At 68.9% G+C, this 54,224-nt stretch carries 57 protein-coding genes, 1 tRNA gene and 1 pseudogene (1 of these 59 cut by a window edge); 27 read left to right on the forward strand and 32 right to left on the reverse strand.

What is annotated here, in order from left to right:
• Nucleotides 1-75: 75 nt before the first annotated feature.
• Both pseC and pseB read right to left on the reverse strand, forming a co-directional pair.
• Nucleotides 76-1,245, reverse strand: a complete 1,170-nt coding sequence (gene pseC, locus ASD79_RS22700) for a UDP-4-amino-4,6-dideoxy-N-acetyl-beta-L-altrosamine transaminase (protein WP_056725919.1) — start codon at nt 1,243-1,245, stop codon at nt 76-78.
• On the reverse strand, nt 1,245-2,279 hold the full coding sequence (pseB, locus tag ASD79_RS22705) for a UDP-N-acetylglucosamine 4,6-dehydratase (inverting) (protein ID WP_056725921.1): 1,035 nt from the start codon (nt 2,277-2,279) through the stop codon (nt 1,245-1,247). Before pseB ends, pseC begins: the two co-directional genes overlap by 1 nt.
• Nucleotides 2,280-2,395: 116 nt before the next feature.
• On the opposite strand from pseB, the gene ASD79_RS22710 reads away from it, so the two are divergent.
• Entirely contained in the window at nt 2,396-2,806 is a 411-nt protein-coding gene (locus ASD79_RS22710) for a hypothetical protein (protein ID WP_056725923.1), read from the forward strand.
• A 121-nt stretch (nt 2,807-2,927) separates the two neighbouring features.
• Here ASD79_RS22710 and ASD79_RS22715 read toward each other — a convergent pair whose 3' ends face one another.
• Nucleotides 2,928-3,407, reverse strand: coding sequence for a nucleoside deaminase (locus ASD79_RS22715; RefSeq protein ID WP_156400637.1), 480 nt, complete (start codon nt 3,405-3,407; stop codon nt 2,928-2,930).
• Between the two features lie 51 nt (nt 3,408-3,458).
• On the opposite strand from ASD79_RS22715, the gene ASD79_RS22720 reads away from it, so the two are divergent.
• Nucleotides 3,459-4,919 (forward strand): pseudouridine synthase, encoded by a 1,461-nt coding sequence (locus tag ASD79_RS22720; RefSeq protein ID WP_056725925.1) that lies wholly within the window; start codon nt 3,459-3,461, stop codon nt 4,917-4,919.
• A 75-nt stretch (nt 4,920-4,994) separates the two neighbouring features.
• On the opposite strand, the gene ASD79_RS22725 is transcribed toward ASD79_RS22720, so the two are convergent.
• The gene (locus ASD79_RS22725; RefSeq protein ID WP_056725927.1) at nt 4,995-5,654 is read right to left on the reverse strand and encodes a CDP-alcohol phosphatidyltransferase family protein; all 660 of its coding nucleotides are present in this window, start codon (nt 5,652-5,654) and stop codon (nt 4,995-4,997) included.
• A gap of 71 nt (nt 5,655-5,725) precedes the next feature.
• On the opposite strand from ASD79_RS22725, the gene ASD79_RS22730 reads away from it, so the two are divergent.
• Both ASD79_RS22730 and ASD79_RS22735 read left to right on the forward strand, forming a co-directional pair.
• Nucleotides 5,726-6,700 (forward strand): phosphatidate cytidylyltransferase, encoded by a 975-nt coding sequence (locus tag ASD79_RS22730; protein ID WP_056725929.1) that lies wholly within the window; start codon nt 5,726-5,728, stop codon nt 6,698-6,700.
• A gap of 16 nt (nt 6,701-6,716) precedes the next feature.
• A complete protein-coding gene (locus ASD79_RS22735) occupies nt 6,717-7,376 on the forward strand; it encodes a lysophospholipid acyltransferase family protein (protein ID WP_056725931.1) in 660 nt (219 codons plus the stop codon).
• A gap of 183 nt (nt 7,377-7,559) precedes the next feature.
• Here ASD79_RS22735 and ASD79_RS22740 read toward each other — a convergent pair whose 3' ends face one another.
• Nucleotides 7,560-8,498 (reverse strand): CPBP family intramembrane glutamic endopeptidase, encoded by a 939-nt coding sequence (locus ASD79_RS22740; RefSeq protein WP_056725934.1) that lies wholly within the window; start codon nt 8,496-8,498, stop codon nt 7,560-7,562.
• 127 nt (nt 8,499-8,625) lie between these two features.
• Between ASD79_RS22740 and ASD79_RS22745 the strand changes: the two genes are divergently transcribed.
• Nucleotides 8,626-9,267, forward strand: a complete 642-nt coding sequence (locus ASD79_RS22745; RefSeq protein WP_056725936.1) for a TMEM175 family protein — start codon at nt 8,626-8,628, stop codon at nt 9,265-9,267.
• A gap of 5 nt (nt 9,268-9,272) precedes the next feature.
• Complete coding sequence (gene rsmD / locus ASD79_RS22750; protein WP_056725938.1) at nt 9,273-9,836, forward strand: 16S rRNA (guanine(966)-N(2))-methyltransferase RsmD; 564 nt, start codon at nt 9,273-9,275, stop codon at nt 9,834-9,836.
• 91 nt (nt 9,837-9,927) lie between these two features.
• Here the strand turns inward: rsmD and ASD79_RS22755 are convergent.
• Nucleotides 9,928-10,003: transfer RNA gene (locus ASD79_RS22755), tRNA-Ala, on the reverse strand.
• Nucleotides 10,004-10,127: 124 nt separating this feature from the next.
• Here ASD79_RS22755 and ASD79_RS22760 point away from each other — a divergent pair.
• The 3 genes from ASD79_RS22760 (at nt 10,128) to ASD79_RS22770 (ending at nt 12,698) form a co-directional block, all read left to right on the forward strand.
• Nucleotides 10,128-10,448, forward strand: a complete 321-nt coding sequence (locus tag ASD79_RS22760) for a YggT family protein (RefSeq protein ID WP_156400638.1) — start codon at nt 10,128-10,130, stop codon at nt 10,446-10,448.
• A gap of 4 nt (nt 10,449-10,452) precedes the next feature.
• On the forward strand, nt 10,453-10,743 hold the full coding sequence (locus ASD79_RS22765; RefSeq protein WP_056725942.1) for a DUF167 family protein: 291 nt from the start codon (nt 10,453-10,455) through the stop codon (nt 10,741-10,743).
• Between the two features lie 245 nt (nt 10,744-10,988).
• Entirely contained in the window at nt 10,989-12,698 is a 1,710-nt protein-coding gene (locus tag ASD79_RS22770; protein WP_082585070.1) for an ATP-binding protein, read from the forward strand.
• A 131-nt stretch (nt 12,699-12,829) separates the two neighbouring features.
• Here ASD79_RS22770 and ASD79_RS22775 read toward each other — a convergent pair whose 3' ends face one another.
• From ASD79_RS22775 to ASD79_RS23590, 5 genes are all read right to left on the reverse strand, one after another.
• On the reverse strand, nt 12,830-13,264 hold the full coding sequence (locus ASD79_RS22775; RefSeq protein WP_056725948.1) for a very short patch repair endonuclease: 435 nt from the start codon (nt 13,262-13,264) through the stop codon (nt 12,830-12,832).
• A complete protein-coding gene (locus ASD79_RS22780; protein WP_082585071.1) occupies nt 13,261-14,463 on the reverse strand; it encodes an NAD(P)/FAD-dependent oxidoreductase in 1,203 nt (400 codons plus the stop codon). Before ASD79_RS22780 ends, ASD79_RS22775 begins: the two co-directional genes overlap by 4 nt.
• A 27-nt stretch (nt 14,464-14,490) precedes the next feature.
• Nucleotides 14,491-15,477: a cysteine synthase A gene (cysK, locus tag ASD79_RS22785; RefSeq protein ID WP_056725951.1), complete on the reverse strand. Its 987-nt coding sequence runs from the start codon at nt 15,475-15,477 to the stop codon at nt 14,491-14,493.
• A 124-nt stretch (nt 15,478-15,601) separates the two neighbouring features.
• Complete coding sequence (locus ASD79_RS23585; protein WP_156400639.1) at nt 15,602-16,408, reverse strand: helix-turn-helix domain-containing protein; 807 nt, start codon at nt 16,406-16,408, stop codon at nt 15,602-15,604.
• A complete protein-coding gene (locus tag ASD79_RS23590; RefSeq protein WP_082585081.1) occupies nt 16,362-17,546 on the reverse strand; it encodes a DNA cytosine methyltransferase in 1,185 nt (394 codons plus the stop codon). The genes ASD79_RS23585 and ASD79_RS23590 overlap by 47 nt, the downstream gene beginning before the upstream one ends.
• 46 nt (nt 17,547-17,592) lie before the next feature.
• Here ASD79_RS23590 and ASD79_RS22790 point away from each other — a divergent pair, with 46 nt between their 5' ends.
• Entirely contained in the window at nt 17,593-18,030 is a 438-nt protein-coding gene (locus ASD79_RS22790) for a COG3650 family protein (RefSeq protein WP_056725953.1), read from the forward strand.
• Between the two features lie 107 nt (nt 18,031-18,137).
• Nucleotides 18,138-19,367: an MFS transporter gene (locus ASD79_RS22795; protein WP_056725955.1), complete on the forward strand. Its 1,230-nt coding sequence runs from the start codon at nt 18,138-18,140 to the stop codon at nt 19,365-19,367.
• 28 nt (nt 19,368-19,395) lie between these two features.
• Here ASD79_RS22795 and ASD79_RS24795 read toward each other — a convergent pair whose 3' ends face one another.
• Both ASD79_RS24795 and ASD79_RS22800 read right to left on the reverse strand, forming a co-directional pair.
• Entirely contained in the window at nt 19,396-19,533 is a 138-nt protein-coding gene (locus ASD79_RS24795) for a hypothetical protein (RefSeq protein ID WP_200952348.1), read from the reverse strand.
• A 197-nt stretch (nt 19,534-19,730) separates the two neighbouring features.
• Nucleotides 19,731-20,918, reverse strand: a complete 1,188-nt coding sequence (locus tag ASD79_RS22800; protein WP_056725957.1) for an acetyl-CoA C-acyltransferase — start codon at nt 20,916-20,918, stop codon at nt 19,731-19,733.
• Nucleotides 20,919-21,423: 505 nt separating this feature from the next.
• On the opposite strand from ASD79_RS22800, the gene ASD79_RS22805 reads away from it, so the two are divergent.
• Nucleotides 21,424-23,808, forward strand: coding sequence for a TonB-dependent receptor (locus tag ASD79_RS22805; protein ID WP_082585073.1), 2,385 nt, complete (start codon nt 21,424-21,426; stop codon nt 23,806-23,808).
• 191 nt (nt 23,809-23,999) lie between these two features.
• Here ASD79_RS22805 and ASD79_RS22810 read toward each other — a convergent pair whose 3' ends face one another.
• The 5 genes from ASD79_RS22810 to ASD79_RS24170 all read right to left on the reverse strand — a co-directional run bounded on the left by ASD79_RS22810 (nt 24,000) and on the right by ASD79_RS24170 (nt 28,247).
• Entirely contained in the window at nt 24,000-24,695 is a 696-nt protein-coding gene (locus ASD79_RS22810) for a TPM domain-containing protein (protein ID WP_056725961.1), read from the reverse strand.
• Complete coding sequence (locus ASD79_RS22815; RefSeq protein WP_235524566.1) at nt 24,695-25,501, reverse strand: YgcG family protein; 807 nt, start codon at nt 25,499-25,501, stop codon at nt 24,695-24,697. The genes ASD79_RS22810 and ASD79_RS22815 overlap by 1 nt, the downstream gene beginning before the upstream one ends.
• A gap of 154 nt (nt 25,502-25,655) precedes the next feature.
• Complete coding sequence (locus tag ASD79_RS22820) at nt 25,656-26,306, reverse strand: LemA family protein (RefSeq protein WP_056725965.1); 651 nt, start codon at nt 26,304-26,306, stop codon at nt 25,656-25,658.
• 224 nt (nt 26,307-26,530) lie between these two features.
• Complete coding sequence (locus ASD79_RS22825) at nt 26,531-27,829, reverse strand: acyl-CoA dehydrogenase family protein (protein WP_056725967.1); 1,299 nt, start codon at nt 27,827-27,829, stop codon at nt 26,531-26,533.
• A gap of 97 nt (nt 27,830-27,926) precedes the next feature.
• Nucleotides 27,927-28,247, reverse strand: coding sequence for a hypothetical protein (locus tag ASD79_RS24170; protein WP_156400640.1), 321 nt, complete (start codon nt 28,245-28,247; stop codon nt 27,927-27,929).
• 172 nt (nt 28,248-28,419) lie between these two features.
• Here ASD79_RS24170 and ASD79_RS22835 point away from each other — a divergent pair, with 172 nt between their 5' ends.
• The 11 genes from ASD79_RS22835 to ASD79_RS22885 all read left to right on the forward strand — a co-directional run bounded on the left by ASD79_RS22835 (nt 28,420) and on the right by ASD79_RS22885 (nt 37,137).
• The gene (locus tag ASD79_RS22835) at nt 28,420-28,845 is read left to right on the forward strand and encodes a hypothetical protein (protein ID WP_056725970.1); all 426 of its coding nucleotides are present in this window, start codon (nt 28,420-28,422) and stop codon (nt 28,843-28,845) included.
• Nucleotides 28,846-28,918: 73 nt separating this feature from the next.
• Nucleotides 28,919-30,124 (forward strand): FAD-binding oxidoreductase, encoded by a 1,206-nt coding sequence (locus ASD79_RS22840; RefSeq protein ID WP_056725972.1) that lies wholly within the window; start codon nt 28,919-28,921, stop codon nt 30,122-30,124.
• 205 nt (nt 30,125-30,329) lie between these two features.
• On the forward strand, nt 30,330-30,665 hold the full coding sequence (locus tag ASD79_RS22845; RefSeq protein WP_056725974.1) for a hypothetical protein: 336 nt from the start codon (nt 30,330-30,332) through the stop codon (nt 30,663-30,665).
• Between the two features lie 151 nt (nt 30,666-30,816).
• On the forward strand, nt 30,817-31,068 hold the full coding sequence (locus tag ASD79_RS22850) for a hypothetical protein (protein ID WP_056725977.1): 252 nt from the start codon (nt 30,817-30,819) through the stop codon (nt 31,066-31,068).
• A gap of 211 nt (nt 31,069-31,279) precedes the next feature.
• The gene (locus tag ASD79_RS22855) at nt 31,280-31,834 is read left to right on the forward strand and encodes a F0F1 ATP synthase subunit delta (protein WP_056725979.1); all 555 of its coding nucleotides are present in this window, start codon (nt 31,280-31,282) and stop codon (nt 31,832-31,834) included.
• A 51-nt stretch (nt 31,835-31,885) separates the two neighbouring features.
• Nucleotides 31,886-33,418: a F0F1 ATP synthase subunit alpha gene (atpA, locus tag ASD79_RS22860; RefSeq protein WP_056725981.1), complete on the forward strand. Its 1,533-nt coding sequence runs from the start codon at nt 31,886-31,888 to the stop codon at nt 33,416-33,418.
• A 7-nt stretch (nt 33,419-33,425) separates the two neighbouring features.
• Nucleotides 33,426-34,055, forward strand: a complete 630-nt coding sequence (locus ASD79_RS22865; protein ID WP_056725983.1) for a pseudaminic acid biosynthesis-associated methylase — start codon at nt 33,426-33,428, stop codon at nt 34,053-34,055.
• Between the two features lie 7 nt (nt 34,056-34,062).
• Complete coding sequence (locus tag ASD79_RS22870; RefSeq protein ID WP_056725985.1) at nt 34,063-34,938, forward strand: F0F1 ATP synthase subunit gamma; 876 nt, start codon at nt 34,063-34,065, stop codon at nt 34,936-34,938.
• A 56-nt stretch (nt 34,939-34,994) separates the two neighbouring features.
• Nucleotides 34,995-36,629, forward strand: coding sequence for a F0F1 ATP synthase subunit beta (gene atpD / locus ASD79_RS22875; RefSeq protein WP_056725986.1), 1,635 nt, complete (start codon nt 34,995-34,997; stop codon nt 36,627-36,629).
• Complete coding sequence (locus tag ASD79_RS22880) at nt 36,629-36,877, forward strand: hypothetical protein (protein ID WP_056725988.1); 249 nt, start codon at nt 36,629-36,631, stop codon at nt 36,875-36,877. Before atpD ends, ASD79_RS22880 begins: the two co-directional genes overlap by 1 nt.
• Complete coding sequence (locus ASD79_RS22885; protein ID WP_056725989.1) at nt 36,877-37,137, forward strand: ATP synthase F1 subunit epsilon; 261 nt, start codon at nt 36,877-36,879, stop codon at nt 37,135-37,137. The genes ASD79_RS22880 and ASD79_RS22885 overlap by 1 nt, the downstream gene beginning before the upstream one ends.
• 229 nt (nt 37,138-37,366) lie before the next feature.
• Here ASD79_RS22885 and ASD79_RS22890 read toward each other — a convergent pair whose 3' ends face one another.
• Nucleotides 37,367-38,908 (reverse strand): FAD-dependent monooxygenase, encoded by a 1,542-nt coding sequence (locus ASD79_RS22890; RefSeq protein WP_056725991.1) that lies wholly within the window; start codon nt 38,906-38,908, stop codon nt 37,367-37,369.
• 387 nt (nt 38,909-39,295) lie between these two features.
• On the opposite strand from ASD79_RS22890, the gene ASD79_RS22895 reads away from it, so the two are divergent.
• The 3 genes from ASD79_RS22895 to sugE all read left to right on the forward strand — a co-directional run bounded on the left by ASD79_RS22895 (nt 39,296) and on the right by sugE (nt 41,201).
• On the forward strand, nt 39,296-39,826 hold the full coding sequence (locus ASD79_RS22895) for a hypothetical protein (RefSeq protein WP_056725992.1): 531 nt from the start codon (nt 39,296-39,298) through the stop codon (nt 39,824-39,826).
• A gap of 158 nt (nt 39,827-39,984) precedes the next feature.
• Nucleotides 39,985-40,698, forward strand: coding sequence for a hypothetical protein (locus ASD79_RS22900; protein WP_056725994.1), 714 nt, complete (start codon nt 39,985-39,987; stop codon nt 40,696-40,698).
• A 176-nt stretch (nt 40,699-40,874) separates the two neighbouring features.
• A complete protein-coding gene (gene sugE, locus ASD79_RS23595) occupies nt 40,875-41,201 on the forward strand; it encodes a quaternary ammonium compound efflux SMR transporter SugE (protein WP_082585074.1) in 327 nt (108 codons plus the stop codon).
• Between the two features lie 14 nt (nt 41,202-41,215).
• On the opposite strand, the pseudogene mdoH reads toward sugE, so the two are convergent.
• The 11 genes and pseudogenes from mdoH to rsfS form a co-directional block, all read right to left on the reverse strand.
• Nucleotides 41,216-43,027 (reverse strand): annotated as a pseudogene (mdoH, locus tag ASD79_RS25270) (glucans biosynthesis glucosyltransferase MdoH); the annotation flags it as partial.
• 286 nt (nt 43,028-43,313) lie between these two features.
• Entirely contained in the window at nt 43,314-44,063 is a 750-nt protein-coding gene (locus tag ASD79_RS22910; RefSeq protein WP_156400644.1) for an alpha/beta fold hydrolase, read from the reverse strand.
• A gap of 48 nt (nt 44,064-44,111) precedes the next feature.
• The gene (locus ASD79_RS22915; RefSeq protein ID WP_056725999.1) at nt 44,112-45,599 is read right to left on the reverse strand and encodes an alpha/beta hydrolase; all 1,488 of its coding nucleotides are present in this window, start codon (nt 45,597-45,599) and stop codon (nt 44,112-44,114) included.
• A gap of 30 nt (nt 45,600-45,629) precedes the next feature.
• Nucleotides 45,630-46,139: an RNA pyrophosphohydrolase gene (locus ASD79_RS22920; RefSeq protein ID WP_056726001.1), complete on the reverse strand. Its 510-nt coding sequence runs from the start codon at nt 46,137-46,139 to the stop codon at nt 45,630-45,632.
• The gene (locus ASD79_RS22925) at nt 46,136-47,323 is read right to left on the reverse strand and encodes a divergent polysaccharide deacetylase family protein (RefSeq protein WP_056726003.1); all 1,188 of its coding nucleotides are present in this window, start codon (nt 47,321-47,323) and stop codon (nt 46,136-46,138) included. The genes ASD79_RS22920 and ASD79_RS22925 overlap by 4 nt, the downstream gene beginning before the upstream one ends.
• 74 nt (nt 47,324-47,397) lie before the next feature.
• On the reverse strand, nt 47,398-47,967 hold the full coding sequence (locus ASD79_RS22930; RefSeq protein ID WP_056726004.1) for a DUF1353 domain-containing protein: 570 nt from the start codon (nt 47,965-47,967) through the stop codon (nt 47,398-47,400).
• A gap of 96 nt (nt 47,968-48,063) precedes the next feature.
• The gene (locus tag ASD79_RS22935; RefSeq protein ID WP_056726006.1) at nt 48,064-49,452 is read right to left on the reverse strand and encodes a S41 family peptidase; all 1,389 of its coding nucleotides are present in this window, start codon (nt 49,450-49,452) and stop codon (nt 48,064-48,066) included.
• A gap of 112 nt (nt 49,453-49,564) precedes the next feature.
• Nucleotides 49,565-50,623 carry a murein hydrolase activator EnvC gene (locus ASD79_RS22940; RefSeq protein WP_056726008.1) on the reverse strand — a complete coding sequence of 353 codons (1,059 nt, stop codon included), beginning with the start codon at nt 50,621-50,623 and terminating at the stop codon, nt 49,565-49,567.
• A gap of 196 nt (nt 50,624-50,819) precedes the next feature.
• On the reverse strand, nt 50,820-51,284 hold the full coding sequence (gene rlmH / locus ASD79_RS22945) for a 23S rRNA (pseudouridine(1915)-N(3))-methyltransferase RlmH (protein WP_056726011.1): 465 nt from the start codon (nt 51,282-51,284) through the stop codon (nt 50,820-50,822).
• Nucleotides 51,285-51,323: 39 nt separating this feature from the next.
• A complete protein-coding gene (locus ASD79_RS23600; RefSeq protein ID WP_082585076.1) occupies nt 51,324-51,554 on the reverse strand; it encodes a ClpX C4-type zinc finger protein in 231 nt (76 codons plus the stop codon).
• Nucleotides 51,555-51,600: 46 nt separating this feature from the next.
• A complete protein-coding gene (gene rsfS, locus ASD79_RS22950) occupies nt 51,601-52,029 on the reverse strand; it encodes a ribosome silencing factor (protein WP_162136393.1) in 429 nt (142 codons plus the stop codon).
• Between the two features lie 171 nt (nt 52,030-52,200).
• Between rsfS and ASD79_RS22955 the strand changes: the two genes are divergently transcribed.
• On the forward strand, nt 52,201-52,677 hold the full coding sequence (locus ASD79_RS22955) for a hypothetical protein (RefSeq protein WP_056726012.1): 477 nt from the start codon (nt 52,201-52,203) through the stop codon (nt 52,675-52,677).
• 1 nt (nt 52,678) lies between these two features.
• Here ASD79_RS22955 and ASD79_RS22960 read toward each other — a convergent pair whose 3' ends face one another.
• Nucleotides 52,679-53,332 (reverse strand): nicotinate-nucleotide adenylyltransferase, encoded by a 654-nt coding sequence (locus tag ASD79_RS22960; RefSeq protein ID WP_056726014.1) that lies wholly within the window; start codon nt 53,330-53,332, stop codon nt 52,679-52,681.
• Nucleotides 53,298-54,224 carry the 3' portion of a glutamate-5-semialdehyde dehydrogenase gene (locus ASD79_RS22965; protein ID WP_056726016.1) on the reverse strand. It continues 348 nt past the right edge of the window, so only the last 927 of its 1,275 coding nucleotides appear in the window; its start codon lies beyond the right edge, outside the window — the gene reads right to left on this strand; the stop codon is at nt 53,298-53,300. The genes ASD79_RS22960 and ASD79_RS22965 overlap by 35 nt, the downstream gene beginning before the upstream one ends.

A 54,224-nucleotide genomic window follows, 5' to 3' on the forward strand; every position in this document is an offset into this window, starting at 1 on the left:
GCCGGAAACGCCCCCGATTTAATCTTCACCTGAACACCGGTCTCGGTCTCAGGCAAGCTCGCACGCGGGTACCGCCTACTGCCCCAACGCCCCCACCAGGGCTTCAACCACCCGGTCCACATCCCCATCCGCCATGGTCGGATACAGCGGCAGGGTCAGGCAGCGGGCGTACCAGGCGTCCGCGCCCGGCAGGTCCAGGGTGCCGTAGCGGGCCTGGTAGTAGGGCTGGCGGTGCACCGGGATGTAGTGGACCTGGCTGCCGATCCCTTGCGCCTTCAACGCCTCGACCACGGTGCGGCGGGTCGTGCCAGCGGCCTCGAAATCGATCAGCACGGTCAGCAGGTGCAGGGCCGGCTCGGACCAGGCCGGGCTAGCCGCCAAGGTCACCGTCGGGGCCAGGGCGGCCAGGCGCTCGGCGTAGAGCGCGGTCAGCTCCCGCCGCCGGGCCACGAAGCGGTCGAGCTTGGCCAACTGGGAGATTCCCAGGGCGCAGAGCAGGTCGGGGATGCGGTAGTTGAAGCCCAGTTCCGGCATCTCGTAGACCCACGGCTCGGCCCCGGCCGGGCGGACCATGCCGTGGCTACGCAGGGACCGGGCCCGCGCTGCGAGCGCCGCATCGTTGGTGGTCAGCATGCCGCCCTCGCCGGTGGCCAGGGTCTTGACCGGATGGAACGAGAAGCTGGCGAAGGCCGAATAGGCCCCGTCGCCGACCGGGTGGCGGGCGCCGTCGAACGTGCTCGTCGAGCCCAGGGCGTGGGGCGCGTCCTCGACCAGCACCGCCCCGGCCGCGCTGGCCATGGCCTTCAGGGCCGGCAGGTCGCAGACGTCGCCGCGCAGGTGGACCGGCAGCACCGCCTTCACCCGGCGGTCGCCCGCCCGGGTCAGCGCCTCGGCCAGGGTGTCGGGGGTCATCAGGCCGGAATTGGGATCGACGTCGGCGAACACCACCTCGGCCCCGACGTAGCGGGCGCAGTTGGCGGTGGCCAGGAAGGTGACCGAGGGGGCGATGCAGACGTCGCCCTCGTCGATCCCCAGGGCCAGCATGGCCAGGTGCAGGGTGGCGGTGCCGTTGGCCACGGCGACGGCGTGCTGGGCCCCGACCTTGGCCTTGAAGGCGGTCTCGAACGCCTCGACCGTCGGGCCGGTGGTCAGGAAGTCGGCGCGCAGGGCCGCCGTGACCGCCGCCACGTCGTCGTCCTCGATGGTCTGACGGCCGTAGGGGAGGAACGGAAGCGCTTCGGCCATCAGGCCTTCTCGGCCAGCATGGCGTTGAGGCCGTCCTCACTGAGCCAGTCGTCGTTATTGTCGCTGCTGTAGCTGAAGCCCTCGTCCACGGGCTTGGCGCCGTCGGCGGCGCCGAAGCGATCGCGGGGATATTCCACGAAGGTCGGCTCGATCACGTAGCGGTCGGCCAGTTCGACGGTGGCGCGGGCGTCGTCGGCGCTGATCATCATCTCGTGCAGCTTCTCGCCCGGGCGGATGCCGACGATCTTGACCCCGGCCGTCGGCGACATCGCCTTGACCAGGTCGGGCATGGTCATCGACGGGATCTTGGGCACGAAGATCTCGCCGCCGCGCATCAGCTCCAGAGACGACAGCACGAAGGCCACGCCCTCGTTGAGGGTGATCCAGAACCGGGTCATTCGCGCGTCGGTGACCGGCAGTTCGGTGGCCCCCTGGCTCAGCAGGCGCTTGTACAGCGGCACGACGCTGCCGCGCGAGCCCACGACGTTGCCGTAGCGAACCACCGCGAAGCGCGTGCCGATGTCGCCCGACAGGTTGTTGGCCGCCACGAAGGTCTTGTCCGAGGCCAGCTTGGTCGCGCCATAGAGGTTGATCGGGTTGCAGGCCTTGTCGGTCGACAGGGCGACCACCTGCTGCACGTGGTTGGTCAGGCTGGCCCAGACGACGTTCTCGGCGCCCATGATGTTGGTGTGGATGCACTCGGACGGATTGTATTCGGCGGCCGGCACCTGCTTGAGGGCGGCGGCATGGATGACGATGTCGACCCCGCGCAGGGCCAGGGTCAGGCGCTGGCGGTCGCGCACGTCGCCGATGAAGAACCGCAGCTTGCCGTAGACGGCGTCGTCGAACTGCTCGCGCAGTTCCATCTGCATGTCGCTCTGCTTCAATTCGTCGCGCGAATAGATGATCACCTTCCGCGGATCCGACGTCCGCAGGACTGTTTCGATGAAACGGCGGCCGAATGAGCCGGTGCCGCCGGTCACCAGGATGACCTTGCCGTCCAGATCGAGGTTTTTCGGTGAAAAACGCCCCAAGTTCAGCCTCCTGCGCGCCGCCGCGACGTTCCGCCCGCGGGGCGATTCATGGTTAACGCCCCTTTGTGCGCGCCAGACGTAAAGAGGACGTCAACCACGTCGTGGCAAAAGGCGTCATGCGCCGCGCCCTCACCCTCTCCGTCCTGTCGCTGCTGGCCGCCGCCAGCCTCGCCGCCCCTCCCGCCCTGGCCAGTGGCAACGAGGCGAAGAAGGCCGAAGCGCCCTCGACCTATTTCGCCCTGCAGCCGCTGACGGCGACCGCCATCCGCCGCGACGGCCGGCGCGGGGTCATGATCGTGGAAGCCGGGGTCGAGGCCGTGGATCCCAAGCTGATGGAACGGGCCCGGCAGTCGGAGCCGCGCCTGCGCGCCGCCTTCGCCCAGGTGCTGATGACCTATACCGCAGGCCTGCCGCGCGGCGCGGCGCCCAACCTGGACTATCTGGGCGGCCAGATGCAGGACGCCGCCGACAAGGTGCTGGGCCGCAAGGGCTCCAGGGTGCTGCTGGGTTCGGCGATGGTGAACTGACCCTCCAGTTCGTCATCCCCCGCTTTATGCGGGGGACCCAAGCGGCGTTTCAGGAGGGGATGCGGCCAACTCGGCTTGGGTCCCCCGAACAAGTCGGGGGATGACGGCGTAGGGGGGCAGTTCACTTCTTCCGCCGCGCCCTGAAGAACCCCCGCAACAGGTCGGCGCTCTGCTGGGCCATCACTCCGCCGGTGACCTCCGGCCGCCAATGACAGGTGGGCTGGGCGAAGAATTTCGGGCCGTGGATCACCGCCCCGCCCTTGGGGTCCTCGGCCCCGAACACCACCCGGCCGATCCGTGCGTGGCTGATCGCCCCGGCGCACATGGCGCAGGGCTCCAGGGTCACCACCAGGGTCAGGTCGGTCAGGCGGTAGTTGCGCAAGTGCGCGGCCGCCATGCGGATCGCGGCGATCTCGGCGTGGGCGGTCGGGTCGTGCGCCCCGATCGGCCCGTTGCCGGCCCGGGCCAGCACCTGGCCGGTAGCCGGATCGAGGATCACCGCCCCGACCGGCGTCTCGCCCCGCGCGGCGGCGGCCCGCGCCTCTTCGAGGGCCAGCGCCATGGCCTGGGCGTCTTGATCCTCGCCCGGATCGGTGCGCATTAGGAAAACCGCCCATCGTGAGATGCGCCCAGCCCCTTGAAGGACCCGGCAATGACCGACAAATACCAGCCCCACCTGCATGACAACGCCATTCCCGGTCAAGACGACGAGGGCGGCGATCGCGTCGCCAAGGCCCTGGCGCGATCGGGCGTGGCCTCGCGCCGCGAGGTCGAGCGGCTGATCGAGGACGGCCGGGTTTCACTGAACGGCACGGTCCTGACCACCCCGGCCGTCAAGGTCCGGCCCGGCGACATCCTGACCGTCGACGGCAAGATGATCGACGAGCCCGAGGCGACGCGGGTATTCCGCTATCACAAGCCCACCGGGCTGATGACCACCCACAACGATCCCAAGCAGCGCCCGACGGTGTTCCAGGCTCTGCCGCGCGACCTGCCCCGGCTGATCTCGGTCGGGCGCCTGGACCTCAATTCCGAGGGCCTGCTGCTGCTGACCAACGACGGCGCGCTGTCGCGAGCCCTGGAGATGCCGCAGAACGCCTGGGTGCGCCGCTACCGGGCTCGCGCCTTCGGCGACACCACCCAGGCCAAGCTGGACCGGCTGAAGGACGGCATCACCGTCGAGGGCGTGCGCTACGGCGCGATCGAGGCCCGCCTCGACAAGGCCCAGGAAAAGGCCGGCGGCGGCAAGAACATCTGGATCACCCTGACGCTGAGCGAGGGCAAGAACCGCGAAGTGCGGCGGGTGCTCGAGGCGCTGGGCCTGAAGGTCAACCGCCTGATCCGCCTGTCCTACGGCCCGTTCGCCCTGGGCACGCTGCTGCCGGGCCAGGTCGAGGAGGTCGGGCCCCGGGTGATCCGCGAGTTGCTGGAAGGCATCGTGGCGGAAGGCAACATGCCCAAGGGCGACAAGCCGCAGTTCGTCGGCGTGGCCGATCCGCTGAAGGCGGTGGGCACGGCCGGCGGCGGCGAGGCCCAGCGGCGCGGCGTGCCGCGGGCCGGCAAGCTGACCCAGTCGGCCCTCGTCCTGCCCGAGGAGGTGGTCGAGGAGACCAAGCTGGTGCGCAAGCCCGGCTGGGCCAAGCCCAAGAAGAAGCCGGTGATCGCCGGCCGCGAGAACCCGCCGCGCCACGCCAAGAAGTCGCTCGAGAGCAAGATGATCGGCCCCAAGCCGCTGTCCTTCCGCGACGCGGCCGCCAAGCGCGTGCGCGACAAGGGCCTGGCCGACAAGAACGCGGCCGACAAGCGGGCGGCCAGCGGCAAGGAAGGCCGCCCGGCCAAGCCCAAGCTCGGCGCGCTGCGGGCCAACGGCTACAAGCCGTTGGAGGCCGAGGGTTTCGGCAAGCCCGGCGGGGCTCGCCCGGGCGCCAAGCCGAGCACGGTCAAGGCGGCGGGGCCCGCCAAGCCGGGTGAGCCCGGCAAGGTGTGGTCCAAGCCCGGCATGGCCAAGTCCGCCGGCGCCCGTCTCGATGGGCCGAAAGGCGCCCCGCGCCCCGGTGGCAAGCCGGGCGGGGCGCGTCCAGGCGGCTCGGCCCCGCCGCGCGGCAAGCGCTGACCTCTTACGGTTGGGACAACGATCGGGGACAGGCACATGTGCCTGTCCCCATCAGCATCCGGGATCCACTCGGGGTCAGCCCCGCAATCCCCGCACCAGATTCCGCGTCCGTCGGACCACCGTGATCAAGGTCCCGGCGCCGATCACCAGCAGCCCGACCAGGATCATCTGGCCCTTGCCGCCCCACAGCGGCTCGACGGCCGAGACCGCGCAGGTCAAGGTCAGCGCCGCCATCCGGTGCTGCTTGGCCATCGGACCGGAGAAGTCGGCGGGCTGGCCCAGTCCCCGGCCCAGCTCGCGAACATAGGCGGTCAGCACCGCCAGCACGGCGGCGAACCAGCCCAGGGCGTCGCCGCCGTCCAGGCCGGACGTCCAGGCGCCGTAGCCGGCCCCTGCCAGCAGCAGCACGTCGGCGACCCGGTCGGGCAACTCGTTCCATACCGGCCCGGCGGGCCCGGCCTGGCCATGCTCGACCGCCACCATGCCGTCCAGCAGGTTGCACAGCAGCCGCCCCTGGACGCACAGCGCCGCCAACACCAGGACCAGCGCGCGCATGACCCCTTCGAGCCCGCCCGACGTCATCAGCAATGCCCCGCCCAGCAGGGCGAAGGCGACGCTGGTCGCCGAGATCGCGTCGGGGCTGACCTTGGCGTCGGCGAGGCGACGCGCCAGTCGCCGGGCGAAGGCGGCGTCGCGGACCGCCAGCGGACGGCGGTTGTCGGGCTTGTCGGTCATGCGGCGCTCCAGATCACTCGTCGGTCGCTAGAACTAGGCTATAGCTGAAAGGGTTCGCCGCCAGGAGTTGCATGGCCATTCTCGATACCCTTCGCGCTTTCCTCGCCGCCCAGCCGCCCGCCCTGCTGGCGGGCCTGGCCGGCGTGGTGATCCTGCTGGGCGTCGCCGGCCTGGTCGCGACCGTGCTGACCGCCCTGCGGCCCGACAAGTCCTATCTGGAACTGCGCCAGCGGATCGCCAGTTGGTGGGTGATGGTCGCCCTGCTGGCCGGGGCGCTGCTGGCCGGCTGGCAGGCCACGGTCGCGGTCTTCGCCCTGATCTCGTTCATGGCCCTGCGCGAGTTCCTGTCCCTGGCCCCGATCCGCCGCGAGGACCGGCCGGCCATCCTGGCGGCCTATCTGGTCCTGATCGCCGCCTACGGCTTCATCGCCGCCGACCGCTACATGTTCTACCTGGTGTTCATCCCGGTCTGGGCGTTCCTGGGCCTGCCGTTCCTGATGGCCATGCTGGGCCAGACGCGCGGCTTCCTCACCACCGCCGCCACCTTCCACTGGGGCCTGGTGACCTGCGTCTACAACCTGGGTTTCGCCGCCTTCCTGATGCGCGCGCCCGACGCCGAGCGCCTGCCGGCCGGGGCGGCGGGGCTGGTGTTCTTCCTGCTGCTGGTCACCGAGTTCAACGACGTGGCCCAGTACGTGTTCGGCAAGCTGCTGGGTCGCCACAAGATCGCGCCCACCGTCAGTCCCAACAAGACCTGGGAGGGCTTTCTCGGCGGCTGGCTGGCCACCGGCCTGCTGATCTGGTTCCTGGGCCCGGTGTTCACGCCGCTGGCCGGCCTGGGCCTGGCGGTGGTCGCCGCGACCTTGCCGGTGGCCGGTTTCGCCGGCGACGTGACCATGAGCGCGGTCAAGCGCGACATCGGCGTCAAGGACACCTCCCACGCCATCCCCGGCCACGGCGGGGTGCTGGACCGCGCCGACAGCCTGACCTTCACCGCCCCGCTCTATTTCCACCTGCTGGCGCTGTTCGCCCTGAACAAGTTCTGATGTGTAAGTTCTGACCATGCGCTGGCTTCGCTTCCTGCTGCTGATCCTGGTGGCCCGGCCGTTGGCCCTGTTCATGACCGGGGCCGACGTGACCGGTCGCGAGCGCCTGCCGCTGAAGGGGCCCGCGATCGTCGCGGCCAACCATTCCAGCCATGTCGACACCCTGCTGTTGCTGGCCATTTTCCCGTCGCGGGCCCTGGCGCGGGTGCGGCCGGCGGCGGCGGCCGACTATTTCCTCAAGGACCCGGTGATCGGCTGGTTCTCGCGCCATGTGATCGGCATCGTGCCGGTGGCGCGCCTGAAGGCCGGCCAAAAAGCAGATAGGGTCGGCGAGGACGTGCTGGCCCCGGCCCGCGCGGCCCTGGCGGCCGGCGACATCGTGGTGGTGTTTCCCGAAGGGACGCGCGGTGACGGAGAAGGCGACGGCATGGGCCAGCTGAAGAGCGGCGTCGCCCGGCTGGCCGAGGCCTTTCCCGACGCGCCGGTCATTCCCGTCTGGATCCAGGGCGCCGGCCGCGTCCTGCCCAAGGGCGAGACCATCCCCGTGCCGCTGAACTGCGCGGTGCTGGTCGGCGAGCCCCTGGCCTGGAGCGGCGAACGTCCCGCCTTCATGGCTAAGTTGCGCGCGGCGCTGCTGGCGTTGAAGGACCAGGCCCCGCCGCTGCGCTGGTCGTAGAGAGCGTCTTCTTTGCCTGAAAGCGCGCTGTTTCCACGCCCGTTTTCCCGGCGAAGGCCGGGACCCAGATTCATCCTGAGCGGCTCGTGGGTTTCACCTGGGCCCCGGCCTTCGCCGGGGAAACGGAGAAAGCTGGGATTCAGAGGCCCAAAATTACGCTCTGACGGGTCGGCGATATGGGCTTCAAGCCACCGCCACCCGGCCCCAGCGCCGCAGCGGCGCCCAGCGCGCGACGATCTCGGCCATGGCGACGTAGCCGGCCAGCATCAGCGGCGCGACGATCAGGGTCTCCGGCGGGAAGGCGTGCGACGCGTCCGGCTTCAGCGACATCGGCTGGATGAACAGCAGGATCAGGATGTTGTTGGCCGCGTGGGCTCCGATGGCGAATTCGGTCCCGCCCAGCCGCAGCGTCATCCAGGCCAGGCCCATGCCCATGGCCAGCCGCATCAGGAAGGCGTCGAGGTTGGGGTCGAAATGGATCGCGGAGAACAGCACGCCGCTCAGCACCAGCACGACGCGCGGGTCGCGGACGAAGGCCCCGGTGACCTTCAGCAGCCAGCCGCGGAACACCAGCTCCTCGGCGGCGGCGGCGACCAGCAGCAGGGCCACCACGATCACCACATAGGCCAGCCGTCCGCCGAGGCCGTGGCTGACGGCCAGGATCGGCGCGCCGGGCGCCTTGGGGTCCAGCGCCGCCGAGGCCAGCAACAGCGGTCCGAGGATGGCGAAGAACAGTCCCAGGCCCAGCAGCAGCAGCCGCCAGCGGAAGCGCGGCGCGGCGGTGAAGTAGGAGCCCAGCTTGCGATGGTGCAGCAGCGCCGCGATGCCGGTGAAGGCCAGGGCCATGCCGCCGTTGGCGAAGGCCAGCAGGCACAGCACGAAGGCCGTCGCCGTCAGCCCGACCGGGACGGCGGCCTGGCCGACCATGGTCATCAGCCGTTCGGCCGCGTCGGCCCCGCCGCCGGCGATCGCGAAGGCCACGAACACCACGACGCCGCCGATCAGGGCCGCCAGCAGCGCCGCGATCACGCCGATCGGCAGGGTCAGCAGAATGCGGTCGACGCGCCGGTCGGCCGGCGTCAGGTCGTCCAGGAACGCTGACCGTTGAAGCTCTGCTAGCACCGTCGTTCCCGATCCAGACCCTGGCTCAATCGCTAGGCGTTCGCCGCCCGGGACGCAAGCCGCTCAACAGGCGACTTGCCGCGATGGCCCGCGCACGGCACACATCGGGGCCAAACGCGGGGCGAACATGAGCACGATCACCACCAAGGAAGAGCAGCACCTCCATCGTCTGATCCTGTTCTCGGACGCGGTGTTCGCCATCGCCATCACCCTTCTGGCCATCGAGATCCATCCGCCCGAGCACTGGACGGGCGTGGCCGACCTGTTCGCGCAGATGCAGACCAGGCTGATGGCCTACGCCGTCAGCTTCGGGGTGGTCGGCATCTATTGGATCAGCCACCGCCGCACCTTCTCGCGCCTGCGCAAGGCCGACGGGACCCTGGACATCCTGAACCTGCTGATGCTGGGCCTCCTGGCGCTGCTGCCCCTGACCACCGAACTGCTGTGGGAGGCGGCCGGCGCGACCTCGGCGGTCGTGGTCTATGTCGGGCTGGTCGCCTCGATCGGCGTGGCCCACGCCGTCGCCTGGGCCTACGCGGCCTTCCCCGGCCAGCTGACCGAGCCCATGGGCACGGCCGAGAAGATCTACGTCCTGCTGCGGGTGGCTCTGTTGCCCGGACTGATGTGCGGCCTGACCTTCCTCAGCATCATGACCCGCACGCCCTGGGGCTGGCTGGGGATCGCCGTCATCGTCGCCGGCCTGACCACCGTCAACCGGCTGATGAGCCGAGGCGCCAGGCCGCTGATTCCCCAGACCGCCGAGGACTAGACAGCGTGCGCATCGTTTCCGGCCAGTATCGCGGCAAGGCCATCGTCACCCCGCCGGGCGACACCACCCGTCCGACCTCCGACCGCGCCCGCCAGGCGGTGTTCAACATCCTCGAGCACGCCGCCTGGGCGCCGCCGCTGCACGGCGCGCGGGTGATCGACCTGTTCGCCGGCTCCGGGGCCCTGGGCCTGGAGGCGATCTCGCGCGGCGCGGCCTTCTGCCTGTTCGTCGAGACCGACGACGCGGCGCGCGGCGCGATCCGCGAGAACGTCGACGCCTTCGGCCTGTTCGGCCAGACCCGCGTGCACCGCCGCGACGCCACCGACCTGGGCCTCCCCCCGGCCAGCGCCGGCGGGCCGTTCAATCTCGCCTTCCTCGACCCGCCCTACGCCAGGGGCCTGGGCGAGAAGGCCCTGGCCCAGCTGATCGCCGGCGGCTGGCTGGCCCCCGGCGCGATCGTGATGCTGGAACGCGGCCGCGACGAGCCCGACCCGACGCCCGAAGGCTATGAGCGGCTCGACGCCCGCGACTACGGCGCGGCGCGGGTGTTCTTCTTCCGGCTGGGGTAGGGGCGGGAACGATCGCCGGGGCCAGTGCCGGAGTCCCGGCGGTCCGCCTGAAGTCTGGATTTTCCTGGGGCAATCCAATCCGCGAAGGGATTGGTGGAGCCGAGGGGAATCGAACCCCTGACCTCCTCATTGCGAACGAGGCGCTCTACCATCTGAGCTACGGCCCCAAGGAAGCGCGGGAATACGGCGGGTCGGCGGCCGCGTCAAGCGGCGGAATCGAGCGCTGGGGCGGCTTTGCTTGCCAGGGCCGTCAAGGCGCGGCAAGAAGCGGGGGACTCGGACGGGAAACCCATGGCCGCCATCATTCACTTCGTTTTCTTCATCGTCGCCGCGCTGCTTAGCCTGCTGTGGTGGGCGATCATCATCTCGGCGATCCTCAGCTGGCTGGTGGCGTTCGACATCGTCAACCTGCGCAACCGGGCGGTCTATCAGATCAGCACCTTCCTCGACCGGGTGACTGGTCCGATCCTGCGGCCGTTCCAGCGGATCATCCCGCCGCTCGGCGGCGTCGATCTCAGCGCTATCGTCGTGCTGCTGATCATCACCGGTATTCAGCGCTTCATCCTGCCGTCGCTGCAAATGAGCCTGCTGGGCCTGGTCGGCGGCTACTAGGCGAATGCGTCTGGCGGTCCGCCTCACCCCGCGCGGCGGGCGCGAGGCGATCGACGGCTGGGCGGTCGACGGCGGGGGCCGTCCCTATCTGAAGGTGCGGGTGGCCGCCCCGCCGGTCGAGGGCGCGGCCAACGCCGCCCTGCTGGCCTTCCTGGCCAAGACCCTGGGCCTGCCGAAATCGGCCCTGACCCTGGCTTCCGGGGCCGGGGCTCGGCTCAAGCTGATCGACATCGCCGGCTGCGACCCGTCGTCGCTGGAGAAGGTCCTGGGCCCGCCGCCCGCGGCCGGCCGCTGACACGGCTGAGCAAGGCGCGATCGAGAATCTCGCCCAGACTGGCGAGCGCGACCTGAATCTCCCACCTGGGGTGACGATCAAGGGCATGTCCTGTCTGATGGACGCCGATGGCGGGTGAAAGAATCACGTTCTTTCACCACCTCTTAGCCTAGTCGTTCCATGATATGGGCCATTTCCAGCGCGCCGCGAAGGCGGCGTGGTCACCCGGGGGCGGCGTGGACAGCAAGGAACATCGATCGGCGGAGATGCGGGTGGCGATCGCGCGTCGGGGCAATACCTTCCTGCGCGTCATGGCCGCGCTGATCATCGCGCTGATCCTGCATGTCTTCATCGATATGGGCTGGATCTGGATCTGGGCCGGCGTCTACGCGGCGAGCCAGATGGTCGAGCTGTGGCTGGGCAGGGGACTGACCCAGCGGCTGGAGGCGGGCGTTCGCGACTGGCGGCGGACCGCGATGAGGGTGATGCCGGCCGTCACCTCGACGATCTTCGGCTTCGTGTCGCTGCCGCTGTTCGCCTCGCACGAACGCTTCGCCCCCACCTTGGGCGGCTTGGTGCTGGCCGGGGCCCTGCTCAACGTCGTCGTCGTCAACGGCAGCCTGCGGTCGGCGACGATCTCGGCCGCCGCGCCGCACGTGGTCTATCTGCTGATCGTGCCGCTGGTGGCCCGGGCGGCCAATCCCCACGCCCCCCTGGCCTACGCCCTGTGGTTCGGCGTCATCCTGCTGATCGTCTCGGTGGCGGTGGCCAGCCGCACCCTGGAAAAGGCGCTGACGGCCGAGGCCGCCGCCAAGGACGAGGCCGAGCGCCGGCGCCATGAGGCCGAGGAGGCGGTGGCCGCCAAGTCGGCCTTCGTGGCGATGATCAGCCACGAGCTGCGCACGCCGATCAGCGCCATCCTGGCCGGGGCCGCGCGGCTGCACAGCGACGTGCCCGACGTGAGCTCCAAGATTCACGCCCAGCTGATCGGCGACGCCGGGGCGATGATGCGCACCCTGCTCAACGACCTGCTGGACCTGTCACGCCTGGACGCCGGGCGGATGGCGGTCGAGAAGGCTCCGTTCGACCTGCGCCAGTCGATGGCCGACACCCTGCGCCTGTGGCGTCCCGACGCCCAGAGGAAGGGCCTGCGCCTGCGGGTCGAGGGCGCGGCGCATCTTCCGCGGTGGGTCGCGGGCGATTCCATGCGCCTGCGCCAGGTGCTCAACAACCTGCTGTCCAACGCCATCAAGTTCACCGCATCGGGCGCGGTCACCGTGCGCCTGGCGGTGCGCGAGGACGGCGGGCGGATGCTGTTCGAGGCCGTCGTGGCCGACACCGGGCCCGGCCTGTCGGACCAGCAGCTGGGCCGGCTGTTCACGCCGTTCGACCAGCTGACCTCGGCCGTGGTGCGCGAGCACGGCGGCTCGGGTCTGGGCCTGGTGATCAGCCGCGAACTGGCCCGGCTGATGGGCGGCGACCTGACGGTGACCAGCAAGCTCGGCAAGGGCTCGCGCTTCCGCCTGGAGATCCAGGTCGAGCCCGCCGAGACCGAAGGCGACCGGGCCGGCGGCGCGGCGATCGACGGGGCGCGGGTGCTGGTGGTCGACGACCACGTGGTCAATCGCCGGGCTCTCGAGCTGGTCCTGCAGTCGTTCGGCATCCAGCCCACCCTGGCCGAGTCCGGCGAGCGGGCCTTGGAGCTGCTGCATTCGGAGGTGTTCGACGTGCTGTTGATGGACGTCTACATGCCTGGCATGGACGGCCGCGACGCCACGCGGCAGCTGCGGGCGGGCGACGGTCCCAATCGCGACATCCCGGTGATCGCCGTCACCGCCTCGGCCACCCCCAAGGATTGGGAGGCCTGCCGCGCGGCCGGCATGAACGCCCACGTGGCCAAGCCGATCGACCCCAGCCAGCTGCACGCGGCGCTCAGCGAGGTGCTGCCGACGCGGGCGGAGCGGGCGGCGGCTTAAAATTCCTCCCCCTGTGGGGGAGGTGTCGGCGAAGCCGACGGAGGGGGGAGAGGTCTGACCCCTAGCCCTTTCGCTATCGTCTCATAACTCCCCCCACCGGCCTTCGGCCGCCTCCCCCACAGGGGGAGGACTTAGTTCTTTGCGGTTTCGTCCAGCAGGACAGATAGCCTTTCCCGCAACCCCTCCCGATCCTTCATCTCACACTCCCACACCGTCTCCACCCGCCATCCCATCGCGGTGAGGTCGCCGACGTTGCGTCCGTCCCGCGCCCTGTTCCGCGCCACCTTCGCCAGCCAGTATTCCCGGTTGGCCTTGGGAACCCGCGCGCCCCGGGCGCAGTCGTGGCCGTGCCAGAAGCAGCCGTGGACGAAGATCGCCAGCTTGCGCCCCGGCATGACCACGTCCGGTGAGCCGGGCAGGTCCTTGCGGTGCAGGCGGTAGCGCGCGCCCAGGTCGGTGAGGATCCGGCGGATCAGCTGCTCCGGCTTGGTGCCCTGGCTCTTGACCCGGGCCATCACCGCCGAGCGCTTGGCGGGGTCGTAGACGTCGGTGGTCTTGGGAGTCATGGCCTCGTAACGCGCGGGAAGCGGCCCAGGCGCAGGGTCCCGGTCAGCAGCCACGCCGCCATCTGGCGCGCGCCGGGAAGGCCCGACATCGGGGTGAACAGCCAGTCGCGGACCGTCGGCCAGAAGCCGCCATGCGACTGGAACAGCGGCGTCAGGGCCTTGGAGGCCACATGGTAGAGGGCGGTGTGGCGACGGCGATCGGCCTGCCAGGCGCCGAGGCTGACGGCGACCGGCCGGCTGTCGCGCCCCAGCCGCTCGACCAGCTCGACGGCGTCGACCAGGGCCAGGTTGGCGCCCTGGCCCAGCTGCGGGCTGGTGCCGTGGGCGGCGTCGCCCAGCAGGGTGCAGGCGCCGTGGTTCCAGCGGCCGACCGAGACGTCGCGGTAGAGGGCCTTGGAGAAACCGCTCCAGTCGTCGCGTTCGGCCAGCAGGGCGGCGAGGTCGGGCCACAGGGGCGTGAGGCGCTGGTCTCGCCAGGCGGCGAAGTCGCCGGCCAGGAACCCGTCGAGCCCGGCCACCGGCACGGACCAGAACAGCGCCAGGCCGCGCGGCGTCGTCCCGTCTGGATCGCGGCCGACCGGCAGGGCCCCGACCATCACCTCGGCGCGGTGGTAGATCTGCCGCAGGGCCCCGCCGAACTGGTCACCCGGATCGGCCACGTGGGTCCAGACCGCGCCCCACGGATAGACCGGGGCGCGGGCCTTGGGACGCAGGGCGGCGCGGAGTGGCGAGGCCGAGCCGTCGGCGATCACCGCCAGGTCGAAAGGGCCGAACATCCGCCCCATGACGTCGTGCAGGATCGGCCGGGCGGGGGTCTCGACCCGGACGACGCGGGCGCCGGTGACCACCGTGACGCCGGCCTCCGGCAGGGCGTCGTGCAGGGTCTGGAACAGCACGCCGCGATGGATGCCGACCCCGTGGGCGCCGGGCTTCCAGTCGTTGTAGTCGAGGTCCATCACCCGCCGGCCGCGGCTGTCCTTGCCTTCCAGCTTGCCGACTACGGCCCCGGCGGCGCGGACCTGCTGGTCGAGCCGCAACGCGCGGAGGGCCGCCAGGCCCGTCGGCTGGAGGAGCAGGCCCGAGCCCAGCGGGCGCGGGGCCTCGAAGGCCTCCAGCAAGGTGACCTGGTGGCCGGCGCGCGCCGAGGCGAGGGCGGCGGCCATGCCGCCGACCCCGCAGCCGACGATGCCGACCTTCACGCGCCCATCTTCAAACTGGGGCCAGGATCAGAGGCCCTCGAACAGCGCCGTCGAGAGGTAGCGCTCGGCGAAGCTGGGGATGATCGCCACGATCAGCTTGCCGGCGTACTCGTCGCGCAGGGCCAGGTCGAAGGCGGCGGTCAGGGCCGCGCCCGAGCTGATGCCGACCGGCAGGCCCTCGATGGCGGCGGCCTTGCGGGCCATGGCGAAGCTGTCGTCGTTCGACACCTGGATGATCTCGTCGATCACCCCACGATCGAGGATGCCCGGCACGAAGCCGGCCCCGATGCCCTGGATCTTGTGCGGGCCGGGCGCGCCGCCCGACAGCACGGCCGAGGCCTCCGGCTCGACGGCCACCATTTTCAGGCCCGGTTTGCGGGCCTTCAGCACCTGGCCGACGCCCGAGATGGTACCGCCGGTGCCGACGCCCGAAACCACGGCGTCCACCGCCCCGGCGGTGTCGTTCCAGATCTCCTCGGCGGTCGAGACCCGGTGGATCAGCGGGTTGGCGGTATTTTCGAACTGCTGGGGCATCACCGCGCCGGGGGTGGCGTCGATGATCTCCTGGGCCCGGGCCACGGCGCCGCGCATGCCCTTCTCGGCCGGGGTCAGCTCCAGCTTGGCGCCGAGCAGCAGCAGCATCTTGCGGCGCTCGATCGACATGCTCTCGGGCATGACCAGGGTCAGCTTGTAGCCCTTGGCGGCGGCCACGAAGGCCAGGGCGATGCCGGTGTTGCCGCTGGTCGGCTCGACGATCGTACCGCCCGGCTTCAGCAGGCCCTTGGCCTCCAGATATTCCACCATCGCCACGCCGATGCGGTCCTTGACCGAGGCCAGCGGGTTGAAGAACTCCAGCTTGGCCACGACCGTGCCCTTGGGCTTCAGTTCGGCGGTCAGGTTGGGCAGGCGGACCAGCGGCGTGTCGCCGACCGTGTCGAGGATGGAGTCGTAGATCTTGCCGCGCCCACTGCGCTTGAACCGCGCGGCGTCGTAGATCGAGGAGGCGTCGTCCATGGGAAGTCTCGCTAGCAGGAGGTGGGGCCGGCCCTTGGCTGAAAACCACCTTAGGCCGTGGGATTTGACGTGTCAGCGGGTCATTCGGCGGCGATCGCCGCAGTTTTCCTGAAGGTCACCCCGCTCAGGGCGTAAAGGAATCCAGCTCGAAATGTCGCATACGGTCGAGGACTGCGAGATCTCGTTCAGAAAGGAGTTTCAGTAAATCTCCTGGACGTATCTTTGCGGATTGGCCGCTGTATCGAAAAAATATATCTCCGGCCTTCACTTCGTTTGTGTAATCAGACATTATCAATACTGGCTTGGAATTCGACATCGAAACGCATATAGCTACTATGAGGGTGCCGCTCATCTCAAACAAGACTCGGTCCCATTCAATTGCGGGACAAAGAAGTTCCTTGCATTTGTCACCAATAGCTCTGAGCGATTCTTGATCCTCGACACCGTTGGTGATGCCAATAATCTCACGGTTGTCAGATATTCCGAAGTAAATACAGCCTCCACCGGCATTTGCAAAAGACGCGATGGCGCGTACTATTTTTGCAATTCCTTCCTTCGTGGTTGGCAGTGTCCTTTTGATTTCTATATCGGAATTCTCAAAAGAGAATTGTGGTCTCAGCCATTCCTGAAGCTTGGATCGCAATTGTGTGGGGGAATTGGGCTTAGATAGTTGATTGTCTATCGAGGGTGGGGGTTCATTGACCCGAGATTCCATGTACTGCGCAAGTTCATGGGGGCTGGCTTCGAGAACATCTGGGCCAATTTTTCCTGCGTTTATTTCGCTTATCGCCGCCGGTGATATGATTCTTCCGGGGCGGACGAAATAAGACATCATCTCATCGCGTTTGAGATTCTTGGTCACCATTGCCTTTATGAGGGCGACTTCAAAATCCTGAAGCCCGCGACCTAGGCCGTTTTTCAATCTTGCCAACTGGGCTCTCCGCGACAGTGGTAGGATAGAGAAGACGTTCGAGCACGTGTGTTTTGATCCATTTTACGACGTCCACGACAACTCCATCGCCGATGACGTGAAGCGCCGAAATCGTGCTCTTCGGGAGCTTGTAGGTATCGGGCAGTCCCATCAGGCGCGCGCCTTCACGGCTAGAAATCAGTCGGCTGCGAATTCTCTGATTCTCCACAATCACTAGGGATTGCCTTGACGAGCCGCCGCTTGGTACGCGGAGGCAACCAGCTATGCCATCAAACCGAACCTCAAGGCGTTGATGCTTCTGCCCATTCTCTTGGCGCATACGTCGGAACGCAGCTCCCACCTTTCTCCCAGGCAGTGCTGCAAGTTCCTCTACCCGTGTGCGATGGGAAGGTCCCATTAGGGCCAAGAACGTGTCTGACTGAGACTCGTTGTGCCAGTGGACCTCTGAATCCTCCTCAAGAACTGAAGCTAGGTCGGTGTTTCGAGGCGGAGGCAGCGGCAGGTTCCACCACAGCCATTTTGCCCGCAAGTGGGATGGCAAGCGGGCAAAAGCCATGCAAATCCCCGTCGTCTGAAACGAACAACTTCCCAAAATGGCAGGAGGTGGTGGTTCTCTCGTGGCTATCACGAACACCCTAGGACGGGACTGTGGAACGAACTTCGCCGCATCAATTTCGATCGCCCCGAACGCGTATCCTTGGTCTGCTAGTGCTTGGCATAGCGCCTGAAAATCCTTCCCCCCGTGAGAAGTCAGGAGGCCGACTACATTTTCGACAACAATAGTGCGCGGTGCGCGACCCTCGGCGCTCAACGCCTCCATCAGCTTCCAGAAGCCGAAGAAGGCCGAGGAGCGGCCGCCTTGCAGGCCTGCCCGCGCGCCCGCGAGGCTGAAGTCCTGGCACGGGCTGGAGGCCCAGGCCAGGTCGGCCTGGCCGGGCAGGTCGGCGGGAGCGATCTTCCAGACGTCGCCTTCGTGGAAGTGGTCCGCCGCGCCCGGGTGGTTGTCGCGGTAGGTGGCGGCCTTCACGGGGTCGAAGTCGTTGGCGAACGCGCAAGTCCACGCCTCGCCCAGGCCCAGGCGGGCCATGCCGCCGCCGGCGAAGAACTCGTAGAAGACGGGAGAAGCGTTCCGATTCATCGCCGGAGAGTCTAGCGTGAGCCGCCACACCAGGGATAGCGCCGCCATGCTTCGTTCCGTCGCCTGTTGTCTGATCGCCGTCCTGCTCGCGGCGTGCGGGGAAGCCCCGATGGGCGCGTCCGAAGGCGCGTCGACGGCTCCGGCCGACGCGCCGGCCTCGGCGCCGCCGGGGCCGGATTTCTCCGGCGACTTCAACCTGGTCGGGACCGAGCCGTTCTGGGGCGGCAAGATCCGCAGCCAGGGCCTCAGCCTGTCGCGGCCCGACCAGCCGGAGGTCAGCGCGGCCAATGCCGGCGTGCATGTCGAGGGCGATGTGGGGGTCTGGGGCTCCGGCCACCTGGTGATCAGGCTGACGCCGGAGGCCTGTTCGGACGGCATGTCGGATCGCCAGTACAGCCACCGGGCCGAGGTGACGTTCAACGGCGAGGTGCTGAAGGGCTGCGCGGCGACGCCGGAGGAGCTGGCGCGCCAGCCGAGACCGTAGGGCGGGCTGGCCGAACAATCGTGAGGTCGAGCTTCTGAACGGATCAAGTTCTGGCCGCGTCCGGATTCCGCCAGCCACCGGAACTCGTCGCGTCTAGCCTCGCGGCCATGACCCCAGCGCAGAACAACCCAAACCCTCCTTCCCAAAGTCTCGTCGGGACCCAGGTCCTGTTTCTCGCAGCGGCGGCCGGCGTGGCGACCTCGACGAGCTATACGGTTCAACCGGAACTGAGTCGCATAGCGCAGGATCTCGGCGCCTCACTGGCGGCCACCAGCGCGGCGGCGGGCCTGCCCATTCTCGGCTATATGATCGGCCTGGCGCTCCTGGTGCCGCTTGTCGACCACGTGCCGGCCCGGCGGCTTTTATCCGCCCAGCTCGCCCTTCTGGGTCTCTCCCTCGGCCTCGTCGCGATCGCCACCAACGTCGCGGCTTTCGGGGCGGCGCTGCTGGCCTCGGGAATTTGCGCGAGCACCGGCGCGCAGATGAGCACCTTGGCGGGCAAGCACTCGCCCGCCAGCCGGCGCGGCCGCGCCCTTGGAGCCGTCACCGCGGGAATATCGGCCGGCGTGCTTCTCGGTCGACTGGTGGGCGGCGGGTTGGCCGATTGGGTGGGCTGGCGCGCCATGCTGCTGATCGTCGCCTGCCTTTGCCTCGCCTGCGCCCTGGGAGGTCGTGTCCTGCTTCCACGAACCATCCCGCATCGCGATGGACCCTATTTCGCCACGCTTGCGTCCATGCCGCGACTGTTGCTCACCCATGCCGAGCTTCGGGCGGCGGCGCTGTCGGGCGCGCTATGGTTCTTCGCCTTCAGCCTGGTCTGGATGGGCCTGTCGCTGGCGCTCGCCCTGCCGCCGCTCGCCCTGTCGCCGACAGCCATCGGCCTGTACTCGCTCGCCGGGGTGGCCGGCATCGTCGCCACCCGCGTCGCCGGACAGCTCGCCGACAAGTTCGGGAGCGGGCCGGTCGTGCTCGCCGGCCTGGCGCTGGCGCTGCTCTGCGCCTTGGTGATGCCGCTCATCCTGGGCGTCGCGCCCTTGATGCTGCTGACGCTCGCCTTGTTCGACACGGGTCTCTTCTCAGCTCAGGTCGCCAACCAGCGCCGGGTCCTGAGCCTCGACCCACGGCGGCCGGCTCCGCTCAACAGCGTCTACATGGTCACCTATTTTGTCGGCGGGAGCCTTGGCACGGCGGTTGGCGGCCCGCTGGTCTCGAGCCTGGGCTGGCCCGCCGTCGGGATCACGGCGGCCATGGCGATCGCGGCGGCGGGGGCCATAGGCTGGGCCAGGCGACGGACATTGGCGAGGCGGCCCGAAGCGCTCCAGCAGGACGCGTCCTAGCTAGCCGTTCGTCAGGGTTCCGCTCGGATCAGCGCCCCACGTCCATCAACTCGTAATGGCCTCGCGCGTCCGGGTTCTGGTTGTGGCCGCTGGGGACGGGCAGCAACAGGCCGATCGAGACGGCGGCGGCGGCGAGGAGGACGAACAGCGACTTGACGGCGGCCATGGCGGCGGATCCAGCTTTTCCCGATCGCGCGCTTCCGGCGGGTGATCGGCAACAAAGATGGTTGCGGATGCCGGGCGTTCAAGGCCTCGCCCTCATGCACGGCCAAACGAAAGACGCCGCCGGGCGCGAACCCGGCGGCGTCTGGTGGTCCGGACGGGGACAGGCGCATGCGCCTGTCCCCAATCGTTGATCTGAAATCAGAAGATTTCAAACAGACCCGCCGCGCCCATGCCGCCGCCGATGCACATGGTCACCACGCCCAGCTTGGCGCCGCGGCGCTTGCCTTCCAGCAGCAGGTGGCCGGCGCAGCGGGCGCCGGTCATGCCGAAGGGGTGGCCGATGGCGATCGAGCCGCCGTTGACGTTGTACTTCTCCGGGTCGATGCCCAGGCGGTCGCGGCTGTAGAGGCACTGGCTGGCGAAGGCCTCGTTCAGTTCCCACAGGTCGATGTCGTCGACCTTCAGGCCGTGGCGCTCCAGCAGGCGCGGCACGGCGAACACCGGGCCGATGCCCATTTCGTCGGGTTCGCAGCCGGCGACGGCGAAGCCCTTGAACAGGCCCAGCGGCTCGAGGTTGCGGCGGGCGGCCTCCTTGGCGTCCATGATCACCACGGCGGCGGCGCCGTCCGACAGCTGGCTGGCGTTGCCGGCGGTGACGAAGTTGCCCTCGCCCATCACCGGGGCCAGCTTGGCCAGGCCTTCGAGGGTGGTTTCCGGACGGTTGCACTCGTCCTTGGTGACCACGTAGTCGACCAGGCTCTCTTCCTTGGTCTCCTTGTTGACCACCTTCATCTTGGTGGCCATCGGCACGATCTCGTTGTCGAACAGGCCGGCGGCTTGCGCGGCGGCGATCCGCTGTTGGCTACGCAGGGCGTATTCGTCCTGATAGTCGCGGGCGATGTTGTAGCGCTTGGCGACGATGTCGGCGGTGTCGATCATCGCCATCCATAGGGCCGGCTTCTCGCGCATCAGCTTTTCTTCGGTGATGTGGAAGCGGTTCATGTGGCCGCCGCCCTGCACCAGCGAGATCGACTCGACGCCGCCGCCGATGGCGACGTTGGCGCCGTCGTTGCGGACGTAGTTGGCGGCCGTGGCGATGGCCTGCAGGCCCGAGGAGCAGAAGCGGTTGATGGTCTGGCCCGAGGTGGTGACCGGCAGGCCGGCCCAGATGGCGGCGTTGCGGGCGACGTTCATGCCGGTGGCGCCTTCGGGACCGCCGCAGCCCAGGGCCACGTCTTCCACTTCGCCGCCGTCCAGGCCGGCGCGCGACACGGCGTGCTGGATGGCGTGGCCGGCCATGGCCGCGCCGTGGGTGTTGTTGAAGCCGCCGCGGTTGGACTTGGCCAGACCGGTACGAGCGTAAGAGACGATGACCGCTTCGCGCATTGGGCGCACTCCCCGTTAAACGTTAGTTTGAATTTGCGGACACCCTAGACTCGGATTTCCGCGAGCGAAAGGTCACGCGAACGTAAAGCGACGGCGGCCAGGAGGCCGGCGCGGGCGTCGCGCCCAGGGTTGGAACGACCGGCCCGCTCCGAGCGTCCCCGTCCCCCGCTGGGTGCTCGAGGAAATCAACCCCAGATAGTGATGCGGTTGTCCGGCGGATCCTGCTCACGGCGCGGATCTTTGGAGATCGTTCTTCCGAACGCTGATCAGGGCGTGACACCGGTGTCTCGGGGAAATCGCGGTAAGTGCTCTTCGGAATTGCGATATTTTCGAAACGTCCTTGCCGTGGGGTGCGGATGTGAGTCGGCAAAGACACAAAGACCAGGCCTTGGCCCGGCCGCCCGCTCAATCGACGTTGACTTTGTCAGGCGCAGGCAAGAACGCTGGGGTTGCGGCCGGGCCTGGCTCAGAGACCGCCAAGAATGATGTCTGGGAGGAAAATCACATGAGCCTTGGGACTCGTCGTCCGCGCGCGCGTCACGCGCTGCTGGCCGCAACCTCGCTGGCGACCCTGGTCGCCCTGCCGACCTTCGCGGCGGCGCAAGACACCAGCGCCGTCGAGGAGATCATCGTCACCGCCACCAAGCGGGACGCCACGATCCAGGACATCCCGTTCTCGATCAACGCCCAGACCCAGGCCGACATCCAGAAGTCCGGCGCGGTGACCCTGGAAGACCTGTCGCGCAACGTGGCGGGCCTTTCGATCCAGAACCTTGGCCCGGGCCAGAGCCAGGTGTCGATCCGCGGCGTGTCGGCCGGCCAGGTGGTCCGCGACCAGCCGGGGGTCAAGGAGCAGGTCGGGGTCTATCTCGACGAGTCGGTGATCTCGCTGTCGCTGTTCACCCCCGACGTCGACCTGTTCGACCTCAACCGGGTCGAGACGCTGCGCGGCCCGCAGGGCACGCTGTTCGGCTCGGGCTCGGTGGGCGGCACCATCCGTTACATCACCAACCAGCCCAAGATCGGGGCCTATGAGGGCGTGGTCGAGGCCAACGCCAACGTGCTCAAGGGCGGCGACGTCGGTGGCTATGCGAAGGGCGCGGTCAATATCCCGGTCTCGGACAAGGTGGCCCTGCGCGCGGTCGGCTATCACACCGAGTACGCCGGGTTCATCGACGCCCTGGGCGAGGGCGGGACCCGCAAGAAGAACGTCAACGACGGCAGCCGCAGCGGCGGCCGGCTGTCCTTGCTGTTCAAGCCGACCGAGGACATCAGCATCACGCCTCGGGTCGTCTACCAGGAAATCAAGGCCGGCGGCTTCAACCGCCAGGAAGTCTTCAACCTGTTCGCCAACCCCTACACCACCACCCGCCCGGCGATCACCCTGGGCGAGCGCGAGCAGTACCTGCTGCTGGACGAGAGCTTCAAGGACAAGACCTTCCTGGGCGACCTCACCGCCTCGTTCGGCCTGGGCTCGGTCGACCTGACCTCGGTCACCAGCTATATCGACCGCAAGATCGCGCTCGACCGCGACGCCAGCTCCCTGACCGGCAGCGTCTCGGTGGACCTGGGCTTCCCCGCCGCCGCGGTGAGTTTGCCGTCCAAGCTGGTCGACACCACCGACCTGGAGCAGTTCTCGCAGGAACTGCGCCTGAGCTCGAACGGTGACGGCCCGTTCCAATGGGTGTTCGGCGGCTTCTATTCCAAGGTCGACCGGGTCTACAACCAGCGCCTGCCGACGCCGGGCTATGACGCCTATACCGACGCCGCGCTCGGGGCCGGCACCTCGGCGGCGGTGGCCAACGGCTTCCCGGCCAACTCGCCCTACAACGCCTCCCTGCCCTACAACATCAAGCAGAAGGCCCTGTTCGGCGAGGCCAGCTACAAGCTCGACCGCCTGACGGCGACGGTCGGCGGCCGCTATTACGACTTCAAGGAAAACCGCCGCTTCACCTCGGGCGGCCTGTTCGCCAACGGCGACGACCAGGTCGACAAGACCGCCTCGGACGGCTTCACGCCCCGCGTGCTGCTGAGCTACGAGGCCACCGACCAGGTGACCTTCAACGCCCAGGCGTCCAAGGGCTTCCGGCTGGGCGGGGTCAACGATCCGCTGAACCTGCCACTGTGTTCGCCGGCGGACGAGGCGATCTTCGGCGGCTTCCAGTCCTACGACGACGAGACCCTGTGGAACTACGAGGGGGGCGTGAAGTCGCGGTTCGGCGCCGTCACCATCAACGCCGCCGCCTTCTATACCGACATCAAGAACCTGCAGACGACGCTGGACGCCGGCTCGTGCTCCTCGCGCGTGGTGTTCAACGTGCCCAAGGCCCACACCAAGGGCGTCGAGCTTGAAATCTCCGCGCGGCCCGCGTCGGGTCTCCAGATCGGCCTGTCGGGCAGCCTGGTCGAGGCCGAGTTCGATTCCACGGTGCGGGACGGGACCGGCGCGGTGATCGGCGGCATCCGCGAGGGCAACCGCCTGCCGTCGGTGCCCAAGTTCCAGGTGTCGCTCAACGCCACCTACACCCACCGGCTCACCGACACGATGGAGGGCTATGTCAACGCCTCGGTCCAGCACATCGGCAACCGCTTCACCCAGGCCAGCGACCAGGAGAACAATCCACGCTCCTTCGTCTCCGGCCTGCCGTTCGGCGGCGCGACCGGCAACAACGCCACGGTCGTCAACCTGCAGCTGCCCAGCTACGAGCTGGTCAATTTCAGCGCCGGCCTGAACCTGGACAACGGCGTCGACGTGATCGCCTACGTCAACAACATCTTCGACGAGAACCCGCTGCTGTCGTTCGACCGGGAACGCGGCGGACGGGCCCGCCTCGGCTACTCGGTCGGCCAGCCGCGCACGATCGGCATGACGGTGCGCAAGACGTTCTAGGAAGAAGCTAGCCCTCTCCCAGAGGGAGAGGGAGGGCCCCGACTGCGAAGCAGTTGGGAGGGTGAGGGGTTTAGACGCCGGGGATGTTCGCACCGGTCGGATTTGATACGGCGTGACCCCTCATCCTCCCACGCCTGCGGCGCGGGCCCCTCCTTCTCCCCTCCGGGAGAAGGTTCAAAAAACGCGCTCCGCTACCTCGGCAGCACCGTCAGGCCATCGGGCAGTTCGTTGGCGTCGCCGGGGCGGGGCGGTACGTGGGCGGCCAGGATGGCGCCGGTCCGGGCCACGGCGGCCACGAAGCCGTCGGCGATCGCCCCGCGCCTGAGGCCGGCCACGAGGTCGGCGACCACCTCGTCCCACACCGTGTTGGGCGCGGCGGCGTAGATGCCGTCGTCGGCGATCACCTCGACGCGGTGCTCGGCCAGGGCGGCGAAGATCAGCACGCCGGTGCGGTCGCGGGTCAGGTGCAGGTCCTTGGCCAGGAAGTAGTCCAGGGCCGCCTGGCGCACCCGGGCCTTCTTCAGCGGCGCGGGGACCAGGGACCGGCGCACGGCGGGGATCGCCACCAGCAGGGCCACGACCACGAAGGTCGCCGCCTGCAGGCCGACATAGGTCAGCAGGGCCGACAGGATCGCCCCGTCATGGGCGGCGGCGTGGCCGACGCTCCAGCCGCCGAACAGCCGGGTCAGCATCTCGGGCCGGAAGCCGGCCAGCAGGGCCAGGGCGGGCAGCAGCAGGGCCGCGCCGAACGCCCAGACCAGCGGCAGGTGGCGGTCATCGCCGACCTCCGGGGCCAGCACGCAATAGATCTCGCCGGCCGTGGCCTTCTCGGCGTCGGCCACCGCCTGGGCGATGCGGTCCCGGTCGGCCTGTGAAAGGGTCTGCATCACCAACTCCCCGAGGATCCGCCGCCGCCGAACGAGCCGCCGCCGCCGGAGAACCCTCCGCCGCCGCCGCCGCTGCCGCCGCCCCAGCCTCCACCCCCGCCGCCTCGACCGCCGCCGCCGCTGAGCAGAGCGTTGAGGATGATCCAGGGCAGGGCGCCGGTCAGGCCGCTGCGCCGGGCCGGGCGGCTGAACAGGGCCATGACGATCAGCACCCCCACGATCAGGACGATGACCACCGGGAACGGCGAGCCGCCGCTGTCGTCGCGGGCGCTGGCCGGGACGTCGAAGGCCTGCTGCGCCTTGGCCTTGGCTTGGTCGTCGGGCAGGGCCAATTGCTGGATGACGGCGTCGGTCCCGTCGACGATCCCGCCTTCCAGGTCGCCGGCCTTGAACTTCGGGAGCACGGCGGTCTGGATGATGACGCTGGACAGGGCGTCGGTGAGGATCGGCTCCAGGCCGTAGCCGACCTCGAGGCGCACCTTGCGCTCGGTCGGGGCGACCAGGAGGATGACGCCGCTGTTCTTGCCCTTCTCGCCGATGCCCCAGGCGCGGCCCAGCTGGTAGCCGTAGTCCTCGATCTCGTAGCCCTGCAGGCTGGGCAGGGTGACGACCACCAACTGGCGGCCGGTGGTCTGTTCGAGACTGGCCAGCTTGGCGGTCAGGCCGGTCTCGACCTGCGGCGACAGGACGTTGGCGTTGTCGACCACCCGGCCGGTCAGTGGCGGGAAGGTGGGGGCGGCGAGGGCCTGTCCGGCGAGCAGCGCGAGCGTCACCAACGTCAGCAGGGCGGCAATGAAGCTCCTCACCCGTGAAACGGGGGAGGTGGCGCGATGCGAATACGCATCGTGACGGAGGGAGCGTCTGGCGGAAGCGGTGGGGACGCCCCCTCCGTCACGGCGCTGATGGCGCCGCGCCACCTCCCCCGACTTGCGGGGGAGGAGAAGAGGGAACGCGCCCAACCTACTGGGCCGGCGCCGACTGAGGCCCGGTGTTCACGGTCGGGGCCGGGGGCGCGCTGAAGTCGACGCTGGGCGCCGACTGGGCGGCGGCCGTGGCCTGGAACAGCTGGGCCGGCTTCTGGCTGCCGTACAGGGTCTTGGCCCAGATGATGCTGGGGAAGGTGCGCAGGGTGGTGTTGTAGGTCTGGGCCGCCAGGTTGTAGTCGCGCCGGGCAATGGCGATGCGGTTCTCGGTGCCTTCCAGCTGGCTCTGCAGGGCCAGGAAGTTCTGGTTCGACTTCAGGTCGGGATAGCTTTCCTGGATCATCATCAGCCGGCCCAGCACGCCCGACAGCTTGTCCTGGGCGGCGGCGTACTGCTGGAACTGGGCCGGGTCGCTGATGGTCGAGGCGTCGACCTTGACCTGGGTGGCGCTGGCCCGCGCCTCGGTGACGGCGACGAGCACGCCCTTCTCCTGGGCGGCGTAGCCCTTCACCGTATTGACCAGGTTGGGGATCAGGTCGGCGCGGCGCTGGTACTGGTTCTGGACCTCGGCCCAGGCGGTCTTGGTCGCCTCGTCCTGGGTGGGGATGGTGTTGACGCCGCAGCCGGCCAGCAGGGCGGCGAGCGCGACGACGGGGGCGAGACGGGCGATCGTTTTGAGCATCCGCATGGAAGTCCCTTCGAGCCTGTTTGGATCCGGCGTCGCCGCCGTGATGTCGATCCCCGCACACTAACGACGAGCTTCGGGCGGATGCAAACGGGATGATTGTAGGCGACGTGCGTCCTTCGAGGCCCGCTTCGCGGGGCGCCTCAGGATGAGGAACTCAGAAGTCCCCCAACGCTCCTCATCCTGAGGTGCGAGCCGAAGGCGAAGCCTCGAAGGACGCAACGCGCCTAAACCCCCGCCTCCGCGAACGCCGCCTTGCGCGGCCCCATGTAGCCGAACAGCCAGGCGGCCACCTTGCGCATCTGGATCTCCTCGCTGCCCTCGGTGATCCGGTAGCGGCGGTGGTGGCGGTAGATGTGCTCGAACGGCTTGTGGCGCGAATAGCCCAGGCCGCCGTGCACCTGCATGGCCCGGTCGGCGGCCTCGCAGACCAGCCGGTTGGACCAGTAGTTGCACATCGACACCTTGTCGGAGAGCCGCTTCTCGACCTCCGGCTTGGTCATCTGGTCCATCTCCCAGGCGGTCTTTCGGATCAGCAGGCGCAGCATCTCGGCCTGGGTCGACAGCTCGACGATCGGGAACTGGATGGCCTGGTTCTCGGCCAGCGGCTTGCCGAACGGCTTGCGCGCGCGCGCGTACTTGATGCTCTCTTCTATGCAGAAGGTCGCCGCCCCCAGGCTGGAGGCGGCTTGGCGGATGCGGTTCTCGTGCACGAAGTGCTGCGCCAGGGCCAGGCCGCCGCCCTCGGGCCCGAACATCGCCTCGTCCGGGACCCAGACCCTGGTGAAGCTGACCCTGGGGTGATCGGTCGGCATGTTGAAGGTCCAGAGGTACTCCTCGATCTTCACGCCGGGCGCGTGGGCGGGGACCAGGAAGCAGGTGATCCCCTTGGCCGCGCCGTCCTCGCCGCTGGTACGGGCGAACAGGGCGCAGTGGGTGGCGGCGTGCATGCCGGTGGTCCACATCTTCTCGCCGTCGATCCGCCAGCCCGGGACGCCGTTGTGATCCTCGCGGACGGCGCGGGTCTCCATGAAGGTGGCGTCCGAGCCGTGCTCGGGCTCGGTGAGGCCGAAGGTCGGGCGGAAGGCGTGGCGGTCCAGCATGTCGGGGATCAGGTGCTGCTGGTCGGGTCGGCCGAAGTCGCGGATCATCAGCACGAAGGGATTGTTGCCGACGATCGAGTGCTCGTTCTGCAGGTCGTTGAACAGGCCCAGGCCCTTGGCCGCCAGGTGCTCGCGGATCACCGCCATCCACAGGTTGGAGCCGTCCTGGCCGCCGTATTCGCGGGGCAGGGCGAAGCGGTAGTGGCCGGCGGCGTCGGCGATCCCCCGCGCCTTGCCCAGAAGTTCCTCCCACTCCCGGCGCGGCAGGCCGCCGCCGTCCCAGTCGGTGCGGGCCCATTCGCGGCGGTGGTCGAAGAAGCGCTCGTTGTCGTGCTGCGCCTGCAACGGCGCGATCTCGGCGGCGATGAAGGCGTCGAGCGTCGCCAGATAGGCCGTCAGTTCCGGCGGCAGGTTGAAATCCATGGCCGCGTCTCCCTAAAAGCTTTCACGGACCATGCGCCTGGCGATGAGCCGTCGCCAACCGTGACGTGAGGGAATGCTCGCCCGACGGCCTTGGATTCTAGGCGCCGAGGATGGCGATGATCTCGATGTTCGGCTCAGACCCGCCGCAACTGGCGGGGATCGCCGGGTTGTACTGCACCTCGACCGGCAGGCGCGAGGCCAGCGCCGTCAGCGCGACCGAGAGCATGCTGTCGCCGTCGCTGGTCGAGGGCAGGCGGAAATAGAGGATCGAACCGCTGTCCAGCTTGAGACCGACCATGCGGCAGGAGGCGTTTGTCCGGCCTTCGGCCCGTATCACCGTGCCGCGTACGACCGTGGCCTGGGCCGAGGAGACGGCGAGCCCAAGGACGGCGAGAAAGACAAGAGCGGTGCGCAACATCCAGGCGGCCTTTCAGCTTCAGCGTGTTTGTAGGCGCGGACAATCCAGGGAAACAAGGGGCGGCGGCCGCGTAGCAAGCGAATCTGCCCTGCGACTGTCCGCCGCTACGTCTGACGTCACGGAACGCGCGGGCTTTAACCGGAGCGACAGCTTTGGAGTTCAGGGTTCGGCCATGATCATGATGATCGCCTGCGCCGTCCTGGGAGCCGCGCTTGGTCTCTACGCCAAGCCGCGATGGCTGGGCGTGGCCGTCGCCCTGTTCCTGGCGGGCGCCGTCGAGGGCGGCCAACTGCTGGTCATCCAGCTGATCGCCCACCAGCCCAATCGCGAACGGCTGATCGAACACCTGCAGGCGATCTTCGGCGCGGGCGTGCTCGGCGCCGTCGGACCGCTGGCGGCGGCCCTGATCGGCGGCGGACTGGCGGCGATCATGGGCAAGGTCATGGACGGCGACGGTCCCGGCCACGCCGTCAACGCCGACGCCATTCGCCGCAAGGTCGGCAAGAACGGCCGCTATGCCCGAATGGAGGGCATGGTCGAGGAGCGCCGGATCCACGCCAGGGCCGAGAGCCGCATCGACAAGATCCTCGACCTCTAGTCGCGTTCGCCACTTGGCGCGGCGGGGATCGTCCCGCTAGGTTCCTCCCGTGGTGTTGACCCAGGGGGCGCGTATGACCGAGGCGAGAACGAGCAACCGGCGGGCCGTGCTGGCGGCGCTGGGCGGTCTGGGCGCGACCAGCCTGGCCGGCTGCGTTTCGGCGGGCGGCGCCAGGCCGCTGGTGACGGCCAAGGCGCCCGGCTTCGTCGTGCCGCCGCTGGCTCCGCTGCGCATGAGCGCCGACCGCATCACCAAGATCACCGTCTGCCTGCGCCCGTTCCGCGCCGCGGGACCACGCCTCGACGTCGAAACCGTTGGCGACAAGCGCGTGGTCCACAACTACGGCCACGGCGGCAGCGGCTGGTCGCTGTCCTGGGGCTCCAGCACGATCGCCACGGCCAAGGCCATGGAAGGCGGCACGAAGGACGTCGCGGTGATCGGCTGCGGCGCCCTGGGCCTGACCTCGGCCCTGCTGCTGCAGCGGGCCGGAGCCAAGGTGACGATCTATGCCAAGGAGCGTACGCCCCAGACCCGCTCGTTCCGCGCCACCGGCACCTGGTCGCCGGACTCCCGCGTCGCCGACGCCGACAAGGTCGCGCCTGGCTTCCCGGCCCTGTGGGAGAAGATGGCCCGCACCTCCTACGCCACCTACCAGACCCTGCTGGGCCTGCCCGGCGAGCCGGTGTCGTGGAGCGACCGCTACACCTTGCTCGAGGGCGCCGCGACCAGCCCCCGGGGACCGCGCCCGCCCGGGTCGGTGCATTTCGCCGAATATGGCGAGCGGCTGCGCGACATCGTGCCGGGCTTCCACGAACTGTCGGCCGGCCAGCATCCGTTCCCGGTCGACCGCGTACGGCACGGCACGTCAATGCAGTTCAACGTCACCGACCTGGCCCACCAGCTGACCAACGACTTCCTGCTGGAAGGCGGCAAGATCGAGACCATGACCTTCGACACCCCGGCCGACCTGGCGCGGCTGAAGCAGCCGGTGGTGGTCAATTGCACCGGCTATGGCGCGCGGGCCCTGTGGAAGGACGAGACGATCACCCCGGTGCGCGGCCAGATCGCCTGGCTCGCCCCGCAGCCGGAGGTTCGCTACGGCGTCTTCTATCGCCACGTCTCGGTATTGCCTCGGCCCGACGGCATCGTCGTGCAGCAGGTGGGCGACAGCGACATGTGGGGCTACGGCGTCGCTGACGAGCGCCCGGACCGGGCCGAGGCGGAAGCGGCGGTGGCGACCATCGCGGCGCTCTACGGGACCACGCTCGCCGGCGCCTGACGGGCCCGTCTCATAAAAAAATGCTCACGCGAAACAAATTCGCTTGCGCAATTTCTGAACACTGATATCTAAGCAGTGCTTAGTTCTGATCCGAAGCGTCGGTGGGGATACCGATGCTGACATCCCCGGGTCCGGGCGACCAGTATCTAGCGTTTCGCCGATCATCGATCATTCCACAACTTCCCCGTATGCTGGAGGGCTCATCATGAAGCTCCGCACCCTGGCGGCTTGCGCCGCCCTGTCCGTATCCATGTTCGCCGGCGCCGCCCTGGCCGACGGCCGTGTCGCCGCCGCGCTGGAAAACCCGGTCGCCGCCAAGACCAAGATCGTCGCCGGCGGCGCTGTGTTCGTCTGCGAAGGCGCCGAATGCGTTTCGACCGCCGCCCCCTCGCGCGCCATGACCTCCGCCGCCTGCAAGTCGCTGGCCAAGGAAGTTGGCCGCGTGTCGGCTTTCGGCGGCGAAACCAAGTCGCTGGACGCCGACGACCTGACCCGCTGCAACGGCGCGGCCAAGGGCGGTTCGGCCATCGCCGCCAAATAGGGTCTACCCCAGTAACCGGACGCGTTGGGGCGCCCTAGCCCCGTCCGGCTGTTTCCTCGAACATTCGCCTGATGGGGCGGCGGGCCGGTCCTGCCGCCCTTTTTCTTTGGCCCCTTCATCTCTCCGGAGCTTGGGCCTAAGGGACTGATCCATGACCGCCTCGACCGCTTCCCTGCTTGAAACCGCCCTGCGCGACGTCGCCGGCCCGGCTGCCCTGCCGACCTCGATCACCATCGATTACGGCGCCCTGGCCCACGAGGCCGCGCTGGCCGCACCGGCCGCCCGGGCCTGGGTCGAGCGCTCGACCCGCAGCCTGGTTTTCGTCCAGGCCGAGGTCCGCGCCGCCGACGGCGCCCTGGTCGCCGCCGCCTCGGCGGTGTTCCGTAGGGTCACCGCCAGCTAACGCACCGCTTTTACGAAACCCCGGCCACCCTTACGTGGCGGCCTTGGTTGCGACTGCGAAGGGCCCGTGTTATCAGGCGCGCGGCTTCGGACAGGGCAGCGCGTCAGCGCCGGCCGTCCATGCGCTTTTCTAGAGCGCGCTCAAGCCTTTAAGCCGGGATGGGGGTTAATCTTCTCGTTCGCGGCGATTGCAAACGCACCGGGCGGAACAAGTGGCGGACGAAACCAAGGCGACGGATGCGGGTCAGCGCTATGCGCAGTCCCTGTTCGAACTGACGATCGAGAGCAAGCAGCTGACCCAGGTCGAGGCCGACCTGAAATCGCTGCGCGCCATGGTGGCCGAGAGCGCCGACCTGCGCCGCCTGATCGAAAGCCCGGCCTTCTCGGCCGAGGACAAGGCCAAGGGTCTGACCGCCGTCGCCGCCAAGGCCAAGTTCCAACTGCTGACCGCCAAGTTCCTGGGCCTGGTGGCCAGCAACGGCCGGACCGGCGACCTGATGGGGGCCATCAGCGCCTTCGTCGAACTGTCGGCCGTCCATCGCGGCGTCGTCACCGCCGAGGTGGTGACCGCCAGCGCCCTGACCGCCGCCCAGCTGAAGGGCGTCTCCGCCGCCGTCAGCACGGCCCTGGGCAAGACCCCCGAAATCTCGACGCGCGTCGATCCGTCCATCCTGGGCGGCATCAAGGTGCGTGTCGGTTCCCGCCTGTTCGACGCTTCGCTCCGTTCGAAGCTCGATTCCCTGAAATTCGCCCTGAAGCGCGCCTAAACCTCTATAAGCGCGTCAAAAGATAAAAATCGCAGAGAGCCCAAGACAGCCATGGACATCCGCGCCGCCGAAATCTCGGCCATCCTCAAGTCGCAGATCGCCAATTTCGGCGAGGAAGCCGCCGTTTCGGACGTCGGCCAAGTGCTGTCCGTCGGTGACGGCATCGCCCGCATCTACGGTCTGGACAACGTCCAGGCCGGCGAAATGGTCGAGTTCCCGAAGGCCGGCGTGAAGGGCATGGCCCTGAACCTCGAGCGCGACAACGTCGGTTGCGTGATCTTCGGTCAGGACCAGGCCATCAAGGAAGGCGACGAAGTCCGTCGCCTCGGCGAGATCGTCGACGTGCCGGTCGGCCGTGGCCTGCTGGGCCGCGTCGTCAACCCGCTGGGCGAGCCGATCGACGGCAAGGGCCCGATCGTTTCCACCGAGCGTCGCCGCGTCGACGTCAAGGCTCCGGGCATCATCCCGCGCAAGTCGGTGCATGAGCCCGTGCAGACCGGCCTGAAGTCGATCGACACCCTGATCCCGGTCGGCCGTGGCCAGCGCGAGCTGATCATCGGTGACCGTCAGACCGGCAAGACCGCCGTCGCCATCGACACCATCCTGAACCAGAAGGCCGCCAACGCCGGCAAGGACGAGAGCGCCAAGCTCTACTGCGTCTACGTCGCCATCGGCCAGAAGCGTTCGACCGTCGCCCAGATCGTCAAGACGCTCGAAGAGCACGGCGCCCTGGAATACACCATCGTCGTCGTGGCCTCGGCCTCGGAGCCGGCCCCGCTGCAGTACCTGGCCCCGTTCTCGGGCTGCGCCATGGGCGAGTGGTTCCGCGACAACGGCCTGCACGGCCTGATCATCTATGACGACCTTTCCAAGCAGGCCGTCGCCTATCGGCAGATGTCGCTGCTGCTGCGCCGTCCGCCGGGCCGCGAAGCCTATCCGGGCGACGTGTTCTACCTGCACTCCCGCCTGCTGGAGCGCGCCGCCAAGCTGAACGAAGAGAACGGTTCGGGCTCGCTGACCGCTCTGCCGATCATCGAAACCCAGGCCAACGACGTATCGGCCTATATCCCGACCAACGTGATCTCGATCACCGACGGCCAGATCTTCCTGGAAACCGACCTGTTCTACCAGGGCATCCGCCCGGCCGTGAACGTCGGCATCTCGGTGTCGCGCGTCGGCTCGTCGGCCCAGATCAAGGCGATGAAGCAAGTCGCCGGCGCGATCAAGGGCGAGCTGGCCCAGTATCGCGAAATGGCCGCCTTCGCCAAGTTCGGCTCGGACCTCGATGCTTCGACCCAGAAGCTGCTGGCCCGTGGCGAGCGTCTGACCGAGCTGCTGAAGCAGCCGCAATATTCGCCGCAAGCCGTCGAAGAGCAGGTCTGCGTGATCTACGCCGGCACGCGCGGCTACCTCGACAAGATCCCGACCTCGTCGGTCCGCCGGTTCGAAAGCGAGCTGCTGGCTCGCCTGCACAGCCAGCACAAGGACCTGCTGGACGGCATCCGCACCAAGAAGGCCCTCGACAAGGACCTGGAGAACACGCTGAAGAGCGTGCTCGACAGCTTCTCGGCGACCTTTGCCTAGCTGATCGATGGCTGCTCACCCCAAATCCATGGACGCATGGTCCGGCGAGTTTGGCGACCGCTACACGCAACGTAGCGCCGCCAACGCCGAGGCCGTTCGCGGCCGTGCGCGGGTCTGGGGTGAGGTGATGCGGCGCATGGTCGGCGCTCCGCCGAAAAGCGTCCTGGAAGTGGGGCCCAATGTGGGCCTCAACCTCCTGGGCCTGCGGGCGGTGTCGGACATGGAGCAATGGGCGATCGAGCCCAACGCTTCGGCCCGCGCCCAACTGCTCGAGAACGGCGTCCTGCCGGCCGAGCGGTTGTTCGAGGGTTTCGGGCACAGCATCCCGCTGGCCGACGGCGCGGTGGACATGGCCTTCACGGCCGGCGTCCTGATCCACGTCGATCCGAGCCAGCTGGAAGCGACGATGCGCGAAGTGCACCGCGTGGCTTCCAAGTACGTCTTCTGCTCCGAGTATTTTTCGCCGAAGGCCGAAACGATTACCTACCGTGGCGAACAAGATCTTCTGTTCAAGAACGATTTTGGCTCGCTCTACATGGATATGTTCCCAGATCTGCAGTTGGTCGATTACGGGTTCTTCTGGAGAAGAACGACCGTGATGGACGACAGCACCTGGTGGTTGTTTAGGAAGGTCTGATAGGCGGATGGCAAGCCTAAAGGAGATGCGCAATCGGATCTCGAGCGTCAAGGCGACGCAGAAGATCACGAAAGCGATGCAGATGGTGGCGGCCGCGAAGCTGCGCCGCAGCCAGGACGCGGCTGAAGCCGCGCGCCCCTATGCTCGGCGCCTGGCTTCGGTGATCGCCAACCTGGCCGCCGGCGTGTCCGGCGACGGCGCGCCCGCGCTGCTGGCCGGCACGGGCCGCGACGATCGTCACCTGATCGTCGTCGCCGCCGCCGACCGTGGCCTGGCGGGCGGCTTCACCTCGTCGATCGTCCGCGCCGCGCGCGAGCGGATCGACACCCTGGTCCGCGAAGGCAAGGACGTGAAGATCGTCTGCGTCGGCAAGAAGACGACCGCCCAGCTGCGCCGCCTCTACAGCGACCGCATCGTCGAGAACTTCGACCTGTCGGCCTATCGCCAGTTCACCCTGTCGGTGGCCCAGCCGATCGCCGACGTCGTCACCAAGCTGTACGAAGCCGGCGACGTGGACGTGGTTACCCTGTTCTACAGCCGCTTCAAGTCGGTGGTGCAGCAGATCCCGACCGCCCTGCAACTGATCCCGGCCACCGTCGAAAGCGGCGCGTCGGCTGAAGGCGCCAGCGCGGTCTACGAGTACGAGCCCTCGGAAGAGGCCATCCTCGAAACCCTGCTGCCGCGCAACCTGACGGTCCAGATCCTGTCGGCCCTGCTCGACAACATGGCCGGCTTCTACGCCAGCCAGATGACGGCGATGGACAACGCCACGCGCAACGCTGGCGACATGATCAAGCGCTACACCCTTGAATATAACCGCTCCCGTCAGGCTCAGATCACCAAGGAGCTGATCGAGATCATCTCCGGCGCCGAAGCCGTCTGATCCTGAACCCAATCATAAAACGCCCGCACGAGCCCGCACGAAAGACCCTGAACGCCATGGCCAAGACCCCCGCTAAGGCTCCCGCCGCCGCTGAAAAGCCGGCCGCCGTGAAGAAGCCCGCCGCCCCGAAGGCCGCCGCCGCGCCCGCGACGGCAGCCGCGGCCCCCGCTGCCGCCCCGAAGGCGCCCGCCGCCAAGAAGCCGGCCGCCCCGAAGGTCGCTGTCGTCGCCACCCGCGAAAAGCCCGCCACGATCGGCGCGGCCACCGGCAAGCTGGTGCAGGTCATCGGCGCCGTCGTCGACGTCGAGTTCACCGGCGAGCTGCCGGCGATCCTCAACGCCCTGGAAACCGTCAACATCGCTTCGGGCCAGCGCCTGGTGTTCGAAGTCGCCCAGCACCTGGGCCAGAACACCGTCCGCGCCATCGCCATGGACGCCACCGAAGGCCTCGTTCGCGGCCAGGCCGTGCGCGACACCGGTGAAGCCATCCGCGTTCCGGTCGGCCCCGGCACCCTGGGCCGGATCATGAACGTCATCGGCGAGCCGATCGACGAGCAGGGCCCGATCAAGTCGGACATCTTCCGCTCGATCCACCGCGAGGCCCCCAGCTTCGCCGAGCAGACCAACACCGCCGAAGTGCTGGTCACCGGCATCAAGGTCATCGACCTGATGTGCCCCTACACCAAGGGCGGCAAGATCGGCCTGTTCGGCGGGGCCGGCGTCGGCAAGACCGTGACGATGCAGGAACTGATCAACAACATCGCCAAGGCTTACGGCGGTTATTCGGTCCTGGCCGGCGTGGGCGAACGCACCCGCGAAGGCAACGACCTCTATCACGAGATGATCGAGTCCAACGTCAACGTGGACCCGAAGATCAACGGCACCACTGAAGGCAGCCGCTGCGCCCTGGTCTACGGCCAGATGAACGAGCCCCCCGGCGCCCGCGCCCGCGTGGCCCTGACCGGCCTCTCCATCGCCGAATATTTCCGCGATGAAGAAGGCAAGGACGTGCTGCTGTTCGTCGACAACATCTTCCGCTTCACCCAGGCCGGCGCCGAAGTGTCGGCGCTGCTGGGCCGCATCCCCTCGGCCGTGGGCTACCAGCCCACCCTGGCCACCGAGATGGGCAACCTGCAGGAGCGCATCACCTCGACCAACAAGGGTTCGATCACCTCGGTCCAGGCCATCTACGTGCCCGCCGACGACCTGACCGACCCGGCGCCCGCCGCCTCGTTCGCTCACCTGGACGCCACCACCGTTCTGAGCCGCGACATCGCCGCCCAGGCCATCTTCCCCGCCGTCGATCCGCTGGACTCGACCTCGCGGATCATGGACCCGCTGGTCATCGGCGAAGAGCACTACAACGTCGCCCGCTCGGTCCAGGAAGTGCTGCAGCAGTACAAGGCCCTGAAGGACATCATCGCCATCCTGGGCATGGACGAGCTGTCGGAAGAGGACAAGCTGACGGTCGCCCGCGCCCGCAAGATCCAGCGCTTCCTGTCCCAGCCGTTCCACGTCGCCGAGCAGTTCACCAACACCCCCGGCGCCTTCGTCCAGCTGAAGGACACCATCCGCTCGTTCAAGGGCATCGTGGACGGCGAGTACGACCACCTGCCGGAAGCCGCCTTCTACATGGTCGGCCCGATCGAAGAAGCGGTGGCCAAGGCTGAAAAGCTGGCGGGCGAAGCCTGATGACCGACGAACTGGAGCTGGTGAACTTCTGCTGCGAGGAACTCGAGGAGGCGGTGTCTTCGGACCCCGACGCCTCGCTGATCGAGCATGACAGCGGTCTGATCCTGCTCAACCTGGGTCAGCGCGAAGAGGATGGCGAGACCGGCGTCGTGCTGGCCACCATCCGCTTCTGCCCGTTCTGCGGGACCGAGATCCAGACGGACGAAGACATCGAAGCCGCCTTGGGCGAAGTCGAGATCGTGGAATAATGGCCAAGCTGCACTTCTCCCTCGTCGCGCCCGAGCGCGAACTGTTCTCGGCCGACGTCGACCAGGTCGACGCCCCGGGCGCGGAAGGCGACTTCGGCGTCCTGCCGAACCACGCCCCGTTCATGACCACCCTGCGCGAAGGCCGGGTCACGGTCCGCGACGGCTCCAGCGTGCGCCTGTTCGACATCCAGGGCGGTTTCGCCGACGTGGGTCCGGACGGTTTCACCATCCTGGCCGAACACGCGGTCGAGGCGGCGTAAGCCATCACGGTCGCCTTCGGGCGTCGAAGACACATGACGGCCCGGGCGTGGAAGCGTCCGGGCCGTTTTGCGTCGCTCCGTGCGCACCCACATCCGTCATCCCCCGACCTGTTCGGGGGACCCAAGCCGAGCCTGACGCGATATCCGATGCTGCTTGGGTCCCCCGCATAAGGCGGGGAATGATGGAATTTATGAGTATCCGCTTCGCTCGAAAATGCTCCATGCCGGCCTATGACAAGGTCGGCGGGCCGAACCAGCGGCCTAGCGCCTCCGCCAGTCCCGACCGGTCGCCTTCCCCCACCCATGCCACATGTCCATCGGGCCGAATTAGCACCGCCGTGGGCGCGGCGACCGGGCCCAGCGCCGGAAGGTCCCACACGCCCTCGTATCTGGCGTCGATTCGCCGGACCCGATCCGTCCACGGCGTGATGTCGAGGCCGGCGGCCTCGCCGAGGTTGAGCAGCACCGGCCGAGCGTCATGGAGCAGGGTGAAGACTCGCAGCGGCCCGTCTTCGGTGACCAGTTCGAGATCGGGCATGCGGCGTCCGAGCAGCGGGCGCCCCTCGCCGAGATCGTAGTGGATATCCAGGCCGGCCTGCATCGCGGCGAACCGTCGGCGCGGCTCGTCCATGCCGAGGAGCTCGGCGAGAATGTCGCGCAGCGCCTTGGTCCGTTGGTCTTCGCGGCGAAGAACGATCGACGCCATCGTGTTGCGCAATACGCGGGCTCCGATCGGGTGGCGCTCGGCCTGGTAGCTGTCGAGGAGGCTGTCCGGCGACACGCCCTTGATCACCTGCGCCAGCTTCCATCCCAGGTTCACCGCATCCTGCACGCCGGTCTGGAGACCCTGGCCGCCGTCGGGGGGATGCACATGCGCGGCGTCACCCGCGATCAGCACGCGTCCCTGGCGGTACGAAGCCGCCTGCCGCGCGGCGTCGGTGAACCGGGAGATCGAGGTGGGGGAGTGGATCCCGTAGTCGGTCCCGTAGACGGCGATGAGCGCCGCGCTGAGGTCGCCGAGGGTGGGTTCGCTGGTCTGCCCGACCTGCTGTTCGGTCACGAGGACGCCGACGGGCCCGTGATCCGCGTAGACGATCTCGCCGTCGCGGATCTCGTACTCCACCCGGCCGAGGGCATGCGTGCCGAGCGCGTCGCGGCGGACGCCCCATTCGGGCGGCGTCTCGGCCAGCTCGGCCACGGCGATCAGGTTGCTGGTGGTGGGATCCGATCCCGGGAACGCGATGCCGGCGGCCTTGCGCACCCGGCTGCGTCCGCCGTCGCACCCGACCAGGTATCGCGCCCGCAGCGAGCGGCCGTCGCTCAGTTCGACATCCACCCCGGTGTCGTCCTGGGCGAAACCCGTCACTTCAACGCCGCGATAGATCGGCGCCTTGAGCTCGTCGATCCAGCCGGCGAGGATGCGTTCGATGTGGTTCTGCCGCAGCCCGAGACTGTAGGGGTGGCGGGTGGGGAAATCGCCGAGATCGAAATGGACCCCGGCGAAGCCGGTGGCCTGCGCCTTCTGTCCTTCCGCGAGGAACCGATCGGCGATCCCGCGCTGATCGAGGATCTCGATGGTGCGAGCATGCAGACCGCCCGCGCGTGAACCGGCGAGGTCCTGGCTGGGGCGCTTCTCGACAATGGCGACGTCGACGCCCGCCAGCGCCAATTCGCCGGCGAGCATCAACCCCGTGGGGCCCCCACCCGCGATGATCACGGCATGCTCATCGCGGGTGCGAGCGCCCACGTCCGGGCCATCGAGATTCGCCATACCCATCACCCCGGCATCTGCGGAACCGGGTTCGAAACCGCGGCCCTTCGCTCGCTAAGGATCCTTAATCTGCGCACAAAGAGCCGGGCGGCAATTCTTGATCTCGATTTGTTTGTCCCCAGATACAGATCAGCCGTAGCGCGGCGGCGATTTTTCACGGTGGCGAATTCAGGTTTGGCCGCCGGATGGGGATGCGCCCCAAGCCGACATCGGACCCGCGCGAAGGCGGACGCTCGGCCCGGCCGCGGAGGATCAGGAACCGACCATCGCCGCGCTCGGCTTGAATGTCCGGCGCGCGGGTCGTCGTCCTTATTGGATAACGTCGTTCTCTATTTCCCGGATCGGGCCTAACCTCCGCCCACGCCGCTCGGGCGCCGGGGAATTGCGATGCGGATTCCAGCCACCATCCTCACCACCGCGGCCCTGCTCGCCGCCAGCGCGGCCCAGGCCGTTCCGACCTACCGGCAGGAGGTGGTCGATGTCTTCAAGCAGGTCTGCCTGCCCGCCGGGACCAACGCCGCGGCGGTGGGTGTCGCCGCCGCCAAGCTGGGCTGGAAGCCGGCCCCGGCCTCGATCAAGGCGATGTGGTCGGGGCCGGCCACCAAGGTCTGGGTTTCGCCCGCCACCGCCCGGTTCTACCTGGCCCAGGCGCCGCAGGACGGCTTCTGCCAGGTCGGCTATTACGACGGGGCCCAACCGGCCACCACCGATCCCGCCGCCTTCGCCACCCTGTTGCGCAATATCATGATCCATGCCGGCATCGCGGTCGGCTCGGGCTTCGTGAAGACCGCCGAGGACAGCCAGCTGATCCAGAAGGGGACCTATGTCTCGCCCGGCTATCCCGGGCTGAAGATGTATGTCGTGGTCGCCAACTTCCCGAACGCGGCCAACTTCCTGCTGAGCACCAGCAAGCCCTGACCGCCCGGTTTTCGCCCCTGAGGCGTCACGCCGCACCTGTACGACCAGAAAATTACACCTGTGACCCAATCTCCGCCTTATTCGGCTACCATAGGGGTTGCGAGGGACCGCCCGTCGGTTTTAATGCCGACCTCTTGCCTAGTGGGGATATCTCGACCATGCGCTTTGCGCTCGCCACCTTGATCGCTCTCGGCGCGGTCTCCACCGCCGTCGCCCAGGAGCAGACCGCTCCGGCTCCGGCCCCGACGGCCGCTCCGGCTCCGACCGCCGCGCCGATGCAAACTCCGGCTCCGGCCCCGGCTCCGATCGGCGGCGCGCCCGCCGACCAGGCCGCGCCCCCGGTGGCCGCGCCGCCCGCCGGCACGGAGCCGGCCTATGTCGAGCCCGTCCGTCCGCCGCCGACGACCGACCCGATCTCGCTGCAGCTGCTGAGCGTGCTGGACAAGGTCTGCAAGCCGGCCGTGGTCGGCGGCGACTTCCCCGCCCTGGCCAAGGGCGCGGGCATGAAGAAGAAGAAAGAGCAGTGGGTGCTGGATATCGGCAAGCCCTACTCGATCGCCATCGACAACCCCGGCTCCAACAAGAACGTCTGCACCGTCACCATCCAGTACGGCCAGACCGTCGAGCAGGCCCAGGCCCTGGCCAGCGCCCTGCACGACTGGGCGAGCTGGGAAAACAAGCCGCAGCTGCGCCTGATCCGCAACGACCAGACCATCGCCAGCGACTTCAAGCGCTTCACCGTCTCGTGGGACGACGCCTGGGCCGACGGCCACGCGGGCCTGGTCTACATGCGCCTGAAGAAGCTGGACGACACCTCGGTCGGCAAGAACTACGAGCAGGCGCGGGTGCTCTACAGCACCACCAGCCGCTAAAGCCGGGCCGGAGGCTTGCCCTCCGGTTCATGGACGCTATCTAGGGAAGGCGCGGGGACGACCCCGCGCCTTTTCGTGTTTCCGGGGACGACCCCGCTAACCTTGCTAGACGCGTTTTCTTCACGCGAGCCGGTATCCACCTCGCTCGAAAACGCTTTGGCTTCAGGGAGCAGGTCATGGCCTGGATCATCCTCACCGTCGCCGGCCTTTTCGAAATCGGCTGGGCCGTGGGTCTCAAATACACCGAGGGCTTCACCCGCCCCGTCCCCACGCTACTGACGGGCGTCAGCCTGGTCGCGAGCATGGCGCTGCTGGGCTGGGCGATCAAAACCCTGCCGCTGGGCACCGCCTACGCGGTCTGGACCGGGATCGGGGCCGTGGGCACGGCCATCGTCGGCATCCTGGTGTTCAAGGAGCCGGCCACGGCGGCACGGCTGGTCTGCCTGGCGCTGATCGTCTCGGGCATATTGGGCCTGAAGCTGTTCACCCCGGCCGCCCACTGAGGCGAGCCCGCTCCGGTGGTCTCGCCGGGCGTCAGCAGCAGGCCGACGTCCCGCAGGCGCAGGCCGCGCGAGATGCTGGCCGTCCACCAGGCCAGGAACGGGGCGGCGACCAGGCTGGTCGCCGCCACCGCCAGCCACGGCGACAGGCCCGCGCCCAGGACCGGGCCCAGCGTCGCCAGGGCCACGCCGACCAGCATCTCGGGCCCGTGGAACACCAGGGCGGTGCGACCGCTCATCCGACCTTCGTCCCGTTGCTGGGCCGCCCATCCGGAATCCCGGCCCAGGATCACCGCCAGCAGGGCGCGGCTGTGGGCGGCCATGATCACCGGCGCGGTCAGGGTCGAGGCCAGGGTCTCCAGCCCGACGCTGGCCAGGGCCCGCCCCGCCCCGCCGAACGCCCGGGCCCGCCCCTGGCGCAGCATCATGACGTAGGACAGCAGCTTGGGCAGCAGCACGAAGGCCAGGCTGATGGCCAGCACCGCGGCGCCGGCCAGCGGATAGCCGCCGCCGTCCGGGTTCGGAGCCGACAGCAGCGCCCCGGTGACCACCAGGGCGATCCACAGCGGGGCGAGGGCGTAGGACAGCACGCCGCGCGCCAGGTGCAGGCGGCTGACCGGGTGCAGCCCCCTGGCGCCCACGACGCCCAGGTGCTGCAGGTTGCCCTGGCACCAGCGGCGGTCGCGAACCAGATGGTCGATCAAGGTCGGCGGGCTTTCCTCGAAACTGCCACCCAGCGCGGGGGCCAGCCGTACGCCCCAGCCGGCCCGCCGCAGGAAGGCGGCCTCGACGAAGTCGTGGCTCATGATGTGGCCGCCGAAGGGCTTTTTTCCTTTGAGGTGCGGCAGTCCGCCGGACTGCGCGAACGCCTCGACCCGCAGGATGGCGTTGTGGCCCCAATAGTTGCCGTCGGCCCCGCTCCACCAGGCCACGCCCCAGGCGGCCAGCGGGCCATACAGGGTGTTGGCGAACTGCTCCAGCCGTCCAAACAGCGTGCGGCGGCCGATGATCGTCGGGGCGGTCTGGATCAGGCCCAGGGACGGGTCGCGCTGCATGGCGGCCGCCAGCCGCCACAGGGTCTCGCCGTCCATCAGGCTGTCGGCGTCCAGCACCACCATGTGGTCATAGGCCCCGCCGTGGGCCCGGACCCAGTCGGCGATGTTGCCGGCCTTGCGGTCGATGTTCTCGGGGCGGTGGCGGTAATAGGTCCGCGGCCCGACCTCGCCGCGCCGGAAGGCGGCGAAACCCCGGCGTTCGGCGTCCAGCACCGGCGCGTGGCGGCTGTCGCTGAGCACGACGATGTCGAAGAACGGCGTCAGACCCAGGGCGTGCAGCCCGGTCCGCATCGCCGCCAGCCGGGCGAAGAACGGGCCGCAGTCCTCGTGGTAGATCGGGGCCAGCAGGGCCGTGCGGGTGTGCAGGCGGGGCAGGGGGCCGTGGGCGACCGTCCGCTCCCAGGTCTGGCTCTGGCCGGACAGCCATAGGCCACCCAGGTTGGCGGCGAAGGAAAAGGCCATCCAGCCGAACAGCACCAGGATCAGGCCGACATGGGCGATCTCCAGCGGAACCAGTCCGTCCTCGGCCATGGCCGAGGCCACGGCCAGGACGGCCAGGCCGGTGCTGAGCGCGCAGAACGCCGCCAGCGCCGCGCGCCGCCGGCCCAGGCCAGGCAGGCGGGCGAAGCGCCGGGGCTCGGCGTCGCGGTGCAGCGGCTGGTCGGGCATGTCGAGCGGCGCGGCGGGCGGAGCCCAGTCGCCGCTATCGGTCACGTCGCGGAATGAGCGCGCTTCGACCCCGAGTTGTTGTGGTGAAGTGGTATTGGCGCGCATGGAAATCCCTTCAGCGCCGAAACACCTCCCATCGTCCAAGGTTCCGCAACGCGATAACCTTTATTTGTACAGTGACATCAAGGTTAATTTTTGAGCGATATGAGGTCGAATACTGTCTAAAATTGATCGGTAGGTCGCGTATATGCCGGAAATTGGCCGTGAAGCGGCCACATTCGATCCGCGCACAAATTGTGGCGCGATCGCACATGTGTTCGATGCAAGGATGATCTTGTCATCCCGGACAAGCGTGGCGCGAAGATCCGGGACCCGTCGGAAGCGCCCGCGCTCAGGCGGCCGCGCGGTTCTCTTGGGCGATGAAGTCCAGGCAGGCCTCGGCGACCGCTTCCCAGCCCGGTTCGCCCGGCAGCCAATGGCTCATCTGCGGGAACACCTGGCAGGATCCGCCCAGGCGCGCGGCGGTCTGGCGGACGGTGGCGGGCGGATGGATGATGTCCTTGCCGCCGGCCAGCGCCAGGGTCGGCACGCCGGTCGGACCGGCGCCGGTGGTCATGAACGGGTCCAGCCACCAGTTCAGCGTCTCCCACAGCGCCCGGCCGCTTTCGGCGGTCATCTGGGCGTAGAGGGCCTTGCGTTCGTCACGCGGCAGGCGGTCCAGGGTGTAGCTCTCCACCACCCCGTAGTCGGGGGCGACGGCCTGCAGCCAGTAGGGGCCCAGAGCGTAGAGGCTGACCGCCGAGGCGGCTTCCTCCAGGCTCGAGCCGCTGACGCCCCAGGGCGGCGAAGGGGCCAGCAGGATCAACCGCGAAACCGGGGCGCGGGCCGCCGCCATCTGGGCCACCAACCCGCCCATCGAGTGGCCGATCAGGATCGGCGGCTCGTCACAGGCCTCGCACAGCGCGGCGATCTGCTTGGCGTAATCGACCATCGAGCGGCCGGCCACCAGGGCCCCGTCGCCGTGGCCGATCAGGTTGGGGGTCTGAACGTCGTGGCCAGCGGCCTCGAAGGGCCGCCGAAAGGCGTCGAAGGTCCAGCCGCCGCAGAAGGCGCCATGCACCATGATCACCGGAGTCGCCACGCAGGCCTCACTCACTCACTGACTCGGCCAGGACGCCGCGCCGCCAGCCTACACGCTCTTCTTGGGCGCGGGTGAAGATTTGGCGGCCGACTTCGTCGCGGCGGTCTTGGCGGGGGCTTTGGCGGCGGCCGGCGCCTTGGCGACGACAGGCTTGGCGATCGCGGCGGGTTTGGCCTTGGCGGCTGGCGCGGCCTTCGGCTTGGCGACAGCCGCCGGTTTGGCCGCGACGGCCTTGGCCGGGGCCTTCACGGCCGCCGGCTTGGCGACGGGCTTGGCCTTGGCGACCACCTTGGGCTTGGCCACGGCGGCCGGGGCGGCCTTCGCGACCTTTGGCGTCGCTGCCTTGGGCGGGGCCTTGGCGGCAGGAGCCGGCTTGGCCTTCGCTGGAGCCTTCACTGGCGCCGGGGCCGGCGTCGCGGCCTTGGCGGGAGCCTTGGCCTTTGGCGCGGGCGCGGCCTTCGCGATCGCCTTGGCCGGCGGCTTGGCGGCCGCAGGCGCCTGGGCGGTCAGAGCGGCCTTGGTCGGGGTCTTGGCCTCGGCCGCGGGGGCCGGGGTTGGAGCCGGGGCGACCTTCACGGGCGCGGGCTTAGGCTTGGGCGCCGCCTTGGCCTTGGCGGCGGGCTTCGCGGCGGGAACGGCGGCAGGCGCGGCGACCGGGGCCACGGGGACCGCCGGCTTGGCGGCTACGGGCGTCGCGGCGGGCTTGTCGGCCGGGACGGCCTTGACCACCGGCGGCTTGACCACCGGCGCTTGGGCGCCCAGGCCCTTGGCGTCCAGCCAGGTCTTCACCTCGGCCAGGATCTCGGTGCTGCCGGGTTCGTCGATCAGCCAGTGGGCGTTGTTGGGATATTCCCGGAACTCGGCCCCGGCGTATTTCTTGCCGACCAGCCGGACGTCCTCGATCGGCGTGGTGCGGTCGCGGGCCCCGGCCAGGACCAGCACCGGCACGGTGACCTTGGCGGCGTCGACATGGACCGTCTTGTCGGGGTCGCGGTCGGGATAGGCCAGGTCCGACAGGGCTCGGCCGGAATCATGCACCGTGGTGGCGAAGATCGCGTCATGGCGCGCGGCGGGGGTCTGGTTGAGCACGCCCCACTTGAAGCCGGTCTTCCAGATCTTCACCGCCTTGGTCTCCGGCTTGGCGGTGGTGGCGATGTTGAGGAAGGTGAACACCGGCGAGAGCTTGGGCTTGCCGCGCGCGTCGGCCGGCGAGGCGGGCGCGAACAGCACGATGCCCGAGGCCAGGCCGGCCTCGGCCAGCTTCTGGGCGATCAGCCCGCCCATCGAGTGGCCGAACACCACCGGCTTGGCGCCGTCGCGCTTGGCGATCGACTGGGCCAGGTCGCTCATCTCGGCGACATAGTCGGACAGGCTCTTGCCGGCCAGGCCGGCCGGAGGCGGGCCCACGGTGCGCAGGGAGGCATGGATGGTCGGGGTCTCGACCGCGTAGCCGGCGGCCGTGAAGCTGGCCGCCACGGGCTTCCAGCTATCGCCCGCGGCGCCGAAGCCGTGGATCATCAGAATGGTCTTGCTCATGCCGCCTGCCCTCTAGCCGCGGCATGGTTTCTACCCGCCGCGCGCGTACCCACCGAACGCGGAGACGACCTGTTCGTACACCGCGCGTTTGAAGGGTACGATCAATTCGGGCGTCCCGTCGAGCGGCGCCCATTTCCAGGCGTCGAACTCGACCTCGCCATGGGCCTCCAGATCGATCTCGGACTCGTCGCCGGTGAAGCGGAACGCGAACCAAACCTGCTTCTGGCCCTTGAACCCGCGCGCCTTCTTGGACCCCGCGAAGTCGGCGGGGAAGTCGTAGATCAGCCAGCCCGGGGTGCGGTCCAGATACGCAACCGAGGTGACGCCGGTCTCTTCGGCCAGCTCGCGGCGGGCCGCGTCGAGCAGTTCTTCGCCCTCGTCGACCCCGCCCTGCGGGAACTGCCAGTTGTAGGGCGGGGGCTGCCGATGGCGCTTGCCCAGCCAGACGCGGCCGTCCGGGTGGAACAGCACGACGCCGACATTGGGGCGGTAACGGGGGTGGCTGTCTTGAGTGTGTGGGGAGGTTGGGCTGGCGCTCATCGCCTGGCCATGGACGAGGCGGGCGCCAACTGCAAGCCCCTGGCCGACAGGCCCGCGGCCCAGGTCCGTACCTGGCTGATGGTCACCGGATAGGCGAAGCCCGAGCCCAGGGCCTGGCCGCGCCCGGCGGCGCCGGCCTCCAGCATCTTCAGCTGGCCGTCGATCGCGCCGGCCGACAGTTCGTCGTCGATGATCCGGTCGGCCGAGGCGCGGGGGATCGGACCGCCGCGCAAGGACGCCTGGCCGTCGTCGATGAAGGCCAGCCCCCGCGACTTCAGCGCCATGGTGAAGGTGTTCATGGCCACGTCGTTGGTGACGAAGCGCGAGCCCAGATAGTTGGTCAGGCCGAAATAGCCGGTGGCGCGCGACATCAGCCATTCCAGCTTGCGCACGGTGTCTTCCGGCCGGTTGGCGGTGATCAAGGTGTAGGGGCCCGGGTCGTTGGCCGGATAGTCGACCGGCTCCATCGGGGCCTCGAGCAGCACCTCGTGGCCGTTGGCGCGCGCCAGGTCGATCCAGCCTTGCAGGCCCTCGGCATAGGGCGCGAACGACAGGGTGATCTCGGGCGGCAGGGTCTCGATGGCGGCGCGGGTGGTCTGGGGATTCAGGCCCAGGCCGCCGATCACCAGGGCGACGCGCGGACGGCCGTCGGCGGTGAACGGCCGGGCATAGGCCTGGGCGGCGTTGCGGCCGTCGGGAGCGATCACCGGCAGCGGGCCGCCGCCGGGGCCTGGAGCATAGAGGCCGGCGATCGGCGCCTGGGGCAGCGGGCCGCCGACCTGGGCGACCGGCGGCGGGGCGGCGATCTCGCCGGGCAGGGCGAGGGCGGCCTCGTCCACGGGGCCAGCGAACGGCTGGGCCGACAGATCCAGCGCGCCGGGCGTCAGCGGAGCCTCGCGGTCGGCCTCGTCGGTCAGGGCCTGCAGCCAGCCGTCGGGGGCGTTGCGGGTGGCGCCGATCTTGGTCAGTTCGACCCGCACCAGGGGCGAGCCCTTGTTGGGGTCACCGGTCAGCAGGATCAGGGCGCTCAGGCTGAGCAGGAACAGCAGGGCCGCGGCGCTGGCCCCGACATAGGGATTGGCCGCCGCCGCCAGCACGCGGGCGCGCAGGTCGCCGACATCCCCGCGGCCCAGTGCGGGCGCGGCGGCGCTATAGGCGGGCTTGCGGGAGAACGACACGGCCATGGTCGGACGCTAGGCGGCAAGCTTCGAATATATGGTTAATGAGGGGTGCGACGGAACGCGCGGGCAAGCCCGTCTCACTCCAGAATGAAAGCCTCGTCGGCCTCGGTCGCGTGTTTCTGTCGCGAGTCGTCCTTGCCCCATCCGCCGCCGCCGCCGATTCGCACGGCGAGCCAGATGATATTGCGGCGGAGCATATTGACGCCGCGGTTGCGCAGGGCGTCGCGCAGGATCCAATCGGCCTCGCGGCGGGTGTAGGGCGCGGCTCGCGTATTGCCCGACGGATGGTTTTTCCAGATCCCCGCGCCCCGCGTCGCGTACAGGAAGTCGTGAATCACCGCGCCCTTCACCCAGGGTCCGTCCGGCGGCAGCACGATCCAGCCCCAGCGGGGAATGGAGGCGAGATCGGTGACGAACCCCCGCGGGACCGTGATCGTGTCCTCGGCGTCGCTCGGGCGATAGCTGAGGGGATCGTAGAGGCCCCAGAGACTGCGCCCCATCTTGATCGACGGCGTGTACTTGTTGTCCAGCAACACCAGCACCAGCTTGCCGCCGAAGCGGTTGACCCAGCTGGGCGGTGCGTTCGCGGGTTCGGGGCCAGCTCCGGGGCGCGCGGCGTCCCGGTCAGGCGGCTCGGCGTCAGTCATGTCCAGGCCTCCCCATCCGGCGGAGAAGTTTACATGCGGCGCGCGCGCGGCCAAGCCGCGCACGTCCGCCGCACCGGATGGGCAGTGCTGGGCGGCCTACTTCTTCTCGACGGGCGCCTTGCCGGCCGCCGCGGCGGCCTTGGCCGTGACCTCGGCGATCTTGGCCTGCGGCTTGGGCAGTTTCGGCACCGCCTCGACCGAGCCGGCCTTCAGCACCGCGATGGCGCGGTCCAGCTGGAAGTCGCCCTTCTTCTCGTCGAAGCCGGTGGGCGGGGCCTCGGCCGGGGTATGGACGCCCTTGCGGGTCTTGCCCTCGTCGGCGTTGAGCGCGTTCTTGAAGCTGGCCTCGCTGAACCACACGCGGTTGGCGATGTCCTGGGCCTGGTCCTTGGTCTGGGCCACTTCCAGATCGGGCTCGATGCCGGTCTTCTGGATCGAGCGGCCCGACGGCGTGAAGTAACGGGCCGTGGTCAGCTTCAGGGCCCCGTCGGCCCCGCCGCGCAGCGGGATCACGGTCTGCACCGAACCCTTGCCGAAGCTGGTGATGCCCACCAGCTCGGCGCGGTGGCGGTCCTGCAGGGCGCCGGCGACGATTTCAGCGGCCGAGGCCGAGCCCTGGTTGATCAGCACCACCACCGGCAGGCCGTTCAGCAGGTCGCCCGACTTGGCGTTGTAGCGCTGGATGTCGCGCGGGTCGCGGCCGCGCTGGCTGACCACCTCGCCGCCGTCCAGGAACACGTCCGAGACGCCCACGGCCTGGTCGAGCAGGCCGCCGGGATTGTTGCGCAGGTCGAAGATCAGGCCCTTCATCTGCGGGTTCTTGGTCCGCAGGTCGGTGATCGCCGTGGTCAGGGCGTCGGTGGCCTTTTCGTTGAAGCCGGGCAGGCGGACATAGCCGTAGTCGCCCTCCATGCGGGCGATGGCGGCCTTGGGCTTGATCACCTCGCGGATCAGCTTGACGTCGTAGGGGTCGGTCTTGTCGCGGGCGATGGTCAGGGTGACCGCCTCGCCGGCCGCGCCGCGCATCTGCTTGACCGCCTCGTTGACCGTCAGGCCCAGCACCGACTGGCCGTTGACCGCGGTGATGTAGTCGCCGGCCTGGATGCCGGCCCGCGAGGCGGGGGTGCCGTCCATCGGCGAGATCACCTTGACCACGCCGTCCTCGCTGGTCACCTCGATGCCCAGGCCGCCGTACTCGCCGCGGGTGGTGTCCTGCATGTCCTCGAAGCTGTCGGGCGACAGGTAGCCGGAATGCGGGTCCAGGCTGGTCAGCATGCCGTCCAGGGCCGCCTCGATCAGCTTCTTGTTGTCGACCTCGGAGACGTACTGGGTGTCGACCGTCTGCAGCACGTCGCCGAACAGTTCGAGCATCTTGTAGGTCTGGGTCTTGGTCGAGCTGGTCGCCTGGGCGATGGGGCTGACATAGGCCATGGTCCCCGCGCCGAGGACGAAGGCCGAAACACCGATGAGCAGGTACTTGCGCATGTGGCCTGGAAGGCTCCCTGACGACGCTCCCGCGCCGCGTTAAAACTTATCTGCCCGCCTAACTGTGGCGGACCCTTGTTCATTTGACGGCCATCATCGCTGAAAAAGCCGTTTATCGCGACCCCTGCTTGAGCCAACGCTCGGGATCGACGGAAGCGCCGTCCTCGCGGACCTCAAAATAGAGTTCTGGCGCGGAAGAACCATGCTCCGCCATCCGGCCAACCGTCGCGCCGGCTGCGACAGATTGTCCGGGGGCGACGGAAACCTGGTCCATTCCCGCCAGGATCAGATGGTAGGCGCCCTGGGCGCGCAGGATCAAGACCACACCCCAACCATTGAGCGGTCCGGCGTATTCGACCGTCGCGGCGGCGGGACTGGCGATGGCATGACCCTTTTCCGTGCGGATCGACACCCCGGACGCCCGCCCGCCGGCCGGCATGACCTCGCCGAACCGATGGTTGAAGGGGCCGGGGGTAGGGGATCGCAGCGTCAAGGGCCCGGTGACTGGTCTGGGCGCCAGGCTGTCGGTCAGGGCACCCAGGGTGCGCTGCTCCTGGTCTCCAGTCATCGCCTCTTGAGCGTAGGCGCGCTCCAGCTGGGTCTTTTCGACGATCATCCGCTCCAGCTCGCCCTTGCGGTCGGCGACCAGGCTCTCGGCGGTGAACAGCTCCTCCGAGGCGGCGGCGGCCTCGCGGCGCAGGGCCGAGACGGCCCGGGCCTGGCGGGCGTAGCCGTCGGCCCGGGCCTGCAGTTCGGGGGTCATGGCGCGGATCAGGATGGCGGCCCGCACCGCGTCGCGGGCGTCGCCGGGGCTGACCAGCAGGGCGGGCGGCGGGTCGCGGCGGAACAGCTGCAGGGCGGACAGCAGCCGCGACAGCTGGCCGCGATCGCGGCCCAGCTCGCCGACCAGGGCCGATTCGCGCTGGTGCAGGGCCTCGAGCCGGGCGCGCTTGGCGGCGACGTCGTCGCCGGCCACCAGGCGCTTCTGGCCCAGGGCGTCCAGTTCGCCGCGCAGGTCGGCGATCTCGCGGCGGGTGTCGGCGGCGGCCTGCTGGTCCTTGGCGCGTTGGCTGATGGGGCCCCGCTGGCCGACCTGGGCCGCGACGAGGCCGCCGGCGCCCAGCAGGGCGGCCAGGAGGCCGGCGGTGATCAGCGTGACGCGGCGCGACATGAGAGGATGAATGCCCGCATTGGGTTGCGGCGACAACCGGTTCTCGCAGCCACTCCAACTCCGCTCATCCCGGCGAATGCCGGGACCCAGATGGAATAGCGGGGAAGTGGGGCCTTGAGCTCCGAGCTCTTCCAATCATCCACACCGCCATAGGATCTGGGTCCCGGCGTTCGCCGGGATGAGCGGGTTAAAAAGGTCAGTCCCGATGATAGGGCGAGCCCGCCAGGATGGTGACGGCGCGATAGACCTGCTCGGCCAGCATGGCCCGGGCCAGGGCGTGCGGCCAGGTCTGGGGCCCGAAGGCCATGGTCTCGTGGGCCGCGGCCAGGATCGACGGGTCCAGCCCGTCGGCCCCGCCGATCAGGAACACCACCCGCCGGGTCCCGTCGTCGCGCAGCCGGCCGACATGCTCGGCGAAGGCGCGGCTGGGGCGCACCTTGCCGTGCTCGTCGCAGGCGATGACGTGGGCGCCCTCCAGGTGCGGACGCAGCACCTCGGCCTCGGCGGCCTTGCCCGGCTTGCGGGCCTCGACCTCGACGATCTCCACCGGACCCAGCGCCAGGGCGCGGCCGGACGCCGTGGCCCGGGACGCATAGTCCACGGCCAGCCGCGCCTCGACCATGCGGCCGAGCTTTCCGACGGTGAGTAGGGTGATCTTCATTCCAACCTTCGGCGCGACCCGCCGATGGCGGGCGGAGGACTATAGGGCCGGTTCTGAAGTGTCGGCTTGATCGACGGCGACCGCGAAGGCTCTAGCCTGCTCGATCGTCGCCTCGAAGAGGTCGGGGTCCGCCGCCAGAGTTCCCAGGCAAATGCCGATGCACTCGTCGCAGATGGCCACGTCATGCGAGACGACCATCCTTGTCACCTCGGCGGATTCCCGCCGACAGAATGAGCATGAGACCTGGAGAGGCGGGCGTTCGTCGCTCATGGGTCGGCTCCCCTCGCGGTCGAACGGCCGCTCTCTCGCCAGGCCCTTAGTTCGACGCCATCCGGTGCGGCGCGTCGACGGCCCAGATCTTCTCGATGTTGTAGAACGAGCGGACTTCCGGACGGAACAGGTGGACCACCACGTCGCCGGCGTCGATCAGCACCCAGTCGCAGTGCGGCAGGCCCTCGACCCGCGCCTTGCCGAAGCCCTGCTCCTTGAGCGCGCGGATGATGTGGTCGGCCAGGGCCCCGACGTGACGGTGCGAACGGCCCGACGCCACGATCAGGCTGTCGGCCACCGAACTCTTGTCCTTCAGGTCGATGTAGACCACGTCCTGGGCCTTATCGTCGTCCAGGCGAGTGAGGATCAGACGCTCCAGCGCCTTGATGCTTGTGTCCAGGGCGGTGCCCTGGTCGGAAGAGGTGACGGGGGAAGCCGTCCCCTCGTGCGCACTTGGCGCGGGGTCGCTACGCAGCGGAAATGCTCCTTGATGGGTTCGCGCAATAGCTCCCATAGCATGGATGAGTCGAAATGATGAGGGGGAACGTGGTCGCGGCGGATTCGGTCGGGATCCGGACCCGACCCAACCCCTTTGCGGGCGGTCGATCCGCATCTAACCTCCTGGCTGGTCACGAGGGGAAACGACATGTCGAACGCCATGGACGCTTGGTCCGAAAGCCTCGCCGCGAAGGACGGCTACGATGGTCTCGGACTGGAGGAATGGCGCTTTCATCGCAAGCTGCGCGGGGGCGTTCCTGAGGGGCCGTCGGCGAGGCAGGGCGAGATCCATATCGTGTGGCGCAGCCTGCGGAGGAAGTACCTGCAGTTGGCCGTGATGCTGGTCCTGCTGATCGGCGCGCGAAAGCAGCCCGGCGCGGACCTGGCGGAGATCGATCGCGTGATCGCGGCGAGCACGGTCGAGCGGATGGCCTGCCGGGCCCGGCTTGAGGCGATCGCCGCCAGCGGGCCGGCCAGATGGCCGGGGCACGGCGCCGAGACGGCGCTGCTGGGCGCCAGCAACGAGGTCGACGAGGCGGAAGGCGCGCCGTGGGACGAGATCGTCGAGGCGGCCCGGCTGATCATCGAGACTTATCCCGCCTCGGACACGCACGCGCCGTCCTAGCTCACCCCTTCGTCTGCCGCCCCCGCAGGGCCGTCGACGAGGCGAAGTTCAGCGGGCCGGTCAGGTAGACCCAGGCCGGCGCCGTGGCGTCGGCCAGGATGGCGGCGGCGCTGGCCGGCCAGCGGGCGTAGGCGAAGCGGCGGGCGGCCGGCGAGGTGCGGGCCTTCAGCGCCGCCCACGGCCGCGAGATCACCGCCACGGGGACCTCGCGCATGATCTGGGTCCAGCCGCGCCAGCGGTGGAAGCTGGCCAGGCTGTCGGCCCCCATCACCCAGACGAACTTGACGCCCGGATAGCGGGCCCGCAGCACCCGCAGGGTGTCGATGGTGTATTGCGAGCCCAGGCGCGTCTCGGCGTCGGAGACGATCATCCCCGCGCCGCGCGCCCAGCGCCGGGCCCCGGCCATGCGCTCGGCCAGGGGCCGGGTCTCGTGCGCCGACTTCAACGGGTTCTGCGGCGAGACCAGCCAGATCACCCGGTCCAGCTCCAGCCGGCGCAGGGCGGTTTCGGCCACGTGGGCATGGCCCTCGTGCGCCGGGTTGAAGCTGCCGCCGAACAGGCCCACGCGCATGCCCGGTTCCAGATGGAAGCCCAGGCGTTGCGCGGCGGGTCTGCCAGCTTCAGGGACGAGTCTGGCCGGTCCCGCGAACCACATATTTGAACGTCGTCAGTTGCTCGGCCCCGACCGGACCGCGGGCATGGAGTTTGTCGGTGGCGATGCCGATCTCGGCCCCGAAGCCGAATTCGCCGCCGTCGGCGAACTGGGTCGAGGCGTTGACCAGCACGATGGCGCTGTCGACCAGGGCGATGAACCGCTCGGCCGCCGCCACGTCCTCGGTGAGGATGGCGTCGGTGTGGCCCGAGCCGTAGGCGGCGATGTGGGCGGCCGCGCCCTCGACGCCGTCGACCACGGCCACCGAGATGATCGGGGCCAGGTATTCGGTCGTCCAGTCGGCCTCGACGGCGGCCTTCATGGTCGGCTCGATCGACAGGGCCAGGCTGTCGCCGCGCAGCTCGCAGCCGGCCTTGATCAGGGCGTCGGCGATCGGTGGCAGCAGGGCCTTGGCCCCGGCCCGGTCGACCAGCAGGGTCTCGGCCGAGCCGCAGACCGACACCCGCCGCATCTTGGCGTTCAGCACGATGTCGACGGCCTTCTTCGGGTCGGCGGCGGCGTGGACGAAGACGTGGTTGAGGCCTTCCAGGTGGCCCAGGACGGCGACCCGCGCCTCGGCCTGGACCCGCGCGACCAGGCTCTTGCCGCCGCGAGGGATGATCAGGTCGATCGTGCGGTCCAGGCCCGACAGGATGGCGCCGACCGCGTCGCGGTCCGGGGTGCGGACGATCTGCACGGCGTCGGTCGAGATCCCCGCCGCCTTCAGCCCCTTGGCGATGGCCGCGTGGATGGCGAGGTTGGAGTTGATGCACTCCGAACCGCCGCGCAGGATCACCGCGTTGCCCGAGCGCACGCACAGGGCTGCGGCGTCGGCGGTGACGTTGGGCCGGCTCTCGAAGATCATGGCGATCACGCCGATCGGGGTGCGGACCCG

The sequence above is a fragment of the Caulobacter sp. Root655 genome (assembly GCF_001427665.1).
Taxonomy (GTDB): Bacteria; Pseudomonadota; Alphaproteobacteria; order Caulobacterales; family Caulobacteraceae; genus Caulobacter.

What these genes read in the sequence shown, in the direction of transcription:
- pseC (WP_056725919.1), bottom strand. Translation starts at nt 1,245, where the DNA reads ATGGCCGAAGCGCTTCCGTTCCTCCCCTACGGCCGTCAGACCATCGAG.
- ASD79_RS22710 (WP_056725923.1), top strand. Translation starts at nt 2,396, where the DNA reads ATGCGCCGCGCCCTCACCCTCTCCGTCCTGTCGCTGCTGGCCGCCGCC.
- ASD79_RS22715 (WP_156400637.1), bottom strand. Translation starts at nt 3,407, where the DNA reads ATGCGCACCGATCCGGGCGAGGATCAAGACGCCCAGGCCATGGCGCTG.
- ASD79_RS22720 (WP_056725925.1), top strand. Translation starts at nt 3,459, where the DNA reads ATGACCGACAAATACCAGCCCCACCTGCATGACAACGCCATTCCCGGT.
- ASD79_RS22725 (WP_056725927.1), bottom strand. Translation starts at nt 5,654, where the DNA reads ATGACCGACAAGCCCGACAACCGCCGTCCGCTGGCGGTCCGCGACGCC.
- ASD79_RS22730 (WP_056725929.1), top strand. Translation starts at nt 5,726, where the DNA reads ATGGCCATTCTCGATACCCTTCGCGCTTTCCTCGCCGCCCAGCCGCCC.
- ASD79_RS22735 (WP_056725931.1), top strand. Translation starts at nt 6,717, where the DNA reads ATGCGCTGGCTTCGCTTCCTGCTGCTGATCCTGGTGGCCCGGCCGTTG.
- ASD79_RS22745 (WP_056725936.1), top strand. Translation starts at nt 8,626, where the DNA reads ATGAGCACGATCACCACCAAGGAAGAGCAGCACCTCCATCGTCTGATC.
- ASD79_RS22760 (WP_156400638.1), top strand. Translation starts at nt 10,128, where the DNA reads ATGGCCGCCATCATTCACTTCGTTTTCTTCATCGTCGCCGCGCTGCTT.
- ASD79_RS22765 (WP_056725942.1), top strand. Translation starts at nt 10,453, where the DNA reads ATGCGTCTGGCGGTCCGCCTCACCCCGCGCGGCGGGCGCGAGGCGATC.
- ASD79_RS22770 (WP_082585070.1), top strand. Translation starts at nt 10,989, where the DNA reads ATGCGGGTGGCGATCGCGCGTCGGGGCAATACCTTCCTGCGCGTCATG.
- ASD79_RS22775 (WP_056725948.1), bottom strand. Translation starts at nt 13,264, where the DNA reads ATGACTCCCAAGACCACCGACGTCTACGACCCCGCCAAGCGCTCGGCG.
- cysK (WP_056725951.1), bottom strand. Translation starts at nt 15,477, where the DNA reads ATGGACGACGCCTCCTCGATCTACGACGCCGCGCGGTTCAAGCGCAGT.
- ASD79_RS23590 (WP_082585081.1), bottom strand. Translation starts at nt 17,546, where the DNA reads ATGAATCGGAACGCTTCTCCCGTCTTCTACGAGTTCTTCGCCGGCGGC.
- ASD79_RS22790 (WP_056725953.1), top strand. Translation starts at nt 17,593, where the DNA reads ATGCTTCGTTCCGTCGCCTGTTGTCTGATCGCCGTCCTGCTCGCGGCG.
- ASD79_RS22795 (WP_056725955.1), top strand. Translation starts at nt 18,138, where the DNA reads ATGACCCCAGCGCAGAACAACCCAAACCCTCCTTCCCAAAGTCTCGTC.
- ASD79_RS24795 (WP_200952348.1), bottom strand. Translation starts at nt 19,533, where the DNA reads ATGGCCGCCGTCAAGTCGCTGTTCGTCCTCCTCGCCGCCGCCGCCGTC.
- ASD79_RS22800 (WP_056725957.1), bottom strand. Translation starts at nt 20,918, where the DNA reads ATGCGCGAAGCGGTCATCGTCTCTTACGCTCGTACCGGTCTGGCCAAG.
- ASD79_RS22805 (WP_082585073.1), top strand. Translation starts at nt 21,424, where the DNA reads ATGAGCCTTGGGACTCGTCGTCCGCGCGCGCGTCACGCGCTGCTGGCC.
- ASD79_RS22810 (WP_056725961.1), bottom strand. Translation starts at nt 24,695, where the DNA reads ATGCAGACCCTTTCACAGGCCGACCGGGACCGCATCGCCCAGGCGGTG.
- ASD79_RS22820 (WP_056725965.1), bottom strand. Translation starts at nt 26,306, where the DNA reads ATGCGGATGCTCAAAACGATCGCCCGTCTCGCCCCCGTCGTCGCGCTC.
- ASD79_RS22825 (WP_056725967.1), bottom strand. Translation starts at nt 27,829, where the DNA reads ATGGATTTCAACCTGCCGCCGGAACTGACGGCCTATCTGGCGACGCTC.
- ASD79_RS24170 (WP_156400640.1), bottom strand. Translation starts at nt 28,247, where the DNA reads ATGTTGCGCACCGCTCTTGTCTTTCTCGCCGTCCTTGGGCTCGCCGTC.
- ASD79_RS22835 (WP_056725970.1), top strand. Translation starts at nt 28,420, where the DNA reads ATGATCATGATGATCGCCTGCGCCGTCCTGGGAGCCGCGCTTGGTCTC.
- ASD79_RS22840 (WP_056725972.1), top strand. Translation starts at nt 28,919, where the DNA reads ATGACCGAGGCGAGAACGAGCAACCGGCGGGCCGTGCTGGCGGCGCTG.
- ASD79_RS22845 (WP_056725974.1), top strand. Translation starts at nt 30,330, where the DNA reads ATGAAGCTCCGCACCCTGGCGGCTTGCGCCGCCCTGTCCGTATCCATG.
- ASD79_RS22850 (WP_056725977.1), top strand. Translation starts at nt 30,817, where the DNA reads ATGACCGCCTCGACCGCTTCCCTGCTTGAAACCGCCCTGCGCGACGTC.
- atpA (WP_056725981.1), top strand. Translation starts at nt 31,886, where the DNA reads ATGGACATCCGCGCCGCCGAAATCTCGGCCATCCTCAAGTCGCAGATC.
- ASD79_RS22865 (WP_056725983.1), top strand. Translation starts at nt 33,426, where the DNA reads ATGGCTGCTCACCCCAAATCCATGGACGCATGGTCCGGCGAGTTTGGC.
- ASD79_RS22870 (WP_056725985.1), top strand. Translation starts at nt 34,063, where the DNA reads ATGGCAAGCCTAAAGGAGATGCGCAATCGGATCTCGAGCGTCAAGGCG.
- atpD (WP_056725986.1), top strand. Translation starts at nt 34,995, where the DNA reads ATGGCCAAGACCCCCGCTAAGGCTCCCGCCGCCGCTGAAAAGCCGGCC.
- ASD79_RS22880 (WP_056725988.1), top strand. Translation starts at nt 36,629, where the DNA reads ATGACCGACGAACTGGAGCTGGTGAACTTCTGCTGCGAGGAACTCGAG.
- ASD79_RS22885 (WP_056725989.1), top strand. Translation starts at nt 36,877, where the DNA reads ATGGCCAAGCTGCACTTCTCCCTCGTCGCGCCCGAGCGCGAACTGTTC.
- ASD79_RS22890 (WP_056725991.1), bottom strand. Translation starts at nt 38,908, where the DNA reads ATGGCGAATCTCGATGGCCCGGACGTGGGCGCTCGCACCCGCGATGAG.
- ASD79_RS22895 (WP_056725992.1), top strand. Translation starts at nt 39,296, where the DNA reads ATGCGGATTCCAGCCACCATCCTCACCACCGCGGCCCTGCTCGCCGCC.
- ASD79_RS22900 (WP_056725994.1), top strand. Translation starts at nt 39,985, where the DNA reads ATGCGCTTTGCGCTCGCCACCTTGATCGCTCTCGGCGCGGTCTCCACC.
- sugE (WP_082585074.1), top strand. Translation starts at nt 40,875, where the DNA reads ATGGCCTGGATCATCCTCACCGTCGCCGGCCTTTTCGAAATCGGCTGG.
- ASD79_RS22915 (WP_056725999.1), bottom strand. Translation starts at nt 45,599, where the DNA reads ATGAGCAAGACCATTCTGATGATCCACGGCTTCGGCGCCGCGGGCGAT.
- ASD79_RS22920 (WP_056726001.1), bottom strand. Translation starts at nt 46,139, where the DNA reads ATGAGCGCCAGCCCAACCTCCCCACACACTCAAGACAGCCACCCCCGT.
- ASD79_RS22925 (WP_056726003.1), bottom strand. Translation starts at nt 47,323, where the DNA reads ATGGCCGTGTCGTTCTCCCGCAAGCCCGCCTATAGCGCCGCCGCGCCC.
- ASD79_RS22930 (WP_056726004.1), bottom strand. Translation starts at nt 47,967, where the DNA reads ATGACTGACGCCGAGCCGCCTGACCGGGACGCCGCGCGCCCCGGAGCT.
- ASD79_RS22935 (WP_056726006.1), bottom strand. Translation starts at nt 49,452, where the DNA reads ATGCGCAAGTACCTGCTCATCGGTGTTTCGGCCTTCGTCCTCGGCGCG.
- ASD79_RS22940 (WP_056726008.1), bottom strand. Translation starts at nt 50,623, where the DNA reads ATGTCGCGCCGCGTCACGCTGATCACCGCCGGCCTCCTGGCCGCCCTG.
- rlmH (WP_056726011.1), bottom strand. Translation starts at nt 51,284, where the DNA reads ATGAAGATCACCCTACTCACCGTCGGAAAGCTCGGCCGCATGGTCGAG.
- ASD79_RS23600 (WP_082585076.1), bottom strand. Translation starts at nt 51,554, where the DNA reads ATGAGCGACGAACGCCCGCCTCTCCAGGTCTCATGCTCATTCTGTCGG.
- ASD79_RS22955 (WP_056726012.1), top strand. Translation starts at nt 52,201, where the DNA reads ATGTCGAACGCCATGGACGCTTGGTCCGAAAGCCTCGCCGCGAAGGAC.
- ASD79_RS22960 (WP_056726014.1), bottom strand. Translation starts at nt 53,332, where the DNA reads ATGTGGTTCGCGGGACCGGCCAGACTCGTCCCTGAAGCTGGCAGACCC.